The following is a 54,936-nucleotide window of genomic DNA, read 5'->3' as shown; positions in this document are numbered from 1 at the left end:
ACTTCGACCCCCTGGACGACACCAAGACCTGGCCCGAGCAGGAGTTCCCGCCCAAGCCGGTGGGCCGGATGGTGCTCGACCGGATGCCGCGGAACTACTTCGCGGAGAACGAGCAGATCTCCTTCGGCACCGGCGTCCTGGTGGACGGGCTCGACTTCTCCGACGACAAGATGCTCGTCGGCCGCACCTTCTCCTACAGCGACACCCAGCGGTACCGGGTCGGCCCGAACTACCTGCAACTGCCGGTCAACCAGGCCAAGAACGCCGACGTCCGCACCAACCAGCGCGACGGACAGATGACGTACCACGTCGACGGCGCGGGCGAGAACCCGATCGTCAACTACGAGCCCTCGATCACCGGGGGGCTGCGCGAGGCCCAGTACCCGACCCATGACGAACAGGGCCCGGAGATCCACGGCCGCCTCACCCGCAAGCGCATCCCGCGCACCAACGACTACCTCCAGGCGGGGCAGCGCTACCTGCTGATGGAGCAGTGGGAGCGCGACGACCTCGTGCACAACCTGGTCACCCTCCTGGGCCAGTGCGACCGCGCGGTGCAGGAGCGGATGGTGTGGCACTTCCTGCTGGTGGAGAACGAGCTCGGCCTGAAGATCGGCGAGGGCCTCGGCATCGGCCCGCGGGACGTGGCGCACCTCGAACCCCTGGCCGGCCAGGACCTCACCGACGAGGACCGCAAGCGCCTCGCCAACCTGGGCGACAACCCGCCCCGGGACGTCGACGGCCTGACCATGACGCACTGCGTCCCCGACGAACGGCACGTCGTGACGCGCTGACGGACCGCACCGCGCGGCACCGGACGAGCACGCCGGCCCCACGACGCCGGCACGACGGGAGCAAGGAGAAGAGACGACCATGGCAGACATCCCCGCGTCCGAGCTGGACGAGCTGTGGGAGGAGTTCCACGCGGTGGTGAACATGACCTCGCGCGAGCTGGGCGACTGGCTCAAGACCCGCTTCGCGGGCGAGGACACCGAGGAACTGCCCGACCAGTCGGGTACCGAGAACGGGCGGCGGGTCCTGGAGATCCTCGGCAAGCGCCGCGTCGACCTCACCGACGACGACGTCCGCGTCATGCGGAAGGTCGTCGACACGGTCACGGCCGAGCGCGGCGTCGACCTGGAACCCACCGCCGGGCAGCCGCACTGGCGCCACCGCCTGATGACCCTGGGCCACGACCCGCTGAAGCCACCGGCCTCCGACGCGGGAGCCAACCGCGCCCGGCACCGGTGACGGCACACCGCCGGGACCGGAGCCGTACGGCGGCAGCGACGGCGGGAAGGAGGCGCGCATGGCCCGCAGCAAGGCGTACGCCGTAGCGGCTTCCGGGCAGTGGACCGACGAGGAGGAAGGCCGCAGGAGACTGCCCGCCGGTGAGGCGCACGCCTGGGAGCCCGGCCGCAACGAGACCGTCTGCGGCCTGTCCCTCAGCCGGTCCCAGCTCGTGCGCTTCCCGCACGTGCCGTGGACGGACGCCATCCCCGAGTCCGGCGGCGCCGCGGACCGGGTACGGCGCCTGTGCCCCCGCTGCGCGTCCGTCGCCGGGCGCGCGGGGGCCGGGGCCGGGCCCGCCTGGCGCCGCGTCAACCCACGGCCGTGACGGGGCGGTCACCACGAGGCCCCGTCCCCGCCGGTACGCCGACGGGGACGGGGCCTCGTGGTGCGGTTCCGCCGCGGGTGCGCGCGGCTCTAGCGGCGTGACTGGCGCCGGTAGCCGAAGGGGCCGGGCAGGTCCATCGACGTGGTCCGCCGGCCGGTCGAACTGTGCGTGCGGCGCGGGCCGTGCCTGCCGCCGAGCGTGATCGACCAGGAGCGGCGGTTGATGTTCAGCCGGACCCCGGGGAGGATCCGCAGCGACTTGCGGAAGGTGAGCGGCATGGGGCGACTCCTTGCGTCGGGTGCGTCGGGTCCTTGTGCCGGGTGACGTCGCCTCGGGTGACGTCGAGCTCTCCCGGTCACGGGTATCCGCGCGGCGAGGAGTCAGGCATGGCGCGCGCACGGAGGCCGCCCGCCCGCGGCGCCGGGTGGTGCGCCGGTACGAGCCGCCGCGCCCGGGCCCGGCGCGCGGAGGCCCCGGCCCGGACACGACGGGGTGCCGGTACGCGCGTCGTACCGGCACCCCAGGGTCACGTCAGGCCGGTGGTCCCGGCCCGGTGTCGAGCCGTCAGCCGGGCCACGTCCCGGTCAGGCCGCGGGTCGCGGTCGCACCGGCGCGGTCGACCGCGGCCTTCACCGCGGCGAAGATCGCGCCCTGCAGGGTGGCCGCGATCAGCACCTCGCCCCAGCCCCGCTCCTCGTCGGTGGCGTCCGGGGCGTCCTCGTCGTGGCCGAGCGCCTTCCACGCCTGCCGGAACACCATCCCGGCGAGCATCCCGCTGACCGCTCCCAGCGCCAGGCCGACCGGCTTGTAGGCGATCTTCGATGCCTTCATCCGGGGTCACCCCTTCCTGGAGCGGCGCGACAGCCACAGCACGAGGGTGGCCGCGGCGGCCGCGCCGAGCAGCACGCCCCGGTTGTCCCGCGCCATCCGGCCGCCCTGGGCCGCCTTCTGCCGCACCGGCTCCGGCGCCTTCTCCTCCCAGAGCTGGCCGGCCTGCGCGGCCGTGGCCCGGGCCTGCTCGACCGCCTTGGCCGCCGTGTCCTTGACGGGCTCGGGCAGCTTGTCCTGCACCTGGTGCGCGAGGTCGGCGGCCTTCGCCGCCGTCTGCTCCTTCACGGCCTCGGCCTTGGCCGCGGTCTGCTCCTTCACCGCTCCGGCCTTGACCGCCGTCTGCTCCTTCACCTGCGCGGACTTCTCCTTCACGCGGGACTTGACGTCTGCCTTGGCCGCGAGGGCCTCGACCGTCTCGCCGAGTTCGGAGCGGGTCCGGGCGACCTGCTCGCGCAGTTCCTCGGGGCTGTCGGCGGTGGGCTCGTCGTGGGGCGGCTGCGTCATCGGTGTGCACTCTCCTTGATCTCGGCCACGTCAGCCTTGACGCTGTTGATGGCCTGTTCCGGCGCGGGCGGGTTGGCCTCGCTGATCTGCTTCTTCCCGGTCATCGCCATCACACCGGCGATCACGCCGAGAACCGCGGTCACGATCAGCGCCGCGGCCCACACCGGCAGCGGCACCGCCAGCGCGGCGATGGCGGTGGCCACGAGTGCCTGCAGCATCAGGAACCCGACCACTCCGGCTCCGCCGAACAGGCCACCGCCCTTGCCGTAGCGCTTCCCCTTCTCCTTCATCTCCGCCTGCGCCAAGCGGAGCTCGCCGCGCACCAGCTCGGTCAACTGGTGCGAGGCACGCTGCACCAGCTCGCTCACCGGCTCCTGACCGGCACCGCGGTCCCCACCGGTGACGTGCGGCTGAGTGTTCGACACGGCGATCACCTCCCGCCCTTCTCGGTCTCGTACCGACCGGGAGCTTCGTCCCTCCCGGTCCTTCGACGCGCGAGTACCCCGGGTCGGCCGAGGACAGTCAGGTATGTCGTACGCGAGATCCGCGTCTCCAACGTACGACGAAAGCCCGCGTCCCTCTCCTTGAGAGCCCGCGGCTGCGGCCCGCGCGGGCCCCGCCCCTGCCTGCCGCGGGGGAGCCGTTCCTTGGACCTTCGGCCGACGCTTCGGCATCTGCCACGGAGGAACCGATGAAAAGGTTGCAGATACAAGATCAAAGGCCATATCTTTCCGCACATGCAGTCCTACACCATCGGTCAGGCGGCGCGTCTGCTCGGCGTCAGCCCCGACACCGCGCGCCGCTGGGCGGACGCCGGCCGGGTCGCGACCCACCGCGACCAGAGCGGGCGCCGCCTGATCGACGGCCGTGACCTGGCCGCCTTCTCCGTCGAGATCGGCCAGGCCGGCACCGGTGAGGAAGAGGCCGCGTACACCTCGGCCCGCAACGCCTTCCCGGGCATCGTCACCGCCGTCAAGCTCGGCGACGTCGCCGCCCAGGTCGAGATCCAGGCCGGTCCCCACCGCCTGGTCTCCCTGCTCACCCGGGAGGCCGTCGAGGAACTGGGCCTGGAGGTCGGCATGCAGGCCACCGCCCGCGTGAAGTCGACCAGCGTGCACATCGACCGCGCCTGAACCGGGGCGCACGACCGCCCACGGGCCGCGCACCTCGGCCGCGGGCGCGCCGTGCGCGCCGACGGCACCCGCACCGTGCGCGGCGAGCGCGCCCGGCCCCGCGTGCTCCCGCGGTACCGCCCGTCCTCGGTGACCGCGTCCCTCCGCCCCTCCGGCGGCACCCCGCCGCCCGCAGTCCTAGGAGTGCCACCCCGTGCCCACCGTGATCACCGCGCGCCGCACCGCCGCGGCCCTCGCCACCGCCGCCCTGCTCGTCCCCCTGGCCGCCTGCGGCAACGACGACGACGGCAAGGACACGGGCGGGCGGAAGGCCGAACTGACCGTCCTCGCCGCCGCCTCCCTCACCGACGTCTTCAGGACCGCGGGCGCCGCGTACGAGAAGGACCACCCGGGCACCAAGGTGACCTTCTCCTTCGAGGGCTCCCAGGAACTGGCCGCCAAGGTCAGGCAGGGCGCCCCGGCCGACGCCCTGGTCACCGCCGACACCAAGACCATGGACGGCCTGCGGTCCGACACCGGCGACCCCACCGTCATCGCCAGGAACCGCCTGGTCATCGCGGTCGGCAAGGGCAACCCGAAGCACGTACGGACCCTCAAGGACCTCTCCGCGAAGGACCTGAAGGTCGTGCTCGCCGCTCCCGAGGTGCCCGTCGGCCGCTACAGCGAGAAGATCCTCGACGCCCAGCGGGTCTCCGTCGAACCGGTCTCGCAGGAGCCCAACGTCCGCGCCGTGCTGTCCAAGGTGGAACTCGGCGAGGCCGACGCGGGCATCGTCTACAAGACCGACATCACCGCCGCCGACGGCAAGGCCGAGGGCGTCGACATCCCCGACGCCCAGAACGCCGTCGCCGCCTACCCGGCCGCGACCCTCAAGGAGTCCGCGCACCCCGAGGACGCGGCCGCGTTCGTCACCTGGCTCACGTCGCCCGAGGCCCAGAAGATCCTGCGGGACGCGGGCTTCCAGAAGCCGTGACGCGCGGGACCCGGCAGCCATCATGAACCCGGGGCCGTCCGGTACGGGGGCTCCGGGCAGCCCTGCCGGGAGCCCCGGCCCCGCCCGGAGTCCGGCCCCGCCCGGCGCGACGACCGTGCCCGGCCGGCCCTCCCCGGCGCGGACGAGCGCCGGGGCAGCGGGCCCCGCCCCCGTACCGCCGCCGCCCACCCACGGGAACCCCCGATGAGAAGCTTCCGCACCACCGGCGCGCGCGCCCCGCGCGCCGGTCGCGCCCGCACCCCGGTCACCCTCGCCGTGCCCGCCCTGCTCGCGGTCGCCTTCCTCCTGCTGCCGCTCATCGGCATCCTGAGCCGCACCGAGTGGGGCGAGATCGGCTCCCACCTGACCAGCCCGGGCGTCACCGAGGCGCTCAGGCTCTCGCTGTACGTCTCCTTCTGGGCCCTCGGCCTGTCCCTGGTCCTCGGCGTGCCGCTGGCCTGGACGCTCGCCCGGGCCGACTTCCCCGGCAAGGCGCTCGTCCGCTCCCTGGTCCTGCTGCCCATGGTGCTGCCGCCCACCGTCGGCGGCGTCGCGCTGCTGCTCGGCTTCGGGCGGCGCGGACTGCTCGGCCCCTGGCTGGAGGACACCTTCGGCGTCGTCCTGCCCTTCCACACCTCGGGCGCCGTGGTCGCCGCGACCTTCGTCGCGATGCCCTTCCTCGTCATCAGCCTGGAGGGGGCGCTGGCCGGGCTGCGTCCCTCGTACGAGGAGACCGCCGCGTCCCTCGGTGCCTCTCCGGCGCGGGTGTTCTTCACCGTCACCCTGCCGTCGGTCGCCCCCGGGCTCGTCGCCGGGGCGGCGCTGACCTGGGCGCGGGCGCTGGGCGAGTTCGGCGCCACCATCACCTTCGCGGGCAATCTGCCGGGCACCACCCAGACCCTGCCGCTCCAGGTCTACCTGCTGCTCCAGGACCGGCCCGAGGCCGCCACGTCCGTGTCCCTGCTCCTCCTGGTCATCGCCATGGCGGTGCTCATCGCCCTGCGCGGACGCTGGACCGGCGGCTCGGCCGACCGGGCGCCGCGCTCCCGGTCCCTCCGGCCGGAGGCGCCCGCCGAGGACCCCGCCGCCCCGCCCCTGCCCGCGCCCGGGCCGCCCGCCGTGCCGCCGGAGCGCTGGCCCCTGCACGCGGACGTCACCGGCTTCAACCAGCTCACCCTGGACGCCGGGCCCGGCACCACCGTCGCCGTCGTCGGCGAGAACGGCGCGGGCAAGACCACCCTGCTGCGCGCCCTGCTCGGCCTCACCCCCCGCTCCCACGCCGACCTGCGGCTCGGCGACGAGAACGTGACCCGCCTGCCCCCGCACCGCCGGGGCGTGGCCTGGGTGCCCCAGGACGGCGCCCTCTTCCCGCACCTGACCGCCCTCGCCAACACCGCCTACGGCCTGCGCGTCCAGGGCGTCCCGCGCGCCGCGGCCCGCCGCGAGGCCCGGCAGTGGCTCGACCGCCTCGGCGTCGGCCACCTCGCCCACCGCAGGCCCGCCCAGCTCTCCGGCGGCCAGGCCCAGCGCGTCGCGCTCGCCCGGGCGCTCGCGCCGCGCCCCCGGCTGCTGCTCCTGGACGAGCCGCTGGCCGCCCTCGACCAGACCACCCGCGCCCACGTCCGGCACACGCTCCGCGCCCACCTCGCGGGCTTCGGCGGCGTCTGCCTGATCGTCACCCACGACCCCGTCGACGCCGTCTCGCTGGCCGACCGGGTCCTCGTGCTCGCCGACGGCCGCGCCCTGCAGGACGCGCCGCCCGCCGAGGTCACCCGCCACCCGCGCTCCCCGTGGGTGGCCCGCATGCTCGGGCGCAACGCCTGGCCCGCCACCGCCACCGCCGAGGGGGCCCGGCTGGCCACCGGTGCCGGCCTCGTGGCGGCCGAGACGGTGGGGGAGGGCGCCGACACCCTGGTCGTCGTACCGCCCGAGGCCGTCTCCGTGCACCGCGAGAAGCCCACCGGCAGCCCGCGCAACGTCTGGCCCGGGACCCTCCGCGAGATCACCGCCAGCGGCAGCCGGCTGCGCCTGCTCATCACCTCCGACGCCGTGCCCGACACGGTCGCCGAGATCACCCCGCAGGCCGCCGCCGACCTCGGCCTCGCCGACGGCACGGAGGTCTGGTGCAGCGTGAAGGCCACCGAACTCACGCTCGTGCCCCTCTGAGGCAGGCGCCCGGGCCGCCCCGGCGGGCGCTCAGGCGGCGTGGCAGAGCGCGGCGGGCGCGGCCGGAGCAGCGGCGTGGGACACGGTCGCGGGCACGGGGCGGACGGCGGCCGCTGTCCGCGAGCGGTTCCGCGCGAAGACGACCAGGCGCAGCACCGCGAACCTCCCGACCCCGGCGAGCGCGGAGGCGGACAGGTAGACCACCTGCTCCAGCACCGCGCCGGGCGCCGCCACGAGCTGCTGCAGGACGAGCATCGCCAGGCAGGTCACCGCGTACGCGGCCGCCGCGGAGCCGGCCGACTGCGTGTGCTGGCGCCAGGTCGCGCGCCCGCCCGCGCCGAAGGTGAAGCGGGCGTGCAGCTCGGTGGCCAGCAGCGTGGAGACCACGGTGATCAGCGCGTTGGCCACGGCCCAGGGCATCCAGGAGGCGAGGCCCGCCACGGCGAAGCTGGAGGCCAGCCCCACCCCGCCGCCGCAGAGCACGAAGCGGGCGAAGGCGGCGAAGGCGCCGGGCGCCGCCTGCTGCTGGTTCTGCGCTGTCCCCATGGTCCGGCCCCCTCGACGCTCACTCCGTGGCACGCGCTCCGCCGGTGAAACGGAGGAGCGCGTTCTCTGTGATGCCATCATGGCACACCAGTGGTGCCATGCGCGAGCCATTGTTGGCGTCATGTGTGTCACTCGTGGTGTCACGGCAGCGAGGCGCCCCTCTGTGCGGCCATGGGCCGACGGGTGCGCGACTTCCGCGGCGTGACGGCGTAACCGATCCACGCCGAGGGCGGTTCGGCGGGAGGAGGGATTCAGGCTCAGGGCTTCGAAGATCGCGAACTCGCGCGTAAGCGGACTGTCGTTTGCCACGTTCATGACGGGCGGAGTCCACCCGCGCCGCTCCGATAGCATGATCCGACTCGCGAGGTCCGTCCCGAGCGCCCGCGCTTACCGGAAACCACGCTGACCAGCACGAAGCGTTACCTGTTTAATCAAAAACCAACAAATTGGCCAGGCAGTTGAGGCGTATGACATCGCGGGTGTTTTCGCGAATAAATGGGAGAAATGAGTTCGCCACGTGGCGTCGGCCGCGGGTGCTGCTGTGGGGTGCGGCCGGCGTGGTCGCCCTCGGATTCCAGATCGCGCTGGAGATCGCCGCACGGGGCTACGGCCTGCCCGGCCCGCTCACCAACCAGGTGCGCGAGGTGGTCTTCGCACCCGCGTCCGGGCCGCTGCTGTACGCCGGCATGGCGCTGATGATGGTGGTGCTCACCTGGCGGCAGCGCTTCCTCGCGCTCGGCGCCGCCGTCGCCGTCGACATCCCGTTCTTCCTCGTGCGCTGGGCCACCGGTGGCAAGCTGACCTTCGGCAACGGCGCGCTCTGGGTGCTCCTGGGCTGCGCGGTCATCGCCGTCACCCGCCGCGCCGGCGCCGAACGCGTGCTGCTCCTGAAGGGCGTCGGCCTCGGCCTGCTGCTGGTGGCGGGCCGCAAGACCGGCGACGCCTGGCTGCTCATCACGTCCAAGACCCGCCCGACGGTGCTCGACCCGTACGTGGCGACCGCCGACCACGCGCTGGGCAACCCGTCGTGGCTGGTGGGCCGGCTCGTCAGGGCGACCGACCCGATCGGCTCGCACTTCCTCGACTTCGTCTACGTCCAGCTCGCCGTGGCCGCGGTCGTCGTCGCGCTCTACCAACTGCGCAACGTGGCGGCCGAGCGCCGCTTCCCGGGCCACCACCTCGTCCGCACGTTCCTGGTCGTCGGCCTGCTCGGCCCGGCGATATACATGATCTTCCCCGTGGTCGGACCGGTCTTCGCGTACGGCACCGGCGCCTTCGGCACCGGCGGCGAGGAGTGGGCCCTGGCCAACCTGTGGCCGGACACGCCGCCCCCGCTCGGGACGCCGCACGCGATGACGTACGACGAGATCACCCCGCGCAACTGCATGCCCAGCCTGCACACGGCCTGGGCCACCGTGATCTTCATCCACTCCCGCGGAGGGCCGCGCGTGCTCCGGTACGCGGGCACGTTCTGGCTGGTCGCCACGCTCACCGCGACGCTGGGATTCGGCTACCACTACGGCGTGGACCTGGTGGCCGGCGTGGTGTTCGCGGTCACGATCGAGGCCGGTCTGCGCGCCTTCGACCGCGGCTGGGACCGGTCGGGGATACAGCTCGTCGTCCACGGCACCGTCGTCTTCGCCGCGCTGCTGGTCTCGTACCGCTATCTGCCGACGGAGATGGCCGCCCACCCGTGGCTCTTCGGGCCGCTCCTCCTGCTGGCGATGGGCTCGGTCGTCTACGGCTATATGCGCACCACCAGGCTGTGGGAGCCGAAGCCCGTACCGGCGCCGAAGCTGGAGCCGCAGCCCGAACTGGTCTGAGGCGCCCGGCCGCGGCGGCCGGCTTCCCCGTGACATCGGGAAGCCGGCCGCCGCGCCGCGTCACCACCCCGATGCCCGTGCCGGTGGCCGACGGCGCGCACCCCCGGGACACTGGCCACGGAGCGTACGGAGGCCCGCGCTCCGGTTCCGTTCGCCGCCCGTGGCCGCCGCGACCGCTGTGCCCGTCGCGGCGGACGCGCCTTCCCGCGGCGGACGGAGGACGTGGGCAGGGCGACGGGAGTGGACGGCCATGGCACGCGCGATCTGGACCGGAGTGATCACCTTCGGGATGGTCACCGTGCCCGTCGGCCTCTACACCGCCCTGGAGGACCACGCGGTCCACTTCCACCAGGTGCAGCGCGGCAGCGCCGACCGCATCCGCAACAAGCGCGTCAACGAACGCACCGGCGAGGAAGTCGCCGCCAAGGACATCGTCAAGGGCTTCGAGGTGGCCGAGGGCGAGTACGTCGTCGTGGAACCCGACGAGCTGGACGAGATCGCGCCGGGCCGCTCCAAGGCCATCGACATCAGCGACTTCGTCGACCTCGGCGCCATCGAGCCCGTCTACTTCGACCGCACGTACTACGTCGCGCCCCGCGGCGAGGAGTACGCCAAGGTGTACGAGCTGCTGCGGGCGGCCCTCGCGGAGACGGACAAGGCGGGCATCGCCACGTTCGTGATGCGCGGCAAGCAGTACCTGACGGCCCTGCGCGCCGAGGACGAGGTCCTGGTGCTGCAGACCCTGCACTGGGCGGACGAGGTCCGCGACCCGGCCCGGGAGCTGCCCGACCTGCCGTCCGGCCGGGCAGGTCGGGGCAAGGAGCGGGACATGGCGGTCAAGCTGATCGACGCCCTGTCCGCGCCGTGGGAGCCCGGCCGGTACCGCGACATGTACCAGGAGAAGGTGCGGGAGCTGGTCCGGGCGAAGGCCGAGGGCGAGGAGGTCGAGACGGCGGCGGAGGCACCCCGGGCCACCGACGTCGTCGACCTCATGGACCTCCTGGAGGGCAGCATCGAGCGGGCCCGCGGCGGGGACCGGGGCGGGAGCGGGAGCGACACCCGGGAGGGCGGCCGGAGCGGCACCCGGCGCGGGAAGCGGAAGGCCGCCGAGAAGCCCCCGTCGAAGGCGGACGGCGCCTCCGCGTCGTCCCGCGGCACGGGCGCGGGCGAACTGCGCGAGCTGAGCAAGGCCGAGCTGTACCGGCGGGCCACCGAGCTGGACGTCCCCGGCCGCTCGCGGATGAGCCGGGACGAACTCGTGGACGAACTCGCCCGGGCCCGCGGGCGGGACCGCAAGGGGGACCGGGACCGGCGGCGGGGCCGGAAGCGCGCCGCGTGACCCGGCCACCGGCGGGAAGATCTCCAGTCCGGCCGTCCGGGGGCGTCGCCGTTGGCTCCGGCACACGGACCGTGGCACAGTAAGTCGCGGAATCATTACTTTCTGCAAGCTCGCGGGTTGCTGACGTCTTTCCACCGCTCCCCTGGATCGCTCGCCCCGGTCACGGCGGACCCACCGAGCCGACCGTGGCGTACGCGTCGGGGTGCGGAACCGACGGCCGGAAGCACTGACGGAGAGCGCGGCTGCCGGCCTGCCCCGTGAGCGGCCTCGATTTCCAGGACAGGTTGCACATGCACCACGACGAAGAGACGCCGAAGCCGGCACCCGGGGCGGCCCAGGGCGCGGGCGCGCCGGGGCGGCACGTCAGGACCGGCTCGGTGTTGGGCGAGTCGGCCGTCGGAGCCCCCTGCTGGGTCAGCCTCACGGTTCCGGACCTCGCCGCCGCACAGAGGTTCTACGGAGCCGTCATGGACTGGGAGTTCCGCCCGGCCCGGCTCGGCGAGCAGTTCTCCGTCGCCATGGCCCACGGCGACCCCGTCGCGGGGCTCGGCGCGGTGTCCTCGTCGCTCCAGGTCGCGGTGGCCTGGACGCCGTACTTCGCCGTCCTGGACGCGGACGAGACGGTGAGCCGGGTCAGGGAGCGCGGCGGGACGGTGGCGGTGGGGCCGATCCCGTTCCCCAACGGGCGCGCGGCGCTCTCCGCCGACCGCAACGGGGCGGGCTTCGGCATCTGGGAGGGCGAGATCCTCACGAGCTGGCGCAGCGACCTGCACACCGCACCGGCCTCCGTGCGCCTGCACACCGTCGACGCCTTCGACGCCGCCATCTTCTACGGCGAGGTCCTCGACTGGGCCTGCGGGCGCCCGGAGTGCTGCGAGGTGGAGTACCAGCAGGAGGAAGTGGTGCTCCTCAGGGCCGGGCGGCCGGCTGCCCGGCTCGGCTCGGGCGCCGTCGAGGCCGACCCCGACCCGGCGGTCCGGCCGCACTGGCAGGTCCACTTCGCCGTCCGGGACGTCGAGGCCAGCGTCCGCGCGGCGCGGGACCACGGCGGCCGGGTGATCGAGGAGCACCTCGACGCACGGCCCGCCTGGGCCACGCTGCGGGACCCCGACGGCGGCCACTTCCGGGTCGTCGCGCGGGAGCAGGGGCGGTAGTGGCCCCCCTGGGCGGCGGTAGGTGCCGCCGGGCCGGTAGGCGCAGCCCGGGCCGTCGGGGGCAGCAGGGCAGCCGGGGTCGACAGGGCGCGCGGCGGTGGTCGGGGCAGCCGCAGCGCGGGGACAGCGGCGGCGGCCGGGGGTCCGAAGGCGGGAGCGGGCGGCACCCCGGGCCCCGGAAGCGGCGGCACCCCGGGCCCCGGGAGCCGCCCCGTACGGCCCCTTCCGGCATGCCGCCAGGTGTCGGCTGTGGCAGCTTGGGCACGCGGTCCGCACAGCACACGAGCTCTTCCGGAAGGTCATCCACGCCATGGGCAGCGACATTCCCGACGGCGGAGCGGGCGGCGGGGGCACGGCACCGCCGGTCCCGCACCGTTCCGCGACGACGCTCCGCGTCAACGGCGACACCCGCACCCTCGATCTGGACCACCGCCGCGTCCTGCTGGACGTCCTGCGCGAGGACCTGGATCTCACCGGCGCCAAGAAGGGCTGCGACCACGGCCAGTGCGGCGCCTGCACGGTCCTCGTCGACGGGCGCCGCGTCAACAGTTGCCTGCTGCTCGCGGTGGCCCTTGACGGCTGCGAGGTCACGACCGTCGAGGGGCTCACGGGCGAGGGGTCCGTGGGGGAGGGGTCCGCGGGGCTTCCGGGACAAGGCGCCGCAGGCGGGGAGCTGACCGGCCGAGGTCTCACGGACGCGGAGTTCACGGGCCAAGGTCTCGCCGACGAGGCCCCCACCGGCGAGCGGTGCGCGGACCGCGGCGGGGAGTTGCACCCCGTGCAGCGGGCCTTCCTCGACCGGGACGCCTTCCAGTGCGGCTACTGCACCCCCGGGCAGATCTGTTCGGCCGTCGGCGTCCTCGCCGAGGCCGCGGCCGGCCACCCCTCGCACGTCACGCCGCCCGCCGCGCCCCCGGGCCGGCCCGTCCCGCTGACCCCGGAGGAGATCCGCGAGCGGCTCAGCGGCAACCTGTGCCGCTGCGGCGCCTACCCCCGCATCGTCGAAGCCGTGCGGGACGTGGCCCGATGAAGCCCTTCGCCTACGTACGGGCCGCGGACGTCGACGAGGCGACGCGGGCCTTCGCGGCCCACCCCGGAGCCCGCTACCTCGGCGGCGGCACCAACCTCGTCGACCTCATGAAACTGGGGGTGGAGCAGCCCTCCGCCCTGATCGACGTCAGCCGCCTGCCCCTGGACGCGGTCGAGGAACGGGACGACGGCTCCCTGCGCGTGGGCGCCGCGGTGCGCAACAGCGACCTCGCGGCGCACCCCCTCGTCCGCGACCGCTACCCCGTGCTGTCGCAGGCGCTGCTCGCCGGCGCCTCCGGACAACTGCGCAACGCCGCCACCACCGGCGGCAACCTGCTGCAGCGCACCCGGTGCCCGTACTTCCAGGACCTGTCCAAGCCGTGCAACAAGCGCGCCCCGGGCAGCGGCTGCGGGGCCCTGGACGGCGTGCACCGGGACCACGCCGTCCTCGGCCACAGCGAGCACTGCGTGGCCACCCACCCCTCGGACATGGCCGTGGCGCTCGCCGCCCTGGACGCGCGCGTGGAACTCCACGGCGAGCAGGGGCCGCGCGACGTCCCCGTGGGGGCCTTCCACCGGCTGCCCGGGGACCGCCCGGAGCAGGACACCGTCATCCGCCCCGGCGAGCTGATCACGTCCGTGGTGCTGCCCGCCGCGCGCGCCGGTCTGCCCTCGGCCTACCGCAAGGCCCGGGACCGGGCCTCGTACGCGTTCGCCCTCGCCTCCGTGGCGGTGGTGCTGCGCGTCTCCGAGGGCACGGTCGCCGACGTCGGCATCGCCTTCGGTGCCCTCGCCCACCGGCCCTGGCGCGCCGAACGGGCCGAGGAGGCGCTGCGCGGCGGGCCCGCCACCCCGGCCGCCTTCGCCCGCGCCGTCGACCTGGAGCTCGCCGCGGCCCGGCCGCTGCGGGACAACGCCTACAAGGTGCCGCTGGCCCGCAACATCGCCGTCGACGTCCTGACCCGGCTCGCGCCGGGCGCCGCGACCTGACCGAGGGGGCTGGAAACCGCCATGTCGCACGAGGACTCCCCGCTCGGCGCCGGCCGGGCCCTGGGCGCTCCCGCCGAGCGCCGCGAAGGACACCTGAAGGTCACCGGCCGCGCCCGCTACGCCGCCGAACACCCCATGCCGGAGCGGGCGCACGCCTGGCCCGTGCCCGCCACGGTCGCCCGCGGCCGGGTCACCGCCGTCGACGTCGAGGAGGCCCTGCGGCTGCCCGGCGTCCTCACCGTCCTGACCCACGAGAACGCGCCGCGCGTCGCCGAGCCCGACGACCCCACGCTCGCCGTCCTCCAGGACCCGCGGGTGCCGCACCGCGGCTGGTACGTCGCCCTCGTGGTGGCCGAGACCCTGGAGGCCGCGCGCGCCGCCGCGGCGGCCGTACGCGTCGAGTACGCCGTCGAGGACCACGACGTCACCCTGACGGCGGACCACCCCGAGGCGTACGAGCCCGAGAACGTCAACGGCGAGCACCCCACCCGCCGCGAACACGGCCGGCCCGGCGGCGCTGACGCGGCGGCCCGCGTCGACGTCGTCTACGAGGTGCCACCGCTGCACAACCACCCCATGGAGCCGCACGCCAGCACCGCGCACTGGGACCAGGGGCACTTGACCGTGTACTGCTCCAGCCAGGGCGGTACGACCGTGCGCGACACGCTCGCCGCCCTGTTCGAGATGGACGGCGAGCACATCACCGTCATCGCCGAGCACGTCGGGGGCGGCTTCGGTTCGAAGGGCACGCCGCGGCCCGACGTGGTGCTCGCCGCGATGGCGGCACGCGTCTCCGGCCGCCCCGTCACCGTGGCCTTCCCCCGCAGCCACCTGGCCGCCGTCGTCGGTCACCGGGCGCCCACCCTGCACCGGGTCGGCCTCGCCGCGGCGGCCGACGGCCGGCTGACGTCGCTGTCCCACGAGATCACCACGCACACCTCGCGCGTCAAGGAGTTCGTCGAGCAGGCCGCGGTGCCCGCGCGCGTCATGTACGGCGCGCCGCACCACCTCACCGTGCACCGCGTGGTGCGCCTCGACGTGCCCACGCCGTCGTGGATGCGGGCCCCGGGGGAGGCGCCGGGCATGTACGCCCTGGAGTCCGCCGTGGACGAGCTCGCCACCGCCCTCGGCAGGGACCCGGTGGAGCTGCGGATCGTCAACGAGCCGGAGCGCGAACCGGACAGCGGCAAGCCCTTCAGCAGCCGCCACGTCGTGGACTGCCTGCGCGAGGGCGCCCGGCGGTTCGGCTGGGACGCGCGCGACTCCCGGCCCCGCTCCCGCGCGGAGGGGCCCCTCCTCATCGGGACGGGCGTGGCCTCGGCCACGTACCCCGTGCTGGTGTCGCCGTCCACCGCGCAGGCACGGGCGCTGCCCGACGGCGGCTTCGTCGTACGGGTGAACGCCACCGACATCGGCACCGGCGCCCGCACCGTGCTCGCCCAGGTGGCGGCCGACGCCCTCGGCGTGCCCCTGGCGCGGGTGCGTACCGAGGTGGGCAGCAGCGACCTGCCGGCGGCCCCGCTCGCGGGCGGCTCCTCGGGCACCGCCTCCTGGGGCTGGGCCGTGCACCAGGCGTGCACCGCGCTGGCGGCGAAGCTCGCCGACCACCCCGGGTCGCTGCCCGACGAGGGCATCAGTGCCGACGCCGACACCACCGGCACGGCCGACGCGGACAGCCCCTACGCCCGCCACGCCTTCGGCGCGCACTTCGCCGAGGTGGCCGTCGACACCGTCACCGGCGAGGTCCGCGTCCGGCGGCTGCTCGGCGTCTACGCGGCCGGGCGCATCCTCAACGCCCGCACCGCCCGCTCCCAGTTCGTCGGCGGCATGGTCATGGGCCTCGGCATGGCCCTCACCGAGCACAGCACCATGGACGCCGCCTTCGGCGACTTCGCGGAGTCGGACCTGGCCTCGTACCACGTGCCCGCGCACGCCGACGTGAGCGGCGTCGAGGCGCACTGGATCGAGGAGGACGACCCGCACCTCAACCCGATGGGCAGCAAGGGCGTCGGGGAGATCGGGATCGTCGGGAGCGCCGCCGCCATCGGCAACGCGGTGTACCACGCCACCGGAGTCCGCTTCCGGGCGCTGCCGCTGACCCCCGACAAGGTGCTGACCGCTCTGACCGGCTGACGTCCGCCGGGGCCCGGTCGGTGCCGGGTCCTGCGGTGTGATTCCGGTTACGTACGGCGTCCGGTGCGGCGTGCTGAGGGGTGTCCCGGGCGGTGTCCCGATGATGTGCCGCGCAAGGAATGCGAATTGCGCCGTTTGCGGACGGATGTCCCGGCAACTAGATGGCTGAGGTCGTCAACGACCGACGAAGCGAAGGGCAGGAGCGCGGCGGCGCCGCGACACCGGACCACCGGCCGGGGCGCCGCGGTGACGCCCGGGATGCGCACCCCGCACACCGCCCCTAGCGTGACCAACGGCTGTGCATACGCCACCTAAGGAGTAACCGTGGACGAGAACACGAAGAACAAGGCAGCGGGCAAGGCCAAGGAGATGCTCGGCAAGGTCACCGGCAACGACCGGATGAAGACCGAGGGCAAGACGGACCAGGCCAAGGGCAAGGTCGGCGGCGCCGCCGACGACGCGCGCGCCAAGGCCGAGGGCGTCCGCGACTCCCTGCGCGACGACGACCGCTGACCGCGCGACCCCCTGCGCCGTCCCACCCGCGGGTGGGACGGCGCACGCGCGCCCGGGGGCCGATCCCCGGACGCGGACGGCGGAGTGCCGGAGGGAACCAGGTGGCCCACCGGAGCGTGCGGGCCGGATGCGGAATGGGATGTGCATGGTCGACCAGTGGCAGCGACGCGACGAACCCGCGGCCCAGGGCCCGGCGGCCCGGGCCTGGCAGTGGTGGCGGCGGGCCTGGGGAACCGAGGGGCACGAGCGCCACACGCTGCTGTTCCTCCTCAAGAGCACCGTGGCCGCGACGGTCGCCTGGGTGATCGCCCGCGACGTGCTGCACGCGCGGTCACCGGCGTTCGCGCCGTTCTCCGCCGTACTGATCATGCAGGTGACGGTGTACCAGGCGCTCCTCAACGCGCTGCGCTACATCGTCGCCGTCACCGCGGGCGTGGCGGTGCAGGCGGCCCTCGGCTTCCTGGCCGGCCCCGACCTGCTCACGTTCGCCCTCGTGACCGTGCTGGCGCTGGCCATCGGCCTGTGGCCGGGCCTGGGGCCGCAGGGTTCGCAGGTGGCGACGGCCGCGTTCTTCGCCTTCTCCACCTACGTGACGGTCCCCGGCAGCCTCGACAAGGTCACCCACCTCGGGCAGATCATCCTGTTGGTGCTCATCGGCTGCGGCATCGGGGTGGTGGTCAACATGACGGTGGTGCCGCCGCTGCGCTACCGCAGCGCGGAGTACGCGATCCACATCCTGTCCGGGGCGCTGTGCGACCTCGTCAGTGACATGTACCCGGCGATGCGGCACGGCGAGATGGACCAGGAGCGCCGCCGCCACTGGCGCAACCGGGCCGAGCAGACCGGCGACCTGATCCGGCAGGCCCAGGACGGGCTGCGCACCGCGCGGGAGAGCGCCTACTACAACCCCCGCAGCCGCCTGGGGCGCCACCGCGTCCGGCCGAGCTTCGACGGGTACGGCGCCGTCCTCGCGGCACTGGAGCGCACGCTGTACCAGGCCGCCTCGCTGACCCGCAGCCTCGACACCTGGCAGCAGGACGCGAGCGCCGAGGACCGCCGGCTGCTGCACGACTACGCCGACTTCCTGGAGTCCATCTCCCGCATCACCCAGGTGCTCCGGACGCTCGACGAGGACGCGCTGCACCGGCAGAGCCGCGAGCTGTGCGAGCTCGTCCAGGAGGCGCACGAACGCCGTCGGCGGCTGACCGGGCGCGCCGAGGAGGCCGGGCTGCCGCTCGGCGACCCGGGCCTGCCCTACGGGGTGCTCCTGGTGGAGGCCGCGCGCCTGATGGACGAGCTGCAGAACGTCTGCGACGTGCTGGAGCACTACGTCGAGCAGTGACCGGGCCCCGTCCGGCCCGGCGCCCGTCCGGCCCGGCGGGTTTGAGGACGTGCGGGCCGGTCACCTGTAGGCCGATGCGCGGATCACCCCAGTGGCCCGGCCGGCCCCGCCCCAGGGCCACCCGGGGCGGGCACGACAGGGCCCGCGGGCCGCTCTCGTCAGGCGGACAGGCCCCGCGTCGCGCTACCGTCGGAAAGGAGGCCCGGCAGGCCCCCGAAGGCCGCTCCGCACCCCCGCCGCGCGCCCGGCGCCCGCGGAGCCGCCGCCCACGCGAACAGCATCGAGGTGCTCGACCCGCACGGCTCCCCGCCCGTGCCCGGCGGCCGCGCCGCCCCCGGCCCGTGCGCCCACCCCCGGTAATCCTGGGCCGCAACCCCTGGCCTGGGCCCCAACCCCTTACGTCTCAGTCCCTGAGCCTCAACCCCTGAGTCTCAGTCCCTGAGCCTCCGAGTCTCGAAGAGAGGATGCGTCGCCTCATGCACGTGTTGTCCTTGGTCTGCTCCCTCAGCCCCTCGCCGACGCCGTCCAGCAGTCACCTGCTGTCGGACCAGGTCATGGAGGAGTTCAAGAAGCTGGGTGCCACGGGTGAGACGATCCGGGTCGCCGACCACGACGTCCGCCCCGGCGTCGAGATCGACATGGGCGGGCAGGACGCCTGGCCCGCCCTGCGCGAGAAGGTCCTCCGGGCGGACATCCTGCTGCTCGCCACGCCGATCTGGCTCGGCCACCCCTCCAGCATCTGCCAGCGCGTCCTCGAACGGCTGGACGCGGAGCTGTCGGAGACCGACGACCAGGGGCGCCTGCTCACCTACGGGAAGGCGGCGGCGGTGGTCGTCGTCGGCAACGAGGACGGGGCGCACAAGGTCAGCGCCGACCTGTTCCAGGGCCTCAACGACGTCGGCTTCTCCCTGGCGCCCGGCGCCGTGACGTACTGGGTCGGCGAGGCGCAGCACGGCACCGACTACAAGGACCTCGACGCCACGCCCGACGAGGTGGCGGCCACCACCCGCACCCTCGCCGCCAACACCTACCACCTCGCCGAGCTGCTGGCCGAGCGGCCCTACCCGCCCTCGTGACCCGCCGCCCCGGCCCCCGCCCCGGGCATGGTCCCGGCCCGGCGGGAGACCCGGGGCCGTACGACTTCCCGGTACGAGCCACCCACAGGAGGCACTGATGCGAGCACTGACCTGGCACGGCAAGCGGGACGTGCGCGTCGACACCGTTCCCGACCCCGTGATCAAGGAGCCGACCGACATCGTCGTACGGACGACGTCCACCGGTATCTGCGGCTCCGACCTGCATCTGTACGAGGTCCTCGGGCCCTACCTCGATCCGGGCGACATCCTGGGGCACGAGCCGATGGGCATCGTCGAGGAGATCGGTCCGGGCGTCACCGAACTGGCGGTCGGCGACCGCGTCGTGGTGCCCTTCAACGTCAGTTGCGGCACCTGCTACATGTGCGGCCTCGGCCTGCACTCGCAGTGCGAGACCACCCAGGTCAAGGAGCGGGGGACCGGCGCCTCCCTGTTCGGCTACACCAAGCTGTACGGCCAGGTCCCCGGCGGCCAGGCCGAGTACCTGCGCGTCCCGTTCGGCAACACCCTGCCCATCAAGGTGCCGGAGGGCCCGCCGGACGACCGGTACGTCTACCTGTCCGACGTGCTGCCCACCGCCTGGCAGGCCGTCGACTACGCGAACATCCCGCCCGGCGGCACCGTCACCGTCCTCGGGCTCGGCCCCATCGGTGCCATGGCGGCCCGGATCGCGCTGCACCAGGGCGCGAGCCTGGTCGTCGGCGTCGACCTGGTGCCCGACCGGCTGAGCCGGGCGAGCCGGGACGGGGTCAAGGCCCTCGACCTGCGGCGGCACGGCAAGGACATCGGGGACGCGATCCGCGAGCTGACGCAGGGGCGCGGCACGGACGCGGTGATCGACGCGGTGGGCATGGAGGCGCACGGGGCGCCGGTGGCGAAGGCCGCGCAGTGGGGCGTGGGCCTGCTGCCCGACGCCCTGGCGGAGAAGCTCATGGAGCGCGTCGGCGTCGACCGGCTCAACGCGCTCTACGCCGCCATCGACATCGTGCGCCGCGGCGGCACCGTCTCGCTGTCCGGCGTCTACGGCGGGGCCGCCGACCCGATGCCGCTGCTCACGATGTTCGACAAGCAGATCCAGCTCCGCATGGGCCAGGCCAACGTGTGGCGCTGGGTGGACGACATCCTGCCGCTGCTCACGGACGACGACCCGCTCGGCGTGGACGACTTCGCGACGCACCGCCTGCCCCTGGAGGAGGGCCCGGAGGCGTACCGGACGTTCCAGGCCAAGGAGGACGGGATGATCAAGACGCTGCTGCAGCCGTGACACCCGCCGCGACCCCCTCCGTGCCGGTGCCGGTGCCGGTCCTGTACGAACGTGCGGCGGACGCGTACGACCGGCGCGGCGACTGAGGCACCGTGTCGCGCTGCCGTCGGCGGGTACGCGCGTCTCCACGCGGGCCGCGCCCCGCGGGTGGCGCTACGCGGGTCGCCTCACGCAGGTGGCGCCGCGCAGGTCGCGTCACGCCGGGCGTCCCGAGCGGCCCCGGCAGAGCCACGAACCACGAACGGAGACCGAGCGATGGAGAACATCCAGAACCCCCCGTCCCCCGGCAAGGACGGCCCGCCCGTGCCCAGGGACCTGCCCGACCAGCAGGCCTCGGACGAGCCGGACCCCTGGGACCTGGAGGAGGGCGCGGGCGAGCCGGACGCCGAGCGGGAGTCCGAGGGCACCTCGGGCCGGGGCGGCCGGAACGAAGGCGAGGCGGACGGCGAGGACGTGCCCGAGACGGACGAGGCAGGCACCGGCAGGGCCGGTCAGGGCGAGGCCCCGCGGTCCCGGCCGGCGTCGGGCAGCGACGACCCGGAGCCGGAGGAACCCACGGCCTGACGGCGGGAGGAGCCGACGGCCCGGCCCCGGGCGGACGCGTGAGCCAGGATGTGCGGGACGGCCTCGCGCAGGCCGGTGAAGTGCCGGTGCACGCCCTTGACCGCGACCGCGGCGTTCACGCCCCACACCGTCATCCCGGCGCGCAGCCCGGCCTCCACGCCGGACGGCGCGTCCTCGACGACCAGGCAGTCCTCCGGCGCGGCGCCCAGCCGCGCGGCGGCCAGCAGGTAGGGCGCGGGGGACGGCTTGCCCTCCTCGACCGCGGCGGCGTCCACGACGACCTCGGGCACCGGCAGCCCCGTCCGCAGGAAGCGGCCGCGGACCCGGTGCTCGTAGTTCGAGGTCACCAACGCCCAGGCGCCCGCGGGTAGTTCGCGCAGCAGGCGCGCCGCGCCGTCGAAGGCCGCGTAGTGGCCGGACCGGACGTCCTCGTCCTCCAGCGCGTGCAGCAGGGCCAGGCACGCGCGGGGGTCGCGGTCCGCGGCGACCTGCGCGAAGGTCTCCACGGGGCGGGTGCGCAGCGCGACCCGGTGGACCTCATCGACGTCGAGGCCGTACCGCTCCGCCCATGTCGCCCAGACCCGGCGCTGGTTGGCCACCGCGTCGATCAACGTCCCGTCGACGTCGAACAGGACGTACGTGCCGTGCGCGGGGCCGCCCGTGCGTGCGAGTGCGTCAGTCACGCGCTGATCATGCCAGTCGGAGAACAGGGCAGGACAGGTGCGGTCTTGGGCGGAACGTCCCTGGGAGTACCTGGGAGTACGGGGAGCCCGGGGGCGGGCGCGGCCGACGCGATCCGGACACTGCCGCGGGCGCGCGGCGGCGTGTGCTTCCGTGCGCTCCTCCGCCACGTGCCCGTGCAGGGTGGACGATGGAGCGTCAGCGGAGTCCGCCCGAGAGGAACGACAGGCCATGGCCAAGAGCGCCGGGAGCGCCGGGAGCAAGGACAGCCTCGCGAGCGACACCCCGTGGGAGCGGGCCGTCGTGGTCGGGGGAGGGTACGCCGGGCTTGTCACCGCGCGGGTCCTGGCCGACCACTTCGCCGAGGTCCTCGTCCTGGAGCGCGACCCGGTCGGCCCGGACACCGGCGTGCACCCGCACGTCCCGCAGGGCTACCACGCCCACGCGCTGCTCGCCCGGGGCGGCGACGTCCTGGAACGGCTCTTCCCCGGCCTCCGGTCGGAGCTGGAGGAGCTGGGCGCCCCCGTCTTCGACTACGGCGAGCGCATCAGCTTCCTGCTGCCCACCGGCTACGCGCCCCGCGACCCGGTCGGCGTGCCCATCCAGACCTGCACCCGGGACGAGCTCGAACGGCAACTGCGGCAGCGGGTGTCGGCGCTGGCCCGGGTCCGGCTGCTGCCCGGCACCCGCTGCGAGACGGTCACGGGCAGCGGCCCCGGCCGCCTCGACCGCGTCCGCTACCGCGGGCCCGACGCCGACGGGCCGACCGAGGTCACCGCCGACCTGGTGGTCGACGCCTCCGGCCGCTCCACGTCCGTCGACCGCTGGCTCGGCGACGCGGGCCTGCCGGTGTCCGGCAAGGCCGTCGTCAAGGCGAAGATCACCTACACGTCCGCGTCCTACGCCCGCCCGCCGCGGGACAGCCAGGACTTCGACATCGCGTACCAGATGACCTTCGCGCCCGGCGTGCCGCGCGGCGGGGTGGTGCTCGCCGTGGAGCGGCACCGCTGGATGAGCTCGCTGTTCGGCTTCGAGCGGCACGTGCCGCCCGCCGACGACGACGGCTACCTCGACTTCGCCCGCTCCCTGGACAACCCGCGCCTCGCCGAACAGATCAAGAACGGCACCCGGGAAGGGGAGATCCACCGCTACACCAACCCCGGCAACGAGTGGCGGCTGCACCACAAGAACGCCCGCTGGCCCGAGCGGCTGCTCGCGGTCGGCGACGCGGTCTGCCTGTTCAACCCCGTGTACGGCCAGGGGCTCACCGTCGCCGTGCTCGAAGCGGAGCTGCTCGCCCGGCTGCTGCGCGAGCGCCGGGCCGGCACACGGGACCTCGACGGGCTCAGCCGGGCCTACCAGCGCGGCGCCGCCGCGCTCATCAAGGTGCCCTGGACCCTGGCCAGCAGCTCGGACCTCATGTGGGCACCCGGAGACGGCCAACCGCGCTCGGCGCGCTTCGCGCACTGGTACAACCGGCAGGTCCTCGCGGTCGCCGTCCACGACCCGGACGTGTGGGCCCGGTTCGTGCGGGTGCTGAACATGATGGCCCCGCCGTCGCTGCTGCTGCGCCCGTCCGTGATCGCCAAGGTGGCGCGCCGGTCCCTCACCCGCCGGCCGGGGTGAGGGCGCACGGCGGCCGGGCGCGTCAGAGGAGCAGGACGAGCGCGTAGACGAGGAAGAAGGCGGCCACCAGCACCACCATGCCGATGATCAGGGTGAGGGGTCCCTTGGCCCATCCTTTCGGCGGATTGTGCACCTCGCGGGGGCCCGCTCCCGGCATGCTGCTCTCCGCGGGCGGGGTCTCCCCGGGAGGGACGCTCCCACCGGCGTCCAGGCCTGTGGTGCTCTGCGGGTCCGGATCCGGGTTCGGTTCCGGGTTCGGATTCGTCGAAGAGGTCATGGGATATGAATCCCCCTAATCGTCGTATTGCTCACCTTCCGGGCTGAATGGGTGGGTGATCCCGGGCCGTGTGGAGGGGGCACCCGGGGAAACCCGTACGTCGTCCGCAGTCGAAACCCTGGAGGTCCCGTGACCGCGTCCACCCCTTCTTCCCCCCGAGTGGCCCTCATCACGGGCGCCGACTCCGGCATCGGGCGGGCCACCGCCGTCCGCCTCGCCGAGGCCGGGCTCGACATCGGGATCACCTGGCACGGCGACCACGAAGGCGCCGAGGAGACGGCCCGGGAGGTCGGCCGGCACGGCCGGCGCGCGGCCGTCGCCCAGATGGACCTGTCCCGCCCGGCGGAGGCGGCGCAGGTCATCGACGACCTCGCCGAAGAGCTCGGCCGGGTCGACGTCCTGGTCAACAACGCCGGCACCGGCACCGCCACCCCGTACCTCGACCTGACGCACGAGGACGTCCAGCACGTCATCGACGTCGACCTCGTCGGCCCGTTCCTGTGCGGCCAGCGCGCCGCGCGCCGCATGATCCGGCAGGGGAGCGGCGGCCGCATCGTGAACGTGACCTCGGTGCACGAGCACCAGCCCCGCGTGGGCGCGGCCCCCTACTGCGCCGCCAAGGGCGGCCTCGGCCTGCTCACCCAGGTGATGGCGCTCGAACTCGCGGAGCACGGCATCACCGTCAACTCCGTCGCGCCCGGCGAGATCGCCACCCCCATGACCGGGCAGGAGGACACGGACGTGCACAAGGAGCAGCGCCCCGGGATCCCGCTCGGCCGCCCGGGTGACGCCCGTGAGATCGCCGCCGTCATCGCCTTCCTCGCCGGTCCCGACGCGTCGTACGTCACGGGCGCGTCCTGGGTCGCGGACGGCGGCATGCTGCGCATGGGGCCGCAGGCCGGCTCGCACCTCCGGAGCGACGAGTGGCGGCGCCCCTGAGCCCGGCCGCAGGAACGGGGCCGGGGGCGGGCCGGGGGAGCGGGGCGGGAGGTGCGGGGTCGGGGGAGTGCGGCCGGGGGCGCGGGACCAGGGGCGCTGAGCCGGAGGCGGCGGTGGCCGGGGCGGGGTGCCCGTGTCAGATGTCGTGACCCCGGGCCCTGAGCCACCGGTGCACGGCCTCCTTGTCGGCCACGGTCACGCGGGTGTGTCCCTCCCGCACGGGCCCCTCGTCCTCGTTGAAGGCCGTGTCCGTGACGCGGGCCGTGGCCCAGTCGGCCAGCTCTCGCGCCGCGTCGGCGGACAGGCGGCCTTCCCGCCACGCCTGCTCCGCGTGGTCCGCCGCTCGCGGCGCGTGCTCCGCCGCCTCCGCGAGCCACGCCGGGACCAGCCGTTCGACGACCTGCTGGTCCGAGGGGGTGTGCGTCGGTGCCGGGGTGGATTCCGTCATGGCTGTCGAGTCACCACCTTTCCGAAGGTGAAGCCGACGCGCGGAATCAGCCCAGGCCACCGCCGCCGAAGCTGCTGTTCCTGCCTTTCCTGTGGTCGGCCTCGTCCTGGGAGGGGCTGGGGTGCGTGCTCGACGTGCCGTACCCCTCCTTGAGCTCGTGCGGGGTGAGCCAGCCCCCGTCGTGCGGCACTTCGTCCGCGTCGCGGTACTCCCGGATCTCCCTGACGGGGCCGTCGGGCGGCAGCTTCGGCTGCTCCTCCGGGGTGGGCCGCCTGGACTCGCGTGCCTGGACCCGGCGCCCCCAGATGAACGCGCCGATGAGGACCGCGACCACGACCAGTCCGGCGATCCACATGAAGAGGTGGGTCGTGTGGGTGACGGCCAGTTCCCATTCCGTTGCTTCCATAAAAGGGATGTACCCGTCTGTGTCGGAAAAATAGCGAAAAATTAGGTATGGGGATGTGTCGGGCGGGAGAGCAGTGGCGCGAGGTCAGGGGGCTTCTTCATCGGGGTGGGCACGCTTGTCCAGCTTCCAGTACTCACCCGCGCACCCCGACGGCAGCGGCGGGAACCGGTGCCCCTTCACGTCGGTGCTCCAGTGGTGCTCCCCGCCGCAGTCGCACTCGTAGATCCCGCTGGAGGGCACGACCTCGCCGGGATGCCACGTCGTCTTGTCCTCGCTCATGGACCCAGGTCTACGCCGCCGCCCCCGGCCCCGCCACCCGGGCGCGGGTCGGAGGGCTCAGTCCTTCAGGCCGTAGAAGTGGATCGGCGTGTTCGGCTCGAAACCGATGCGGGGGTAGACCGGCGCCCCGGCCGCCGTCGCGTGCAGCGTGGCGCGGGTCAGGCCGGTGGCCCGGCCGCCCTCGTACAGCGCCTTGCGCGTCACCGCCTCACCGTAGCCCCGCCGCTCCCACCGCGGATCCGTGGCGACGAGCACCACGAACAGGCGGCCGTCCGTCTCCACCGTCGCGGCACAGGTCACCGGGACCCCGTCCCGCACCCCGAGGTACGCGTACACCTGGCTCGTCCACAGCGCGGACCCGACGAGCCCGTCGCGGCCGTCCTCCAGCGGGAAGCCGTAGGCGCGCGCGTTGAGGTCCGCGTACGCCCGCACCTGCTCGTCCGTGGTCACGCGGACGAACGTCAGCTCGGGGTGGGACGGCTCGGGCAGGGGCAGGAGGTCCCCGGCCATGCCGGTGCCGGGGAAGGCGTACGTGAAGCCCGCCTTCTCGGCGGCCGACCGGGCGCCCGCGCGCGCCTCGGGATCGAGCAGGTCCTCGAAGAGCCACAGGAAACCGGGGTGCTCCTTGGCGCGCATGATCTCCGCCGCCTCGCCCAGGCGCTGTGCGAGCAGTCCCGCGTCCGCGTCGGCCTCGGTCAGTGTCACGCAGTTCCAGAAGGCGAACCGGCAGTCGGCCCAGCGGACCGCGATGCCCGGCAGGTCCCGCACATCGGCGGCCGCGTCGCGGTCGAGCACCAGGGCCCGCCAGCCGACGGCGAGCTGCTCCATCGATTCGACCGCCTCGGCACGTCCCGCCATCAGAGCCTCCTGTGAGGTGCAGCTCGAAGAATCCCCTTGAGTAAATCCCTCCCTTTGTAAGCCACTTCGCGAACGCGCCGCTCACTTATGGACATGTCGGCCGCGGGGTGGCGGGAGGTGGCTCGTTCCGGTGAAAGCCGGGCGCGGTGCGGCGCTGTGCGTTTCCTTTGCCGTGCCGCGCCGCCACGGTGACCCTCTGCCGACCGTGGGGCCGGGCGCGGCCCCGTGCGGACCTCCGCCGCGGCTGGGCGGCCATGCCGACGTGCTGGAGCGAGGGGAGTCGCAGCGTGCTGAGCCGGATGCCGGGGAGATCGAGGAAGGGCGCCCCGTGGAGGCGTCACCGGACGGCGGCGCGGGCGGACCGGCTCGCGCCACCCTTCGACGGCCTGTCGGACACCCGCGGCGGCGCGTACGGGCCGGCCGAGGGCGGGGAGCCGGCCGCGTGAGGCCCGTGAGCGTGCCCCTCGCGCCGGGCCCCGGCGCGCGCCGGGGCCCGGCGGCGGGCGTCATGTGTCTGGGCCTGTTCATGCTGGGCGTGGACCTCACGGTGCTCAACGTCGCCGTGCCGCAGTTGCGCGACGGCCTCGGCGCCAGCACGGCACAGGTGCAGTGGATCGTCGACGGCTACGCCCTGGTGCTCGGAGGCACGGTGCTGGCCGTCGGCGCGCTCACCGACCGGTGGGGACGCAGGCGCTGCTTCGTCCTCGGCGTCACCGCCTGCGCACTGGCCTCGGTCCACGGGGCCGTGGCCGAGGAGCCCTGGCAGGTGGCGCTGGCCCGCTGCGGAATGGGCGCGGGCGCCGCGCTGCTGATGCCCGCCACGCTCGGGGTGCTGCACGGCCTGTTCCCGGAGCCGGAGCTGCGCCGCCGGGCGATCGCCGCGTGGGCCGCCGTCGGGGGCCTGGGCGGGCTGAGCGGCCCGGTCGTCGGCGGCTGGGTGGTCGAGCACTCCTCGTGGCGGGCCGCCTTCTGGATCAACCTGCCGCTGGCCGTGGTGATCGTCGCGGCCGCGCTGCTGGTCGTACCGGAGTCCCACGGCCGCCGCGACGCGACGTTCGACCTCGTCGGCGCCGCGCTGTCCACGGGCGGGCTGCTCGTCCTCGTGTGGGCCGTCATCCAGGCCCCGCACGCCGGCTGGACGAGCCTCACGGTGGCCGGGGCGCTCGTCCTGGGCGGAGCGCTGCTCGCCGGGTTCGTCGGCTGGGAGAAGCGGACGCCCGCGCCGATACTGCCGCTGGAGCTGCTGGCGCGCCCCGGGGTGGGGTGGGCCGCGACCGCGCTGGCCCTGATGTCGTTCGCCCTGTTCGGCGCGCTGTTCGTGCTGACCCTGTACCTCCAGGGCGTACTGAGGTACAGCCCCTCGGCGGCCGGGGTGCGGACGCTGCCGCTGCCCGGCGGTCTCGCCCTCGGGGCGGCCGCGGCGGTGCTCACCCAGCGCCGGTGGGGCGTCAAGGCGACGGTCGTCACCGGCCTGCTCGTGGTCGCGGCGTCCTTCGTCGTCTGGACGACCACCACGGACACCTCGGGGTACGCGCGGTGCGCCCTGTTCCAGGTGATCGCCGGACTCGGCGCCGGACTGGTCGCCGCCGCCGGTACGGAGTCCGTGATGGACTCCGTACCCACCGAGCGGGCCGGCCTTGGCTCGTCCGTCAACGACGCCACCCGCCAGGTGGGCTCCGCGCTCGGCGTGGCCGTCCAGGGCAGCCTGCTCTCGTCCGTGTTCACGTCGCTGTTCGTCGACGCGCCGGCCGGGCTCCAGGCCCCGCGTGGGGTCACCGAAGCCGCCCGGCACAGCCTGCCGGCCGTCCCGGACGAGGCGGCCGGGCTGCCGCCCGCGCTGCGCCTCGCGGTCCTCGGCGAGGCCCGGCACGCCTTCGTCCAGGCCATGACGGCGACGGCGGCCCTCGCCGGTGCCGTCACCCTGCTGACCGCCGTGGCCGTCGCCCGCTGGCTGCCGTCGGCCGCGGGGCGGGGCACGGGCGGTGCCCCGGTTCAGCCGGTCCGGTCCGAGGCGGGCCAGACGTAGGGCAGGTCGTCGGGGACGCCGGGGAACAGCGCCGCGTAGATCTCGGGGTCCTTGCGCCGCAGGGCCGACTGGTGGCTGCGGTGGAAGGCGGGGTCGCCCAGCCACGGGGGCAGCTCGCCGTCCGCGGCCAGTTCCTCCTGCGTACGGACGCCGCCGTCGGGCCGGTGGGCGGTGAAGTCGGTCAGCAGCGTGGTGGCGCAGGTGTCCGCCCGGCCGGTGGCCGTCCAGACGCCGCAGATGTCCAGGCCGTAGCGGACGAGGGCCTCCTCGTAGCCGGTCCACATGCGGACCGCCGGGTGGTTCCGCCAGCCGTACCCGGGCACCGTGAGACCGCGCAGCACCTGCAGGGCCTCGACCCGCTGCTTGCCCAGGCGCCGCGCGTCGAGCGCGGCGGCGGACGCGGTGAAGTCCGGGAAGGGCAGGAACGTCTGCATGGGCATCCTGGTGTGACGGGGCGCCGCGCCCACTGCGGGCACCCGGCCCGGAGCCGGGCACGACGCGCGGCGGACGGAACGCCCCGGCCGGAACAGTGGTACCGGGGCGGGTGGTGGCCGGGGCCCGGCCGGGGTGGTGGTCGTGCGGCCAAGGGGTGGTGGCCGTGCCCCGGTCCGGACGGTGGTCGTACGGTGACCGACCGGACGGTGGTCGTACGGTGACCGACCGGACGGTGGTCGTACGACCGGGGAGTGGTGCCCGAGCCCCCGCCCGGACGGCCGCCGTACGGCCGGAGGCGACGGCCCGTGCCCCGGCCGGGACGGTGGTCGTACGGCCGGGGCACGGGGTCGGGGACGGGGACAGCGGGCGGGCCGGGGAGGGGCCTGCTCAGGCGGCGGTGAACCGCTCCCAGGCGCGGTGCTTGCCCATCAGGCCGGTGAGCTCGGCCAGCGCGGCCGTGCCGGAGTCGGCGACCACCACGCCCGGCGCGGCGGCGGGCACGCCGGAGGCCTCCAGGAACGCCTCGCCGCCGCTCCACGCGCCGATGGCCTTGCCGTGCCGGTACGCCTCCGACACCAGCAGCGCGACGCGCGGGTCGCCGGCCTCCCGTGTCGGGAGCGTGGGGAGCGCTTTGGCGTCCCGGGCGCCGTGCGCGTCGGCGCCCGCGCTCGGGACCCCGGCGAGCAGGATCGCGTCGAACTCGACGGACCGCGCGGTGGCGAAGGTGCGCTGCACGGTCACCGTGCCGCCGCCCGAGCCCAGGACGCCGCCGGTCGGGGCGACGACCAGCGGGACCATGCCCGCGGTGAGGACCGCCTCGCGGACCGCGTCCACGCCCTCCAGGTCGCCGTCGGGGCCGGTGACGATGCCGATGATCCGGCCCTCCGTGGGCCAGGTGCGGCCCACCTGCGACAGGGCCGGGCTGGGCTCGACGTCGGCCAGGGGCACGGTCGGCTCGGGCGCGGGCAGGCCGAGGCCGGTGGCCACCTCGGCGCACAGGACCGGGTCGATGTTCGCCAGGACCTGCAGCGCCCGCTCCTTGACGGCCTGCTCGTAGCACTTGCCGAGTTCGAAGGTGTAGGCGGCGATGATGTGCTCCCGCTCGATCGGCGTCATGCTCAGCCAGAACCGCCGCGGCTGGCTGAAGTGGTCCGCGAACGACTCCGGCGCCTGCCGGACCTTCGTGGCCTCCGGCACGCGCACGGGCGCCTCGACGAACGCCCCGGTCTCGGCACCCGCGTGGAAGGGGCAGCCGCCGTCGAGCGAGTTGGGGCGGTAGGGCGCCACGCCCCGGTGCACGGCCGTCTGGTGCATGCCGTCGCGCTGCATGTCGTTGACGGGGGCGTGCGGGCGGTTGATCGGCAACTGCGGGAAGTTGGGCCCGCCGAGCCGGGTGATCTGGGTGTCCAGGTAGGAGAACAGGCGCCCGGCCAGCAGGGGGTCGTCGGTGACGTCGATGCCCGGGACCAGGTGGCCGACGTGGAAGGCGACCTGCTCGGTCTCGGCGAAGTAGTTCGACGGGTTGCGGTTCAGCGTCAGCAGGCCGACCGGCTGCACGGGGGCCAGCTCCTCGGGCACGAGGTTGGTCGGGTCCAGCAGGTCGATGCCCTCGAAGGTCTGGTCGGGGGTGTCGGGGAAGACCTGGATGCCCAGCTCCCACTGCGGGTACGCGCCGGCCTCGATGGCGTCGGCGAGGTCCCGGCGGTGGAAGTCCGGGTCGACGCCGTTGATGATCTGCGCCTCCTCCCACACCAGGGAGTGCACGCCCAGCTTGGGCTTCCAGTGGAACTTCACCAGCGTCGTCTCACCCGCGGCGTTGACCAGCCGGAACGTGTGGACGCCGAAGCCCTCCATCATCCGGTACGAGCGCGGGATGCCGCGGTCGGACATGTTCCACAGCGTGTGGTGCGCCGCCTCGGAGTGCAGGGTGACGAAGTCCCAGAACGTGTCGTGCGCGCTCTGCGCCTGCGGGATCTCCCGGTCCGGGTGCGGCTTGCCCGCGTGGATGACGTCCGGGAACTTGATGGCGTCCTGGATGAAGAAGACCGGGATGTTGTTGCCCACCAGGTCGAAGACGCCCTCGCTGGTGTAGAACTTGGTCGCGAAGCCCCGGGTGTCGCGCACCGTGTCGGACGAGCCGCGCGAGCCGAGGACCGTGGAGAACCGCACGAACACCGGCGTCTCCTCGTCCTCGGCGAGGAAGGCGGCCTTGGTGACCTCGGCGGCCGTGCCGTAGCTCTGGAACACGCCGTGCGCGGCCGCGCCCCGGGCGTGGACCACGCGCTCCGGGATGCGCTCGTGGTCGAAGTGCATGACCTTCTCGCGCAGATGGTGGTCCTGCAGCAGGACCGGCCCCCGCGGCCCCGCCTTGAGCGAGTGGTCGGTGTCGTACAGGCGGGTGCCCTGAGCGGTCGTCAGGTAGGCGCCCGACTGGGCCATCCGGGCCTGCTCGACGCCGGTCGGCTGGCCGGTGGGCGACACGGTGTCCGGGCCGCTCTGGTCCGGCTTCGGCGGCAGCGGCTCGCGCGGCTCCGTCGGCTCCGCCACCGTGGGGGACTCCGGCCCGGGCTTGCCCGGAATCCTGTCCTGCGTGCCGCCGTCGCCCTGCAGGCCGTCGGCGATCTTCTGGGCTGCCCGCTTGAGGGGGTTGGCCTCACTCATCGAGGACGCTTCCTTCGTCTCTGGCCGGCCGCCGTCGTGGTGGCCGGGCGTAGGGATGCCGCTGCACGGGGAGGAGTGGAGCGCCATACCTGCATGTGTCTGTGTGTGTTCGTATGTGTCGTTGTACGTCTTCGTATGCCTGGGTATGGGTTTCCGTCGCTGTCAACGTCTCACGGGGTGGTGGGCCCCGCACCGCTCGCGCGTCGACGGAGTGACCCGGTGCGCCGCCCGGGTGCGGGTCGGCTGCCCGCTCCATGTACCCCGTCAACGGGGAACATTCGCGCGCGGCTCGAACGGCGTCCCGGGGGTCGGCGCGCGGTGGCCCGCGGAACCCTCGGTGCTGCCCTGAAAGCGCAGTATGCGGCTTTTCGCGCTAGAAAGGAGGCTGCTGCGTGTCCTTGTGTGTGCCCGTAGGGCGCCAGCCTGAGAACGGGATGAGTGAGGAGAGAGCATGCGGCTGTCTTTTCTGGGACCGCTTTTCGAGCGCCCCGGCCCGTGGGCCACCGTCTACTTCGACGTCGCCCAGAACGACGAGGCCGGCGCGAAGCGGCGGGAGCTGTCGGTGCAGGACGCGTGCCGGACGCTGGAGGGGCAGGGCGCGGACGCGCCGACCACGCGAGCGGTGCGCGAGGCCCTGGCGGCCGTCGGCCCCGCCGAGGACCCGGCCGGCCGCGTGGTCTTCGCCGCCGGCGGGGAAGTGGTGCTCAGCCACCGTCTCTCCCGGCCGCCGCAGCGGCAGATCGCCTGCTGGGCGCCGCTGCCCCGGCTGACGCCGCTGGTGGAGCTGGCGGGCCAGGACCCGGTGTGCCTGGTGGCGTACATCGACCGGACCGGCGCGGACTTCGAGTTGCGCGGGGCGGCGGGGCCGCGGGACGCCGGGCAGGTGGAGGGGCGGCAGTGGCCGGTCCACCGGGCGGCCACCTCCGACTGGTCCGAGCGGCACTTCCAGCTCAAGGTCGAGAACACCTGGGACCACAACGCCGGTGAGATCGCCGAGGCGCTGGCCTCGGCGTACGAGGAGTCGGGCGCCGACATGATCGTGCTCGTCGGCGACCCCCGGGAGCGGCCCGCCGTACGGGAGCGACTGCCGGAGGACCTGCGGGACGTGACGGCGGAGACGGAGCACGGCGGGCGCGCCGCGGGCTCCTCCTCCGCCGCGCTGGAGGAGGCCGTCGAGCGGGCCAGGGAGCAGCACACCCGGCGGCGCCTCGACGAGGCGCTCGACCGGTTCCGCGCCGGGCGCGCGGACAACGGCCCCGGGGACGCGGTGGAGGGCGTGCCCGCGCTGGTGGAGGCGGCCCAGGGGCACCGCATCGACACGCTGCTCATCCGGCCCGACGGCGCGGACCTGGCCAAGGAGACGTGGGTCGGCGGCGAGCCCGACCAGGTGGCCGTGCGCCGCACCGACGCGCAGACCCTGAGCGAGGGCGGCGAGGCGACACCGGTGCGCGCCGACGACGCGCTGCTGCGGGCGGCCGCCGCGACCGCCGCCGACGTCCTGCTCGTTCCCGCCGCGGACGGGGACGGCACGGACGTCCCGTCCGGCGGTCTCGGCGCCCTGCTGCGCTGGACGTACGAACAGGCACCCGTCTAGCGGCGTCGGCCGCCCGGGGCGCGGAGGGGCGGGACCGCGCCTGGCGGTCCCGCCCTCGGGCGGCGGAGGGACGGCGTCTCAGCCGGTGTTCCCGGGGCGTTCGCCCTTCGGGCCCCGGCCGCGCTCGGTGCGCGGCCCGTCGCTCTGCCAGTGGGGGTCCCGCTGCAAGGACGTGTTCGCGGCGTCGTTGGCGTCCTGGTCGGAGATCCCCGACCGCTCCGCCTCCTTGCGGAGCCTGGCCCGCTTGGTGTCGTACTTCTTGCTGCCGGGCTGGGGCACGACAATCACCTCCTCCAGCGGGGTTCCCCCGCCCTCCAGCGCCACAAACGAACAAAACATATAAATTCGGGCACGCTGCCTCGATGGCGGCGCGGGTGTCCGCCCGGTCCGGTGGCGACGGGGGTGGGGAGCGCGGACGATGGTGGGGCGGGCGGGGACCACGACCGCGACACGGAAGGGCCGAGTGCCATGGCGAACCCCCAGCAGCCGGAGATGCGGCGCAGCGACAAGGGAGCGAGCACTCCCCAGGACAGCCGGGAGCTCAAGGCGTCACAGGAGAGCAGGCGCGGCTCCCGGGCCCACGGCACGGACCGCGGTGGCAAGGGCGGCGGCGAAGGGGGCGGCACGCCGCCCGCGCAGCGCCCCGACCACCCGAGCTGACCACCTGGGCCGAGCCGACCACCTGGGCCTAGTGATCAGGGCTGAGGTGATCTCCCGAACCGAGGCGGTACGCGTACGCGCTACGAGCCCGGCGCGTCGGACCTTCCGGCGAACCGGGCGAGGTAGGCCTCGGCCCCGGCGGGGTCCAGCAGCCACGGGCCGTAGGACGGCGGATCGGCGTAGCCGTTGGCGAAGCGGTGGGCGACCTCCGGCTCGTCGAAGGCGGTTTCCAGGACCCGGCGCGCGTGGTCGGGCTGCGGCTCGCGCAGCATGAACTCGGTGAAGGCGTGCGTGTGCCGGGCGCCGTCCCAGTACGCGGCGAAGGTCCGCCGCATCCACGCCTCGTCGAAGGGCAGTTCGCCGCGCTCCCGGATGGCGGCGAGGTAACTGCTCGCCGCGCGGGCGGCGTTGTTGGCGCCTTGGCCGGTGATCGGGTCGTGGACGGCGACGGCGTCCGCGAGGCCGAGCACGGCCCGGTCGCCCACGCGCGCCACCGGGCGGCGGACCGCCGGGGTGATGCCGCCGTACAGGGCGGCCCCCGCGTCGGTGGGCACGGCGTCGCGGAACCGCTCGTACTCCCACGGCGCGTACGTCCGCAGCAGCCCGAGGGCGCGCCGCAGGCCGTCAGCGGCGGAGGGCCGGTCGGCCCAGCAGTCGTACGCACCGCCCCACTTGCCCTCGAACAGCAGGATGTCGCACGGGCCGCCCACCGTCAGGGCGCGCAGGATGATGACGTCACCGGTCGTGGGCACCCCGGTGTTGCGGACGTACGCGGCGGCGGGGTCGGAGCCGTCGTGCGCGCCCCCGCGCACGTAGAAGCAGGCGAGTGTCCGCGCGGGCCGGTCGTGGCGGGGCCAGGAGGGGTCGGGGGCGAAGAGCGCGGACAGCTCGCCGCGCCCGGTCGCGAGCACGGTGAGCTCGTGGGCGGCGGCGAGGGCCCCCACGTCGGCGGGGCCGGCGGACCGGTACTCCGGGCGGCCGCCGCGCTCCTCGAACAGCTCCAGCCACGCCGCCAGCTTCACCCGCTGGTCCACGGAGCGCACCTCGTCGTCGAACCGTGCGGCGAACCGGCGCACCGGTGCCCGGGGTTCGGCCTCCGGCTCCCAGGTGCTGAGCTCGAACCCCGGCATCACGGGCGCCGTGTCGTCCCACAGCGCGAGCCCGGCCGCCCGTTCGAGGCGCAGGGCCGGGCCGAACATGAGCTGGGTCGAGGTGACCCGCCCGCCCCGGACCTCCTCGGGCCGCCGGTCGGCGACCAGCGTGACGTCGTACCCGGCGTCGAGCAGCCCGAGCGCCAATTGCAGCCCCGCCTGTCCGGCCCCCACGATCGCGATCCTGCGCACCTCGTCCTCCTTCCGCCTCCGGCCGCACCGGCCGGGCACGGTGCAGTCCTACCCGTGCGGGGCGTCGGGTCCCCGCGCCCGGACGGGCCCGCGCCCGGACGGGGCGCAGGGCGCGGCAGCGGCGGGGGACCGGGGCGAGCGGTCCGGCGGGGCGACCCGAGCGGGGCACGCCCCTCACTCCGGCTTGGCGCGGCTGCCCCGGGCGCTCAGGGAGCGGATCGGCCTGATCAGCCCCCGGTAGACGGGGCGTACCAGGCGCCCGGGAAGGTGCCGGTGCCGTTCCTCCAGCCAGACCCGCGCCCGGGGGTGTCCCGCGATGGGCGACCAGCGGTCGAAGTCCGGGGGCTTGGACGCGTGGAACGAGATGCCGCACAGGTGCTTCGTACTGACGAAGCCGTACTGGCCGGGGCTGACCAGCCGCACCGGAGCGCCGTGGCCGCCGTCCAGCGGCTGCCCGTCGAGCCGGTCGGCGAGGAGCACGTCCTCGGCCAGCGCGTCCTCCAGCCACGCGGTCGACCGGTAGCCGTCGAGCCCCTCGAACACGACATGGCTGATCCGCGCGCCCGGCCTGAGCAGCGGTTCGATCCGGGTGCGGTAGAAGGGCCCGAACGCGACCCCCTCCCACAGCAGGTTGGTGGCCGACCACCCGGCGACGCAGTGGAAGTCGGCCCGCAGCTCCCTGCGCGGCAGGTGGGCGAGGTCCGCCACGGACAGCGTGAGGGTCTCGGTCAGGGCCCCGCCGATCACGATCACCGGGTCGGCGGGGACCGGCGGGGGCGGGCGGTGGAGATGGGTGCCGAAGCGCGGGAACCCGTCGGCGGCACGTTGGCCCGGGGGAAGCGTCATGTCGGTCCTCCACGGGGCGGGTGTCGCACGGCGTCACCTCGGCGCGCCCCGGGCGCGGTGCCGGAGCCCGGTGTCCGGGCCGGGGCCCGGGGGCCGGGCGGCGGTGCGGCAGCGCACCCCTGATCCGTACAGTGCTGTATGGACAACGACAGTAGGCTGATCCATACAGTGCTGTACAGAAGGCGGAGAGGTGACCTGCGTCATGGCCACGGTGCGTACGCCGCGCGGCAGTTGGATCGCCGAGGGCCTGCGGGCGCTGCGCGACGGCGGGGTGGAAGCGGTACGGATCGAGCTGCTCGCCCAGGCGCTCGGCGTCACCCGAGGGGGCTTCTACTGGCACTTCTCCGGCCGTCAGGCCCTGTTGGAGGACATGCTCGACGCCTGGGAGCGGGACGTGACCACGGCGGTGATCGAGAAGGTCGAGGCGGGCGGCGGCGACGCGCGGACCAGGCTGCGGCGGCTGTTCTCCCTCGCCGCGTCCGGCGACGGCCTGCTCACGGACCTCCACACCGACTCCGCGGTACGCGACTGGGCGCGGCGCGACCCGGCGGTGGCGGAGCGGCTGCGGCGGGTCGACAACCGGCGGATGGACTATCTGCGCCGCCTGTTCGGCGGCTTCTGCGCCGACCCCGAGGAGGTCGAGGTCCGCTGCACGCTCTGCTTCACGGTGTGGATCGGCAACCGGCTGCTGACCGTCGACCACGGCGGCCGCAGCGCGGCCGAGGTCATGGAACTCATCCAGCAACGCCTGTTGCGCTGACGTCACGTGATGCGGCACGCGTCCCTGACCCCGGCCGTTCGCGCCCACGGGCTACGACAAGTCGGTTGCGGGAGGCCGGTGAGAACAGGCCGGGGAGAACAGGTTGGTTACGACAGGTCGGTCACGACAGGTCGGTGAGGAGGCCGTCGAGGGCCTTCTTGAGCGCCTCGGAGGTGGCGGTGTCGAACCACGTGGTGCGGATGCGTTCGTTGCTCCCGTTCGGGGTCTCGTGGTCGGCCGCGAGCTGGTGCAGGGAGCGGGACTCGTCCCCGAGGGAGCGGCCGACGCCCTGGAAGAGACCGCGGACGTAGCGTTCGGCCTCGCCGGGGTCGACGCCGTGCCCGGCGGCCCACGTCGTGAGCGTGGCGAGGTACGCGTAGTGGGCGGTCAGTGTCCCCGTCAGCGCCGAGAACACGTTGTACGCCGCCTCGTCCGCGACCGGGAGCACACCGCCCAACCGCGTGAAGAGGGCGTCCACTTCGGGGTGCGAGGGGTACACCACCGTGACGGAGCGGCGCTCGCGGACGGCCGGCAGGGGAATGGCCCGCACCAGCGGGGCCGCGGTGTCCAGGGTCCGGCGCAGCTCGTCGTTGCCGACCCCGGCCATGACGTTGACCACCGTCTTGTCGCCGCCCACCCGCAGACCGGACAGGGCCGCGTGCCGGTCCTGGCGGCGTACGGCGATGACGACCAGTTCGGAGCGGTCCACGACCTCTTGGTTGTCGGCGCACACCCGCACGTTCTTGTGGCGCCCGGCCAGTTCGGCGGCGGTGCGGGCGCCCCGGGGGGACAGGAACACCTCCGGCGACGGGCCGCTCCCGTCGCACAGGCCCGCCACCAGGGCCCGGCCGATCTCGCCCACTCCTATGATGCCGATGCGTTCCACTGCGTGTGCCTCCATGAGGTGGGGGGCCCGGGGGCGGGCCTCGGTGAGAGGTGAAGTCCCTTGGTGTGCCTCCATGATGACGTTGGTGGTGTGCGGACGGTGGCCCGCCCCCGGCGCGGAAATTGCGTCGACATCCGGCCCTTCGACGCGCTGTGATGATCCCGACCGCCCGCCGACCGCGGTGGGCCGATCCCGGGAGCGGTTTCTGTGACGACCCGAGCAACGGATGCGGCCGGGCCCGCGGAGGGCACGCGCACCGATCCCGCGGAGGGCACGCGCACCGACCCCGCGGAGGGAGTGCGACCCGAGCCCGCGGAGGACGTGCGCCCCGCCATCGACACCGCGCTGGTCAGGCGTCTGGTCGACACGCAGTTCCCGCAGTGGGCCGGTCTGCCTCTCGAACGGGTCGAGCCGGGCGGATCCGACCATGTGATCCACCGGCTCGGCACGGAGCTGTCCGTACGGCTGCCCCGCCACGCCGGGGCCAGGGCACAGGCGGAGAAGGAGGCCGTGTGGCTGCCGAGGCTCGCCCCGCGGCTGCCCCTGGCGGTGCCGGTCCCGATGGGCGTGGGGCAGCCCGACTTCGGCTACCCCTGGCCCTGGGCGGTGTCGCGCTGGCTGGACGGACAGGTCGCGACCGTCGAGGCGCTGGCCGACTCGCGTGCGGCCGCCGTCGCGCTGGCCGGGTTCCTGACCGCCCTGCGGCGGTGCACGCCCGAGGACGTGCCGGAGCGCCCCACGACCGGCGACCTGGCCATGCGACCGCTGGCCGACCGGGACCGGGCCACGCGGGCCGCCATCGCCGACGTCGACGGCGTGTTCGACGCCGTGGCGCTGACCGGCCTGTGGGACGCCGCGCTCGCCGCGCGGGAGGAGGACCGCGGGCCGGTGTGGGTCCACGGCGACTTCCACACCGGCAACCTCCTGACGGCCGACGGCCGCCTCAGCGCGGTCATCGACTTCGGCGAACTGGGCATCGGCGACCCGGCCCGCGACCTGATCATCGCCTACACCCTCCTGTCGGCCACCGGCCGTGCCGTCTTCCGCGAGGCCCTCGACGTGGACGACGCGACGTGGCTGCGGGGCCGCGGCTGGGCCCTGGCCACCGGGCTGAACGCCTACACCACGTACGCCGCCGCCAGCCCCCGCGTCGCCGCCCAGACGACCCGGCAGATCAACCAGGCCCTCATCGGCTAGGGCGCGGCGTCCTACGGCCGTCGGCGCGGGCGGAACGGCACGCGCCGCGGCCGATGAGTTCCCGCGTGAGCGGCAGTCGTAAGGGATGGTGGGGGCGCCGCGGCCGCGTGTACGGTCGGCGGCACCCGCCCAGGCCACCCATACGTCACCACACAGAGGAACCAGAATGCGCACCCTCATCAGCACCGCCTTCATCTCGCTCGACGGCGTCATGGAGGCCCCGGGCGGCGAACCCGGTTACCGCAACTCCGGGTGGACGTTCAAGGACGTCGAGTTCCTCCCCGAGGCGTACGAGATCAAGGGCCGCGAGCAGGAGGAGGCCACCGCCATGCTGCTTGGACGGGCCAGCTACGAGGCGTTCAGTGCCGTGTGGCCCGGCATGGAGGACTTCGCCCGCTACCGGACGATGCCGAAGTACGTCGTCTCCACCACCCTCGCGGAGGGCGACCTGGTGGACAACTGGGGCGAGACGACGATCCTGCGCTCGCTCGACGAGGTGGCCGCGCTGAAGGAGACCGAGGGCGGTCCGATCATCGTCCACGGCAGCGCGTCGCTGAACCGGTCCCTCTCCGACGCGGGCCTCATCGACCGCTACCACCTGCTCGTCTTCCCGCTCCTGCTCGGCGCGGGCAAGCGGCTCTTCAGCGCCACGGACAAGGACACGCAGAAGCTGCGGCTGGTCGAGCACGAGGCCTACGCCAACGGCCTGCAGAAGAACGTCTTCGACGTCGTCCGCTGAGGCTGCTGGGTCCGCTGAGTCCGCTGAGGCCGCTCAGTGCGCTGGGTCCGCTGAGTCCGCTCAGTGCGCTGAGTTCGCTGAGTGTGCTGACGAGAACCTCGTCCTCGGCCGGCCGGCCGACCGGCCGCGTCCCGCCCGTACGCGGTGCGCGGCCGGCCCGCCGGTCAGGCAGTGGTTCAGCCCTTGCCGCAGAACTCCGCCTCGAAGACGTCCTCGTACGGCTTGCCGTCCTCCAGCCAGTCGCCGTTGATGTGGAAGGTCAGCGTGTGCTTGCCGTCGGCGGTGGTCGCCGAGCTGGTCAGGGAGCCCCAGACGATGCCGTCGTGCCCGTAGACCTTCACCCCGCACGACAGGGTGCGGACGATCAGCCCGGCCCCGTACTCGAAGAACGTGCCGGTCTCCACCGTGTCCAGCAACTTCCGCTGCTGGGCGGGCGGCAGCAGCTCCCCCTTGATCAGGGCGCTGTAGTAGCGGTTGAGGTCGCCCGTGGTGCTGATGACCTCGCCGGTCGCGCCCGACCACGCCGGGTTGTACTCCGTGGCGTCGTGGACCTCGGGGCCGGGGTTCGCCGCGTACAGCTTGGAGTAGCCGACCGGGTGGGGCGCGGGCATCGTCGGGTCGGTGCCGGGGAACGTGGTCTCGCGCAGCTTCAGGCGCTTGATGATGCGCTGTCCGGCCTCGTGCGCGTAGGTGTTGCCCGTGACCTTCTCGATGATCATGCCTGCGAGCACGTAGTTGGTGTTGGAGTAGTTCCAGCCGGTGCCGGGCTCGAAGTCGGGCGCGTACTTCAGTGCCATGTCGACGATCTGCCGCGGGGTGCGGGTTTCGTAGCGGTGTGCCAGGAAGCCCGGGCCGTTCATGTACTCCCGCCACTCCGGCGTGGACACCATGTCGTGCACGCCGCTGGTGTGGTTGAGGAGTTGACGTACCGTCACCTTGGTGCCGTCGTAGCCGTTGCCGCGCAGGACGCCGGGCAGCCAGCGCTCCACGGAGTCGTCCAGGCGGAGCCTGCCCTCGGCCTCCAACTGCAGCAGGACCACGGCGACGAAGGACTTGGTGTTGCTGCCCGCGCGCAGGTGGTCCGCCGGGGTGCGCTTGCGCTTGGTCGCGGTGTCGGCGTAGCCCGTCGAGCCGAACCACTTGCCCCGTGCGTCCTTCACCTCGGCGGCCACCCCCGGCATCCCGGCCCGCTCCAGGGCGTCGAGGGCGCGCTGGGTGGCGCCGTGCCCGCCGGACGCCTCGGCCGCGGTGCCGGTACCGGCGGCACAGGTCAGTGCCACGGCCGCGCTGAGCGCGACGGCGGCGCCCTTCAGGACGTTCCGTCTCCGGTGCGGTGCGCGTATGGACATGCGTATCCCCCAAGCGGTCAACAATGATCATGTATCGGGGGCAGTGTAGGCACAGGAGCCGTCGACGGGGCGACCTGTCGGCGTCGTGAAAGGCCCTGCCGCCGTGGGGGCTTCAGTTCCGGTACGCGGCCGCCGCGAGCCGGACGAAGGAGCGGACCAAGGGACGCGTGTCGCCCGTGTTCCACGCCACCACCGCGCGGCTCGGCGGCATGTCGGTCAGCGGCACCACGGTCAGGCCCGCGGGAGGTTCGTGCCCCAGGAGCGTCATGCCGACCGTGCCGTTCCAGAGGACGGCCTGGCGGCACTCCTGCACGGACCGCACCACCGGGCCCTCGCGCGGCTCCCCGCCGTTCCAGTACGCCTGCCAGAGCCGGTCGGTGCCCTCCGGGAAGACGAACCAGGGGCGGCCGGCCAGGTCGGCCAGGGCCAGGGCACCGTGGCGGGCCGGCGGGTCGTCGGCCCGCAGCAGCGCGCCCACCGGGTCGGCCCGCAGCTCGTGGACGGTCAGCCCGGTCTCGTCGAACGGCCCGCGGGTCAGGGCGACATCGACACGTCCCGCGTGCAGCCCGCAGGTGGGGTCGGCCAGGTCGGTCTCGCGGACGCGGACCTCGACGCCCGGGTGCTGCCGCCGGTAGGCACCGGCCAGCCTGGTGACGACCGGGTCGGCGCTGTCGCCCAGCACGCCGACGGTCAGGAGCCGGGCGCCGCCCGCCGCGGCCACCCGGGCGCGCACGCGGTCGGCCCGGCCGAGCAGGGCCCGCGCCTCGGTGAGCAGCACCGCCCCGGCCGGGGTCAGCGCCACACCGGCGGACGACCGGACGAACAGCCCGGTGCCGAGGTCGGCCTCCAGCCGTCTGACGGCCCGGCTCAGCGGCGGCTGGCTCATGTGCAGCCGGGCCGCGGCCCGGCCGAAGTGGAGTTCCTCGGCGACCGCCACGAAGTAGCGCAGCGTGCGTAGCTCCATGGCGCGACGATACCCGTACGGTATCGGCGTGCCGGAACGGGTCTTGGACGGCCGCGGCACCAGGGCCGTGCAATGGGGGCATGACTGACACACCGCAGACGAGCGAGCCGCGGCCCGAGGGGCCCGGGACCGAGATGTCGCGTGCCGATCTACCGTGTGCCGATGGGCCGTCTGCCAATGGCCCGCGTGGCGATGGACCGTGTGCCGATGGGTCGGGTGTCGACGGGCAGCGTGTCGATGGACCGTGTGCCAATGGGCCGCGTGGCGATGGACCGTTTGTTAATGGGCCGCGTGGCGACGGGCCGCGTGCCGATGGACAGCCTGCCGACGGGCCGCAGGCCGGTGCGCCGGGGGCGTGCCCCGCCGTGTCGGTGGTCCGCCCGAGGGAGGGCGAGCGCATCGTCCTGGGCACCACGCGCATGCGCGTCCTGGAGGACGGCACCCGCACCGAACACCGCCTGGCCGTCACCGAGTCGGTCCTCGCCCCGCACACGCCGGGACCCCCGCAGCACCGCCACGCCCGGCACGACGAGGGCTTCTACGTCCTCTCCGGCACGGTGCGGTTCACGGTCGGCGAGGACGTCTGCGACGCGACGGCGGGCACGTTCGTGCTCGTCCCGCCGGGAGCTCCGCACACCTTCGCCAACACGACCGGCCAACCGGCCGTCCTGCTCAGCCTGTTCACCCCGGACCTGTACGTGCAGTACTTCCGCGACCTGCGCGACACGATCGCCGAGCGCCGCACCCCGTCCCCGCAGGGGCACCTGCGGACGATGAGCCGCTACGCCACCGAACCCGCCACCGGCTTGGCCGAGGGGGCGGGGCGCTGACGCCTCCGCCCGCGGTTCAGGACCGGGCGGGGCCGATGCCCGCGCAGCCCGGGTCGACGCTGATCAGGTGCTCCATCCAGCAGTCGGTCTGCTCGGTCGCCACCTCGGCTCCGCAGCCGCGGCACAGGAGGTTGGGCCCGCCGAGCCCGTCGGGCCCGCAACAGCCGCCGCGCCGTCCGAGCGCGGCGTGCGGGACCGTGCCCGGGGCGTCGTCGGGGTGGAGGATGAGGGCCAGTGTCACGGGGCTGACCGCGTAGGTGCCCTGCCGCAGCAGGGGCGTCCCCATGCGTTCGCCGGTGAACTCCGCGGAGGCCGGAGGCAGCGGAACCTCCCGGAGGTCACCGGTCAGCGACTCGCCGCAGTACACGCAGGTGATGACGGACACGGGGCCATTGTCACCCCGCACCCCGGGCGAACTCCACCCGCCCCGCCCACGCGCGACGCACGAAATCCCATACCCCTGCGCCCACTTGGCGGCAACGCGCTCCCGGCCACGCCACCCGCGCGGCTAACCTCGGCCTGTGGACTGGCACCAGGTACTCGCCTTCACCGCCGCGATCGTCCCCCTCGCGCTGATCCCCGGCACCAGCCTCACCCTGGTCACCCAGCGGGTCCTCGCCGGTTCCCGCGCGGACGGCGTGCGGGTCACCCTCGGGTCGGCGTGCGGGCTCCTGGTGCACGCGGCACTGGCCGCGGCGGGCCTGTCCGCCCTCGTCATGACGTCGGCCCGGGCGCTGACCGTGGTCAGGCTCCTCGGCGGCCTCTACCTCGTCTGGCTCGGCGTGACCACGTGGCGCGCGGCCGGGCGCGGCGCGGGCGCCGGCGTGGACACCACGGGCCGGGGACGATGGAGCCCGCCGTGGGCCCGGGCGGGCGGCTTCGGGCAGGGCCTCTGGTCCAACGTCCTCAACCCGAAGGCCGCGTCGGTCCACCTCACCCTCGTGCCGCAGTTCCTCACCGCGGGCCGCCCCCTCGCGCCGCAGATCGCGGTGCTTGCCTTCGTACAGGTGAGTGTCGTCCTCGCCTGGCTGCTGAGCTGGACGGTTGTGGTCGCCGCCGCGCGGGCGGTGTGCGACACGCCCCACTTCCGGTGCGGCGTGAGCAGGCTCGCGGGGGCGGTGCTGGTCGGCTTCGGGGTGCGTACGGTCGCGGCCAAGTGAGCCGTACGCGGGTTCCGTGAAAAGTTCCGCGGCGATGTCGAGAACCGCTGAGCTGCTCCGTCCCCGGGGTGAACGTGACCACAATGGGTCACCGGCACCGAGGAGAACACGATGAAGTACCTGCTGCTCAAGCACTACCGCGGCGCTCCGGCGGCGGTCAATGACGTGCCCATGGAACGGTGGACGCCCGAGGAGATCTCGGCCCACATGCGGTACATGCACGAGTTCGCCGCCCGGCTGGAGAAGACCGGCGAGTTCGTCGACGGCCAGGCGCTCGCTCCCGAGGGCACCTGGGTGCGGTACGACGGCGAGGGGCGGCCGCCGGTCACCGACGGCCCGTTCGCCGAGACCAAGGACCTCATCGCCGGGTGGAGACGGTTGCGCTTGGCGCCGCCCCAGGCGATGTTGGCGACCGTCTCCGGGATGACGAGCCGTCCGATGAGCGTGCCGTCGGGGTCGTAGCAGTGCACCCCGTCGTCCATCGCGGCCGCCCAGAGCCGCCCGCCGTCGTCGAAGCGGATGTTGTCGAAGCGGGCGTTCCCGCGGTCCCCGGCGTCGGCGAAGACCTCGCCGTCGTGAGCGTGCCGTCGTCCCGCACGCCGAACACGCGGATGTGGTTCGCGCCGGTGTCGGAGACGAAGAGCCGCCGCTCGTCGGCCGAGAACATGAGGCCGTTCGGCGCGGTCAGGCCGTCGGCGACCAGGCGTACCTCACCGGTGTCGGGGTCGACCCGGTAGACGTTGTTGGCGCCGATCTCGCTCTCCGCGCGGTGGCCCTCGTAGTCGCTGGTGATGCCGAAGTCGGGGTCGGAGAACCAGAGGGAACCGTCGGACTTCACCGCCGCGTCGTTCGGGCTGTTCAGCCGCTTGCCCTGCCAGCGGTCGGCCAGCACCGTGACCGTGCCGTCGTGCTCGGTGCGCGTCACCCGGCGGTTGCCCTGCTCGCAGGTGATCAACCGGCCCTGGCCGTCGAGGGTGTTGCCGTTGGTGTACCCGGCGGAGCGGCGGAAGACGCCGACGGCACCGGTCTCCTCGTCCCAGCGCAGCATGCGGTCGTTCGGGATGTCGCTCCAGATCACCTGCCGGAAGGCGGGAACGTAGACCGGCCCCTCGGCCCAGCGGCACCCGGTGTACAGCACCTCCACACCGGCGTCGCCGTTCATGCACCGCCCGGTACGGAACCGGTCGTCGAACATCTCGTAGAGCGCGGGGCGGTCACTGGTCATGGACTTCCTCCCACCGAGGTGCCGAATGCTCTTCGGCCAGAAGGGAAGAGTGCAGGATGAGCTATGGTCGACACAAGGACATTCCGAATGGAGAGCTGTGGATCACATAGACCGCTCCCTGCTGGCCCGACTGCAGCAGGACGCCACCCAGTCGTACGCCGCACTGGGGCAGGCCGTGGGCCTGTCCGCGGGGGCGGCCCACGAGCGGGTGCGCAAGCTGAGGGAGCGCGGCGTCATCCGGCGCACCACGGCCGAGGTGGACCCGGCGGCGCTGGGCAGCGGTGTCCTCGCCTACGTGATGGTCGAGTCGAGCGCCTGGATGGGGGAGTCCGCGGACGCCTTCGCCGCGCTCCCCGAGGTCCTGGAGGCGCACGTCATCGCCGGCAGCGCCTCGGTCCTGGTCAAGGTCAGGACCGCGACCACGGAGCAGCTCCAGGACGTGCTGCGCCGCCTCTACGCCATCGACGGCGTCAGCGGGACGCAGGCGACGGTCGTCCTGGAGACCTTCTTCGAGCGGCCGGTCGACCCGACGGCCGTGTGACCGTTCCCTAGTCCAGGGTGCGCGCCCGGGCCACCACCTCGGCCGGGGCCTTGGCCACCGACCCTGTGTCGAAGGGCGGCTGCGGGTCGTACTCGGTGTAGAGCTGGATCGCCTGGGCGGTCACCTCGTCGGTGAGCAGGGCGGCCAGTTGGATCGCCATGTCGATGCCGGAGGAGACCCCGGCCGAGGTGATCACCCGGCCCTGCCGGACCACCCGCTCGGCGGTGTAGACGGCACCGTACGACTCCAGGGAAGCCGCCGCGTTCCAGTGCGTCGTGGCCGTCAGGCCCTCCAGCAGGCCCGCCGCGCCGAGCACCAGGGAACCGGTGCAGACCGACGTGGTGAAGCGGGTCCCGGCGTGGATCCGGCGCACCCAGTCGAGGAAGCCGGGGTCGGCCGACATGGTCTTGAAGCTGCCGCCGCCGGGGATCAGCAGGACGTCGCAGCGCTCCACCTCGGAGTACCTGGTCGGCACGTGCACCGGCATCGACCCCAACACGTCCTCGATCAGACCGGGTTCGGCCGTGACGAACCGTACGGAGGCCCCGGGCACGTACGCGAGGATCTCGTACGGCCCGATCGCGTCGAGCGGCTCGAAGCGGTCGAAGAGCGGGATCACTATGTCCATGCGCCGCAGCATAGCCAGCACCCTCCCGGTGCCCGCCGGGTGGCCAGGTCCCGCTTGCTGCCATCCGGACGGTAAGTCCCGGTCGGTGCCCTCCGGATGGCCGAGTCCCGGACGGTCCTTCGCGGGTGGTCGCGTACGGGCGGCCCCTCTCCACGGAGCCCCCGCCGGCCCGCCCCGGCGTAAGCGGAGCGAAGCGGCGGCATTCCGGTGACGCAAAGGCGACGCGAAAGGGGGCCGACATTCCGCCCCCCCACGCCGGTGGGAATCAGCCATCATCGCGGCCGTGGGAACCGATCAATGGGCAAGCGGCGTACAGCAGTTGACGGTGTTGCTCTGACGCGGGGCGGTGTGCTGCTCACCGGCCGCGTCCTCCTCCGCTGCGGCCCAGGTGTCACATGTGCCCCTCCCGTCACACCAGGCTCAGAGGGTCAGCCGGAACTCATTCTTCCCCTTGTCGTGGTGTCCGGTGGGCGCTCCCTCCCCTCCTGCACCACGCTTTTCGGCCAGTGGCCCGTGCACCTTGTAGCACGCTCGGCGGCCTGGCTACGATCCCGCTCTCGTTTCGCTTTCTGCACATCTCTGCACAGGTCATTCACAGTTGTGAGGGGGGTTGCGTGGAGCCGTACGCGCAGGCGGACACACCGGACCGCCGCGGCGACTTACCGCCATCCCACCCGTCCCAGGACCGCTCCGCCGCACGCCTGGACCCCACGTCGCGGGATGCCGCGACCTCCCAGGACAGCGCCACCCCGCAGGACCGCACGACTTCCCAGGACCACGCCCGCGACCTCCAGGACCGCGCCCCCCAGGGTCATGCCCGCGACCTCCAGGACCGCGCCCCCCAGGGCCACGCCCTCCGGCAGGACCGCACGACCCAGCAGGCCCACGCCCCTCAGCAGGACCGCGACCACCAGAACCGCGCCCCCGAGGACCACGCCACCCCGCACCACCGCACCACCTCCGCCCGCGACTTCCGCCTCTTCTGGTGGGCCAACGCCGCCGACGCGCTCGGCACTCAGGCCTCCGGCGTCGTCCTGCCGCTGCTGCTGCTCTCGCTCGGCCACTCCGCCCAGACCGCCGGGCTCGTGGCCGGCCTGTCCCTGGGCGCCGGGATCCTGTTCGGCCCGCTCGCCGCGGTCCCCGCCGACCGCGGCGCGCGCAAGGCGATCATGTTCTGGTCCGCCGTGGTCTCCGCCCTCGCCCTGGGCTCCGTCGCCCTGGCCCTCGCCCTCGGGCACCTCACGCTCGCGCACCTCCTCGGGGCCGTCCTGGTCGAACGGTTCGCCACCGCCTGCCACGAGGCGGCCTCGCGCGGCACCGTCGCGCTGGTCTGCCCGCCCGACGAGCAGCCCCGCGCCGTCGCCCGGCTCGGCGCGGCCGACCAGGGCGCGCTGATCCTCGGCCCGGCCCTCGGCGGCGCCGCCTACCAGGTCTCCCGCGCGCTGCCCTTCCTCGCCGACGCCGTCTCGTACGCCGTCGCCGCCTGCTGCGTCCGCGCGATGCGCACGGACCTGAAGGCCCCGGACGCCGTGCCCCCCGGCGGCGGCCTGCTGCGCGAGGCCGCGGCCGGGCTGCGCCTGGTGCGGCGGCAGCCGCTGCTCCGCCTCGTCCTGGTGTGGATCACCCTCGTCAACGGCGCCGCCGTCGCGCTGTACTACGCCGCCGTGTTCGCGCTGGAGCGCTCCGGCGCGGGCGCCCTGCCGCTGGGCGCCGTCCTCGCGGTCTCCGGCGCCGCGGGACTCGCCGGTTCGCTGGCCGCGCCCCGCGCCGCCGAGCGCGTCGGCGCCGCCCGGCTCCTCACCGCCGTCACCTGGCTCCTCGTCCCGCTCACCGCGGCCCTCGCCACCGCCGCCGGGCCGTGGGCGTACGGGGCGCTGCTCGGCGCCGTGTGCCTCCTCGTCCCGCTGCCCGCGGTGGTCCTGCAGGCCCGCGTCCTGCTGGTCACCGAACCCGCCCTGCAGGCCCGGGTGGGCGCGGTGCTCGCCACGGCCTCCGGCGGGGCCGCCGCCCTCGCCCCGGTGTTCGCCGGGCTGCTCGCGGACCAGGTGGGCACCGCCGCGCCCGCCGTCGGCTGCGCCGCCCTGCTCGCCCTGCTCGCCGCGCACACCACCCGGCGCGCCCACCTCGCGGAGGCCGCCGCGTGAGCCGCTTCCAGGTCTACCGGGCCGCGCTGCCCGAGGTGTGCGCCGCCGACCCGCGCCGGATGGTCTTCACCGCCGACGCCGACGGCCGCTGCGAGGTCTTCACCTGGGACGCCGCCGCCCGCCGCGCCCGCCAGGTCACCGACCGCCCCGGCGGCACCCTGCACGGCGCCATCGACCGCGACGCCCAGGTGTGGTGGTTCGCCGAGGACGCCCGCGGCGTGGGCCACTGGCGGTTCCAGCCCTTCGACGGCGGGCCCGACCGGCCCGGGCTCACCGGCGTCCCGGACGGCACCGCCCGCGGCCTCGCCGTCACCGGCCCGGCCGCCACCGGGACGACCGTCACCGGGACGACCGCCACCGGCCCGGCCCCCACCGGTGCCGCCGTCACCGGCCCGGCCGCCACCGGGACGACCGTCACCGCGGGAGCCCTCACCGCGGGAGCCCTCACCGCGCGAGCCGCCACCGCGCGAGCCGCCACCGCGGGCGCCGACACCGGCACGGCCGCGCTCACGCTCGGCATCGGCCTCGACGACAGCACCACGGTCCGCCTCGGGCCCCGCGGCGGCCCCGGCCGCGAGGTGACGCGCGTCGACGGCCCCGCCGCCCTCGCCGGACTCGCCCCCGGCGGCGACCTGCTCGCCCTCACCCGCGCCGCCGACTCGCCCCGCGCCGTCACGGTCCTCACCCCCGACGGCACCGAGGCCGCCGTGCTGCCCGGCGACGGCCCGCACGGCAGGCTCTGGGCACTCGGCTTCGCCCCCGCGCCCGGGCGCGCCACCGCCACGCTGCTCCTCGTCCGCGAGCGCGACGACCACTACTCCCTCGCCACCTGGACACCCGAGACCGGCACCCGCGCCCACGACTGGTGCGCCTTCGACACCCAGATCACCGCCCGCTGGTACCCCGACGGCCGCTCCGTCCTCGTCCGCCAGGACCGCCACGGCCGCTCCCTGCTGCACCGCGCCCACCTGGACAGCCGGACCCGCACCCCCGTCCCCGCCCCGCCCGGCACGCTCCTCGACGCCGCCCCGCACCCCGGCGGCGACCTGCACACCCTCTGGACCGACAGCACGCACCCGCCCCGCATGGCCTCCACCGCCGGTACGCCGCTGCCCCCGCTCGGCACCGTCGCGGGCCGCGTCCCCGGCACCCTGCGCGACATCCGCACCCCCGGCCCCGACGGCCCGGTGCACACCCTGCTCAGCCTCCCCGAGGGCGGCCCCGGACCGCACCCCGCCGTCTTCCTCGTGCACGGCGGCCCCGCCGACCACGACCGCGACGCCTACGACGGCACCGTGCACTCCCTGGTCGCCTCCGGCTTCGCCGTCGCCCGGGTCAACTACCGCGGCTCCACCGGCTACGGCCCCCGCTGGCAGCGCGCCTTCCGCGCCGGCGTCGGCCACACCCAGGTCGCCGACCTCGCCGCCGTACGCGCCGACCTCGCCGCCCGCGGCCTGATCCGCCCCGAAGCGACCGGCCTGTGGGGCACCTCCTGGGGCGGCTACCTCGTCCTGCTCGCCCTGGGCACCCGCCCCGGCCTGTGGCGCGCGGGCGTCGCCGTGAAACCGGTCGCCGACTACGCCGCGGCCCACGCCGCCGCCACCCCGGCCCTGCGCGCCCTCGACGAGCGGCTGTTCGGCGGCACCCCCGACCAGGTCCCCGCCCGCTACGCGCACAGCTCCCCGATCCACTACGCCGACCGCGTACGCGACCCGCTCCTCGTCGTCGCCGCCACCCACGACACCAAGTGCCCGGCCGCACAGGTCCGTTCCTACCTCGCCGCCCTCGCCGCCACCGGCGCCCGCCACGAGTCCCTGTGGCTCGACTCCGGGCACGACGGCTACGACGGCGGCGACCACGTGGCCGTGCTGCGCCGCGCCGTGCTCTTCCTCGACCGGGAGCTGCGCGCCACCGACCGTACCGACCGCACCACCGGCACCGCCCCACCCAGACGCCCCCGTCCGCCCGGAGGGGGGTCAGCGCACCGCACCGTTCACCACTGAGGAAGGAGAGAGCCATGCAGAAGGACGTCATCCACAACGACCCGCTCGCGGAGGACGAGACGAACCGGAAGCCGAGCGTCGGCATCACGGTCACCGTCCCGTTCCGCAACGCCGAGGACGGCGACGAGAGCGCCGAGGACTGATCCCGAACCGGCCGGTCCCCGGGCACGCCCCGGGGGCCGGCCGGCCCCACCCCGGCCCCATCACCGGAGGAGCGCCATGCGCGTACTGCTGGTCAACATGCCCTGGTCGCCCATCGACCTGCCGTCCCTGGCCCTCGGCATCCTCAAACGGAGCGTGGACGAGCGCGTCCCCGGCGCGAGCGCCGAGGTGCTGCACGCCAACCTCGCCTTCACCGACTGGATCACCGAGCGCACCGAGTTCACCGCCGACGACTACGAGTACTACGCGCTCTCCTCGTACTTCATGGGCTGCGGCGACTGGGTCTTCTCCTCCGCCCTCTACCGCGACCCGAACTGGCGGGACGAGGAGTTCACCACCACGATGACGGGCAAGCTCAAGCCCGCCCGGATGGAGATGACCCGCGCACTCCACCGGATCGTGCCCGAGTTCGTCGAGACGATCGCCCGGCAGATCGTGGCGAAGGAGCCCGACGTCGTCGGCTTCACCTCCACCTTCCAGCAGAACACCGCCGCCCTCGCCGCCGCCCGCCGGGTCAAGGACATCGCCCCGCACGTGGTCACCGTCCTGGGCGGCGCCAACTGCGACGGCGAACAGGGCGCGGCCGTGCACCGCAACTTCTCCTTCGTCGACTATGTCGTCCGCGGCGAGGGCGAGGGCGCCTTCCCCCAGCTCCTCACCGCGCTCGCCGAGAAGGCCCCGGTCGACGCCGTGCCCGGCCTGTGCCACCGCGACCCGGCCAGGAACAGCGTCGCCAACCCCATGGCCACCCGGCCGCTGCCGCCCGCCGCGATCCTGGCCCCCGACTACAGCGGCTACTTCGAGCGCCTGGCCGCCTCCGTGGCCCGCAACTGGGTGGAGCCCAAACTCGTGGTCGAGGGCGCCCGCGGCTGCTGGTGGGGCGAGAAGCACCACTGCACCTTCTGCGGACTCAACGGCTCGTTCATGGAGTTCCGCTCCAAGAGCCCGGACACCTTCTACGACGAGATCATGGAGCTGGCCCGCCGCCACCGGGTGCTCGACATGTACGTCGTCGACAACATCCTCGACATGCGCTACCTGTCGACCGTCCTGCCCCGCATCATCGACAGCGGCTACGACCTGCGCCTGCACATCGAGATCAAGGCCAACATGAAGCGCGGCCAGCTCCGCACCCTCGCCGACGCCGGCCTCATCTACGTCCAGCCGGGCATCGAGAGCCTCAACAGCCGCGTCCTCGACCTGATGGACAAGGGCGTCAGCGGCTGCCAGAACGTCCGCATGCTCCGCGACGGCGCCGAGACCGGCCTCTCCGTCGCCTGGAACTACCTGCACGGCTTCCCCGGCGAGAGCGCCGAGGACTACGACCCGGTCATCGCGCAGATCCCCGCGCTTGAACACCTCGACCCACCGGTCGACCTCTCCGCCCGCATCGCCATCGAGCGCTTCAGCCCCTACTTCGAACGCCCCGAGCTCGGCTTCACCAAGCTGCGCCCCGAGGCCCACTACCGCTTCACCTACGACCTGCCCGAGAAAGAGCTGTACGACATGGCGTACGTCTTCGAGGCCCCGGCCCGCGGCATCGGCGAGCCCACCGTCGGCGCCCTCAACGCCGCCCTCGCCGACTGGAAGAAGCACCACACCGACGCCCGCCTCACCCACGACGACCACGGCGACCGCATCGTCCTGGTCAGCCGCCGGCGCGCCTTCGGCTGGCGCGCCATGGAGCTGACCGACCCCGTCGAACTGGCCCTGTTCCGCCTCCTCGACCAGCCGCACACCGCCCAGGCCCTCACCCGCAAGGCCGCATCGCGCCTCCCCGGTGCCGCCCCCGACGAGACCCGCGTACGGCGCCTCCTCGACGACTGGCTCGCCCTCGGCATCGTGTTCACCGACGCCGGACAGTACGTCCACATCGCCCCGGCCGCGGTCAACGAGGACCTCCTCCGCCTGGACTTCATGCGCCACGTCCACGCCGAGGACGGCACCGCCCCCGCCCGGGCCGTCCCCGCGCCCGACGACGGCGCCGCCGTACCCGAACCGGCCTGACCCCCGACCCCGCCCGCCCCGCCGGACGCGCCCGACCAGAGGAGCCCGATGCCCGCCACCCTCACCTCGCCCACGGTCCTGGCCTGGCGCGACTACGACCCCGCCGCGTGCGCGCTGCCCGGCATGTTCCTGGGCGAACTGCCGCTGCCCGGGCCCGCCCGCGGCGAGGCCGCGCGCCTGTGGGAGCTCGGCGCCCGCCGCGTGCGCCTGCCCGAGCCCGTGGACCTGACCGCCACCGCCGACCCGGTGCCCGCCCTGCGCGCCCTCGGCCTCGTCCGCGACCTGACCGCGCGCGCCGTCATGGTGGAGTGGACCCTCAGGCTCGCCCCGGACGCGGGGGAGACCTGGCGGGTGCTCAGCCACCTCCAGCCGCCCACCGCCCTGGAGGGCCCCGAGGACGCCGCGGAGTCGCTGCGCGCCTGGCGCCACGGCCACTACCTCTGCAAGTGCCTGTGGCGCAAAGGGCCCGGCTTCCTCCAGATCCGCGACCGCCGCTGGGGGGAACTGCGCCGCTTCACCGCTGACGAACCCGAGTACGCCACCGCCATCGACCGCCTGGACCACGGCGCCGCCGCCGACTCCGTCCCCGCGGCCGCCCTCGACGACTTCCGTACCGAGCAACTCGTCCTGGACGTCGGGGAGTACGCCTGGTGGGTGCCGTACCGCGTCAGCCGCTGGCTCCAGCAGTCGATCGCGATCTGAAACGCGTCCCGGCCGGGCCGCCGCGCCCGGCCGCCGCCGGGCGGCCGTCAACCGCGGTACGGCCGACGGGGCCGTCGACGGGACGCCGCTTTCCACGACGGGTCCGCGGCATCCATACTGGTCGGGCCCCTGACCACTCACAGAACGACTCCATGACCAAGAACAGCACCTCCTCGGCCACCGTCCCCGACACCGTGTGGCTGGGGCGCGGGCGCCACCTCGGGCCCGAGCCCGAGCAGGACGTCCGGCGCAACCTGATCGCCCTCAAGGCGGCCGGGGTGCTCGACGACTTCCTGGAACTCGAACCCGCCGAGGCGGCCCGCTCCACCGTCCTGCACCCGCGGGACGAGGCCGCCGACCCCGGCCCCGCGGCCCGCAGGCTCTTCGAGGCCCGCTGGCGCGTGGCCGACGACGTCACGGTGCGCGCCCAGCTCACCACGTACGACCCCGAGTCGCGCCGCAAGGACGGCGACGGCGTCACCTGGGTCCTCGCCGCCGAGGCGGCGCTGCCGTGGGACGTCGAGTGGCCCTCGCCCGCCACCATGTTCTGGCCCGACAGCGACCGGGTCCCCTGGGACCACGACACGGTGCCGGACCTGCGGCTGCGGGCGACGAACCACCTGCCCAAGGACGACGACGAGCTGCGCCACCGGCTGCGGGACTGCACCCGGCAGAGCTGGTTCGTCCACGTCGTGGTGCACGAGGCCATGACGCCCGACGCCAAGGGCGAACAGCCGGTCCTGACCGCCCTGCCGCCGAGCCTGCGCCACCAGGTGGTCGAGCACCGAGCCACGCCCGAGCAGGCGCAGATCGCCGACTTCGCGATGAAGCGGGAGCTGGACGTGCGGATGCCGCGCGGCGGCGCCGTCATCCTGCCCCCGGCGCCGCAGGGACCGGACTACGACGCCGAGCGCTTCACCGTGCGCAGCGTCTTCCTCGACGGCTCCGAGCAGACCGAACTCCTCGACCGCGTCAGGGAGTTCGCCACGCTGCCGCGCCCGCTGCCGGCCGACGCCGAGCAGGCCCTGACCCGGCTGCGCCAGGGCTGGCACCTGCTCACCCCGGACGAGGAGCTGGACCACGCCCAGCGGATGGTCACCAAGTACGCCGAGGCACTGGAGGCCATGACGACCTCCCGCGACCTGTACCGGGAGGCCGCCGAGGCCGCGCAGGCCGCGCTGGCCGAGGCGACCGGCGGCGACGGCGTGCTCCGGCCGCCCGCGGCCGGCAAGGCCGACGGCTCGCTGCGGACCGCCTTCACCAAGGCGTTCAGCCGCTTCCGCGACCCGAAGTAGGGCGCGCCGCGCGGCTCTCGCACGGCCGCACGGGAAGGCGCCCACCGGCGCGGGGAGACGCGGGAGGCCCGCCCCGACGGAGTGTCGGGGCGGGCCTCTGGCACATCATGTCCGCTGCCGGGACGCGGCGGCTCAGGCGGCGGCGGAGCCACCGCGGCGCCGGCGCTTGGGCCCGCCCGCGGCATCCGCAAGGCCACGCACGCCCACGGGGCGGGCGAATCCGGCCTCGGCAAGCTGATCGAGCTGCAC

At 74.3% G+C, this 54,936-nt stretch carries 56 protein-coding genes and 2 pseudogenes (1 of these 58 only partly in view); 36 read left to right on the top strand and 22 right to left on the bottom strand.

Annotation, left to right across the window (positions count from 1 at the left end):
- From IE330_RS00935 to IE330_RS00925, 3 genes are all read left to right on the top strand, one after another.
- A protein-coding gene (locus tag IE330_RS00935; RefSeq protein WP_190133848.1) for a catalase crosses the window boundary here: on the top strand, positions 1-794 show its 3' portion. It extends 865 nt beyond the left edge of the window; the window shows 794 of its 1,659 coding nt (coding positions 866-1,659); its start codon lies beyond the left edge, outside the window; its stop codon occupies positions 792-794.
- A 79-nt stretch (positions 795-873) separates the two neighbouring features.
- Entirely contained in the window at positions 874-1,251 is a 378-nt protein-coding gene (locus IE330_RS00930) for a DUF3140 domain-containing protein (RefSeq protein WP_190133847.1), read from the top strand.
- A gap of 58 nt (positions 1,252-1,309) precedes the next feature.
- Entirely contained in the window at positions 1,310-1,618 is a 309-nt protein-coding gene (locus IE330_RS00925) for a hypothetical protein (RefSeq protein ID WP_190133846.1), read from the top strand.
- 89 nt (positions 1,619-1,707) lie between these two features.
- On the opposite strand, the gene IE330_RS00920 is transcribed toward IE330_RS00925, so the two are convergent.
- From IE330_RS00920 to IE330_RS00905, 4 genes are all read right to left on the bottom strand, one after another.
- Entirely contained in the window at positions 1,708-1,896 is a 189-nt protein-coding gene (locus tag IE330_RS00920; RefSeq protein WP_190133845.1) for a DUF4236 domain-containing protein, read from the bottom strand.
- A gap of 286 nt (positions 1,897-2,182) precedes the next feature.
- Positions 2,183-2,449, bottom strand: coding sequence for a DUF4235 domain-containing protein (locus IE330_RS00915; protein ID WP_190133844.1), 267 nt, complete (start codon positions 2,447-2,449; stop codon positions 2,183-2,185).
- Positions 2,450-2,455: 6 nt separating this feature from the next.
- Positions 2,456-2,953, bottom strand: a complete 498-nt coding sequence (locus IE330_RS00910; protein WP_190133843.1) for a DUF3618 domain-containing protein — start codon at positions 2,951-2,953, stop codon at positions 2,456-2,458.
- On the bottom strand, positions 2,950-3,387 hold the full coding sequence (locus IE330_RS00905; RefSeq protein WP_190133842.1) for a phage holin family protein: 438 nt from the start codon (positions 3,385-3,387) through the stop codon (positions 2,950-2,952). The genes IE330_RS00910 and IE330_RS00905 overlap by 4 nt, the downstream gene beginning before the upstream one ends.
- A 303-nt stretch (positions 3,388-3,690) precedes the next feature.
- Between IE330_RS00905 and IE330_RS00900 the strand changes: the two genes are divergently transcribed.
- The 3 genes from IE330_RS00900 (at position 3,691) to IE330_RS00890 (ending at position 7,225) form a co-directional block, all read left to right on the top strand.
- Positions 3,691-4,086, top strand: a complete 396-nt coding sequence (locus IE330_RS00900; RefSeq protein ID WP_190133841.1) for a TOBE domain-containing protein — start codon at positions 3,691-3,693, stop codon at positions 4,084-4,086.
- Between the two features lie 193 nt (positions 4,087-4,279).
- The gene (modA, locus tag IE330_RS00895) at positions 4,280-5,059 is read left to right on the top strand and encodes a molybdate ABC transporter substrate-binding protein (RefSeq protein ID WP_190133840.1); all 780 of its coding nucleotides are present in this window, start codon (positions 4,280-4,282) and stop codon (positions 5,057-5,059) included.
- Between the two features lie 204 nt (positions 5,060-5,263).
- Positions 5,264-7,225 carry an ABC transporter permease gene (locus tag IE330_RS00890; protein ID WP_190133839.1) on the top strand — a complete coding sequence of 654 codons (1,962 nt, stop codon included), beginning with the start codon at positions 5,264-5,266 and terminating at the stop codon, positions 7,223-7,225.
- Between the two features lie 30 nt (positions 7,226-7,255).
- Here the strand turns inward: IE330_RS00890 and IE330_RS00885 are convergent, their stop codons facing one another.
- Positions 7,256-7,771, bottom strand: coding sequence for a hypothetical protein (locus IE330_RS00885; protein ID WP_190133838.1), 516 nt, complete (start codon positions 7,769-7,771; stop codon positions 7,256-7,258).
- A 467-nt stretch (positions 7,772-8,238) separates the two neighbouring features.
- Here IE330_RS00885 and IE330_RS00880 point away from each other — a divergent pair, with 467 nt between their 5' ends.
- The 11 genes from IE330_RS00880 (at position 8,239) to IE330_RS00830 (ending at position 21,016) form a co-directional block, all read left to right on the top strand.
- Positions 8,239-9,594, top strand: a complete 1,356-nt coding sequence (locus IE330_RS00880) for a phosphatase PAP2 family protein (RefSeq protein WP_190133837.1) — start codon at positions 8,239-8,241, stop codon at positions 9,592-9,594.
- A gap of 250 nt (positions 9,595-9,844) precedes the next feature.
- Positions 9,845-10,933 (top strand): non-homologous end joining protein Ku, encoded by a 1,089-nt coding sequence (gene ku, locus IE330_RS00875; RefSeq protein WP_190133836.1) that lies wholly within the window; start codon positions 9,845-9,847, stop codon positions 10,931-10,933.
- Between the two features lie 290 nt (positions 10,934-11,223).
- On the top strand, positions 11,224-12,087 hold the full coding sequence (locus IE330_RS00870) for a VOC family protein (RefSeq protein ID WP_190133835.1): 864 nt from the start codon (positions 11,224-11,226) through the stop codon (positions 12,085-12,087).
- Between the two features lie 310 nt (positions 12,088-12,397).
- The gene (locus IE330_RS00865) at positions 12,398-13,117 is read left to right on the top strand and encodes a (2Fe-2S)-binding protein (protein ID WP_190133834.1); all 720 of its coding nucleotides are present in this window, start codon (positions 12,398-12,400) and stop codon (positions 13,115-13,117) included.
- Positions 13,114-14,106 carry an FAD binding domain-containing protein gene (locus tag IE330_RS00860; RefSeq protein WP_190133833.1) on the top strand — a complete coding sequence of 331 codons (993 nt, stop codon included), beginning with the start codon at positions 13,114-13,116 and terminating at the stop codon, positions 14,104-14,106. The genes IE330_RS00865 and IE330_RS00860 overlap by 4 nt, the downstream gene beginning before the upstream one ends.
- A gap of 21 nt (positions 14,107-14,127) precedes the next feature.
- A complete protein-coding gene (locus tag IE330_RS00855) occupies positions 14,128-16,239 on the top strand; it encodes a xanthine dehydrogenase family protein molybdopterin-binding subunit (RefSeq protein ID WP_190133832.1) in 2,112 nt (703 codons plus the stop codon).
- 324 nt (positions 16,240-16,563) lie between these two features.
- Positions 16,564-16,752: a CsbD family protein gene (locus IE330_RS00850; RefSeq protein ID WP_190133831.1), complete on the top strand. Its 189-nt coding sequence runs from the start codon at positions 16,564-16,566 to the stop codon at positions 16,750-16,752.
- 145 nt (positions 16,753-16,897) lie between these two features.
- A complete protein-coding gene (locus tag IE330_RS00845; RefSeq protein ID WP_190133830.1) occupies positions 16,898-18,094 on the top strand; it encodes an FUSC family protein in 1,197 nt (398 codons plus the stop codon).
- Positions 18,095-18,570: 476 nt separating this feature from the next.
- Positions 18,571-19,170: a flavodoxin family protein gene (locus IE330_RS00840; RefSeq protein ID WP_190133829.1), complete on the top strand. Its 600-nt coding sequence runs from the start codon at positions 18,571-18,573 to the stop codon at positions 19,168-19,170.
- Between the two features lie 97 nt (positions 19,171-19,267).
- Positions 19,268-20,452 (top strand): zinc-dependent alcohol dehydrogenase, encoded by a 1,185-nt coding sequence (locus tag IE330_RS00835; RefSeq protein ID WP_190133828.1) that lies wholly within the window; start codon positions 19,268-19,270, stop codon positions 20,450-20,452.
- Between the two features lie 255 nt (positions 20,453-20,707).
- On the top strand, positions 20,708-21,016 hold the full coding sequence (locus IE330_RS00830; protein WP_190133827.1) for a hypothetical protein: 309 nt from the start codon (positions 20,708-20,710) through the stop codon (positions 21,014-21,016).
- On the opposite strand, the gene IE330_RS00825 is transcribed toward IE330_RS00830, so the two are convergent.
- Positions 20,944-21,699: an HAD family hydrolase gene (locus tag IE330_RS00825; protein ID WP_190133826.1), complete on the bottom strand. Its 756-nt coding sequence runs from the start codon at positions 21,697-21,699 to the stop codon at positions 20,944-20,946. The two genes, IE330_RS00830 and IE330_RS00825, sit on opposite strands and share 73 nt — an antisense overlap.
- 229 nt (positions 21,700-21,928) lie before the next feature.
- Between IE330_RS00825 and IE330_RS00820 the strand changes: the two genes are divergently transcribed.
- Positions 21,929-23,323, top strand: coding sequence for an FAD-dependent oxidoreductase (locus IE330_RS00820; protein ID WP_190133825.1), 1,395 nt, complete (start codon positions 21,929-21,931; stop codon positions 23,321-23,323).
- A gap of 22 nt (positions 23,324-23,345) precedes the next feature.
- Here the strand turns inward: IE330_RS00820 and IE330_RS00815 are convergent, their stop codons facing one another.
- On the bottom strand, positions 23,346-23,600 hold the full coding sequence (locus IE330_RS00815; RefSeq protein WP_190133824.1) for a DUF6480 family protein: 255 nt from the start codon (positions 23,598-23,600) through the stop codon (positions 23,346-23,348).
- A 129-nt stretch (positions 23,601-23,729) separates the two neighbouring features.
- Here IE330_RS00815 and IE330_RS00810 point away from each other — a divergent pair, with 129 nt between their 5' ends.
- Positions 23,730-24,539, top strand: a complete 810-nt coding sequence (locus IE330_RS00810; RefSeq protein WP_190133823.1) for an SDR family oxidoreductase — start codon at positions 23,730-23,732, stop codon at positions 24,537-24,539.
- A 136-nt stretch (positions 24,540-24,675) separates the two neighbouring features.
- Here the strand turns inward: IE330_RS00810 and IE330_RS00805 are convergent, their stop codons facing one another.
- The 4 genes from IE330_RS00805 to IE330_RS00790 all read right to left on the bottom strand — a co-directional run bounded on the left by IE330_RS00805 (position 24,676) and on the right by IE330_RS00790 (position 26,530).
- Positions 24,676-24,987, bottom strand: a complete 312-nt coding sequence (locus IE330_RS00805; protein WP_190133822.1) for a hypothetical protein — start codon at positions 24,985-24,987, stop codon at positions 24,676-24,678.
- A 46-nt stretch (positions 24,988-25,033) separates the two neighbouring features.
- Positions 25,034-25,393: a DUF6479 family protein gene (locus IE330_RS00800; RefSeq protein WP_190133821.1), complete on the bottom strand. Its 360-nt coding sequence runs from the start codon at positions 25,391-25,393 to the stop codon at positions 25,034-25,036.
- Positions 25,394-25,477: 84 nt separating this feature from the next.
- Positions 25,478-25,672 (bottom strand): hypothetical protein, encoded by a 195-nt coding sequence (locus tag IE330_RS00795; RefSeq protein ID WP_190133820.1) that lies wholly within the window; start codon positions 25,670-25,672, stop codon positions 25,478-25,480.
- Between the two features lie 57 nt (positions 25,673-25,729).
- A complete protein-coding gene (locus IE330_RS00790; RefSeq protein WP_190133819.1) occupies positions 25,730-26,530 on the bottom strand; it encodes a GNAT family N-acetyltransferase in 801 nt (266 codons plus the stop codon).
- 442 nt (positions 26,531-26,972) lie between these two features.
- Here IE330_RS00790 and IE330_RS00785 point away from each other — a divergent pair, with 442 nt between their 5' ends.
- On the top strand, positions 26,973-28,556 hold the full coding sequence (locus tag IE330_RS00785) for an MFS transporter (protein ID WP_229925243.1): 1,584 nt from the start codon (positions 26,973-26,975) through the stop codon (positions 28,554-28,556).
- Here the strand turns inward: IE330_RS00785 and IE330_RS00780 are convergent.
- Together IE330_RS00780 and IE330_RS00775 are read right to left on the bottom strand one after the other, a co-directional pair.
- Positions 28,523-28,990, bottom strand: coding sequence for an MSMEG_6728 family protein (locus tag IE330_RS00780; RefSeq protein ID WP_190133818.1), 468 nt, complete (start codon positions 28,988-28,990; stop codon positions 28,523-28,525). The genes IE330_RS00785 and IE330_RS00780 overlap by 34 nt on opposite strands.
- A gap of 388 nt (positions 28,991-29,378) precedes the next feature.
- Complete coding sequence (locus tag IE330_RS00775) at positions 29,379-31,652, bottom strand: catalase (RefSeq protein ID WP_190133817.1); 2,274 nt, start codon at positions 31,650-31,652, stop codon at positions 29,379-29,381.
- Positions 31,653-32,103: 451 nt separating this feature from the next.
- Between IE330_RS00775 and IE330_RS00770 the strand changes: the two genes are divergently transcribed.
- Positions 32,104-33,246, top strand: coding sequence for a baeRF2 domain-containing protein (locus IE330_RS00770; RefSeq protein WP_190133816.1), 1,143 nt, complete (start codon positions 32,104-32,106; stop codon positions 33,244-33,246).
- A 78-nt stretch (positions 33,247-33,324) separates the two neighbouring features.
- Here IE330_RS00770 and IE330_RS00765 read toward each other — a convergent pair whose 3' ends face one another.
- Entirely contained in the window at positions 33,325-33,525 is a 201-nt protein-coding gene (locus IE330_RS00765) for a hypothetical protein (RefSeq protein ID WP_190133815.1), read from the bottom strand.
- A gap of 189 nt (positions 33,526-33,714) precedes the next feature.
- On the opposite strand from IE330_RS00765, the gene IE330_RS00760 reads away from it, so the two are divergent.
- Positions 33,715-33,906, top strand: a complete 192-nt coding sequence (locus IE330_RS00760) for a hypothetical protein (RefSeq protein WP_190133814.1) — start codon at positions 33,715-33,717, stop codon at positions 33,904-33,906.
- A gap of 80 nt (positions 33,907-33,986) precedes the next feature.
- Here the strand turns inward: IE330_RS00760 and IE330_RS00755 are convergent, their stop codons facing one another.
- A complete protein-coding gene (locus IE330_RS00755; RefSeq protein ID WP_190133813.1) occupies positions 33,987-35,249 on the bottom strand; it encodes a styrene monooxygenase/indole monooxygenase family protein in 1,263 nt (420 codons plus the stop codon).
- 174 nt (positions 35,250-35,423) lie between these two features.
- The gene (locus IE330_RS00750) at positions 35,424-36,095 is read right to left on the bottom strand and encodes a molybdopterin-dependent oxidoreductase (protein WP_190133812.1); all 672 of its coding nucleotides are present in this window, start codon (positions 36,093-36,095) and stop codon (positions 35,424-35,426) included.
- 202 nt (positions 36,096-36,297) lie between these two features.
- Between IE330_RS00750 and IE330_RS00745 the strand changes: the two genes are divergently transcribed.
- On the top strand, positions 36,298-36,855 hold the full coding sequence (locus IE330_RS00745; protein WP_190133811.1) for a TetR/AcrR family transcriptional regulator: 558 nt from the start codon (positions 36,298-36,300) through the stop codon (positions 36,853-36,855).
- A gap of 121 nt (positions 36,856-36,976) precedes the next feature.
- Here the strand turns inward: IE330_RS00745 and IE330_RS00740 are convergent, their stop codons facing one another.
- Complete coding sequence (locus IE330_RS00740; protein WP_229925242.1) at positions 36,977-37,741, bottom strand: NAD(P)-binding domain-containing protein; 765 nt, start codon at positions 37,739-37,741, stop codon at positions 36,977-36,979.
- A gap of 297 nt (positions 37,742-38,038) precedes the next feature.
- On the opposite strand from IE330_RS00740, the gene IE330_RS00735 reads away from it, so the two are divergent.
- Both IE330_RS00735 and IE330_RS00730 read left to right on the top strand, forming a co-directional pair.
- The gene (locus tag IE330_RS00735; RefSeq protein WP_190133914.1) at positions 38,039-38,938 is read left to right on the top strand and encodes an aminoglycoside phosphotransferase family protein; all 900 of its coding nucleotides are present in this window, start codon (positions 38,039-38,041) and stop codon (positions 38,936-38,938) included.
- A gap of 166 nt (positions 38,939-39,104) precedes the next feature.
- Entirely contained in the window at positions 39,105-39,677 is a 573-nt protein-coding gene (locus IE330_RS00730) for a dihydrofolate reductase family protein (RefSeq protein ID WP_190133809.1), read from the top strand.
- 176 nt (positions 39,678-39,853) lie between these two features.
- On the opposite strand, the gene IE330_RS00725 is transcribed toward IE330_RS00730, so the two are convergent.
- Complete coding sequence (locus IE330_RS00725) at positions 39,854-41,026, bottom strand: serine hydrolase domain-containing protein (protein ID WP_190133808.1); 1,173 nt, start codon at positions 41,024-41,026, stop codon at positions 39,854-39,856.
- A 112-nt stretch (positions 41,027-41,138) separates the two neighbouring features.
- The gene (locus IE330_RS00720; protein WP_190133807.1) at positions 41,139-41,990 is read right to left on the bottom strand and encodes a LysR family transcriptional regulator; all 852 of its coding nucleotides are present in this window, start codon (positions 41,988-41,990) and stop codon (positions 41,139-41,141) included.
- Positions 41,991-42,355: 365 nt separating this feature from the next.
- On the opposite strand from IE330_RS00720, the gene IE330_RS00715 reads away from it, so the two are divergent.
- The gene (locus IE330_RS00715) at positions 42,356-42,820 is read left to right on the top strand and encodes a cupin domain-containing protein (protein WP_229925241.1); all 465 of its coding nucleotides are present in this window, start codon (positions 42,356-42,358) and stop codon (positions 42,818-42,820) included.
- A 16-nt stretch (positions 42,821-42,836) separates the two neighbouring features.
- Here IE330_RS00715 and IE330_RS00710 read toward each other — a convergent pair whose 3' ends face one another.
- The gene (locus tag IE330_RS00710; RefSeq protein WP_190133806.1) at positions 42,837-43,205 is read right to left on the bottom strand and encodes a hypothetical protein; all 369 of its coding nucleotides are present in this window, start codon (positions 43,203-43,205) and stop codon (positions 42,837-42,839) included.
- A gap of 136 nt (positions 43,206-43,341) precedes the next feature.
- Between IE330_RS00710 and IE330_RS00705 the strand changes: the two genes are divergently transcribed.
- A complete protein-coding gene (locus IE330_RS00705; RefSeq protein WP_190133805.1) occupies positions 43,342-43,980 on the top strand; it encodes a LysE family translocator in 639 nt (212 codons plus the stop codon).
- A gap of 111 nt (positions 43,981-44,091) precedes the next feature.
- Positions 44,092-44,442 carry a YciI family protein gene (locus tag IE330_RS00700; protein WP_229925256.1) on the top strand — a complete coding sequence of 117 codons (351 nt, stop codon included), beginning with the start codon at positions 44,092-44,094 and terminating at the stop codon, positions 44,440-44,442.
- Here the strand turns inward: IE330_RS00700 and IE330_RS00695 are convergent.
- A pseudogene (locus IE330_RS00695) lies at positions 44,412-45,142 on the bottom strand (SMP-30/gluconolactonase/LRE family protein); the annotation flags it as partial. The gene IE330_RS00700 and the pseudogene IE330_RS00695 sit on opposite strands and share 31 nt — an antisense overlap.
- A 160-nt stretch (positions 45,143-45,302) precedes the next feature.
- Between IE330_RS00695 and IE330_RS00690 the strand changes: the two are divergent.
- Entirely contained in the window at positions 45,303-45,746 is a 444-nt protein-coding gene (locus IE330_RS00690; protein WP_190133804.1) for an Lrp/AsnC family transcriptional regulator, read from the top strand.
- Positions 45,747-45,753: 7 nt separating this feature from the next.
- Here the strand turns inward: IE330_RS00690 and IE330_RS00685 are convergent, their stop codons facing one another.
- Complete coding sequence (locus tag IE330_RS00685) at positions 45,754-46,374, bottom strand: DJ-1/PfpI family protein (RefSeq protein ID WP_190133803.1); 621 nt, start codon at positions 46,372-46,374, stop codon at positions 45,754-45,756.
- A gap of 614 nt (positions 46,375-46,988) precedes the next feature.
- Between IE330_RS00685 and IE330_RS00680 the strand changes: the two genes are divergently transcribed.
- The 7 genes and pseudogenes from IE330_RS00680 to IE330_RS00655 all read left to right on the top strand — a co-directional run.
- Positions 46,989-48,518, top strand: a complete 1,530-nt coding sequence (locus IE330_RS00680) for an MFS transporter (protein ID WP_229925240.1) — start codon at positions 46,989-46,991, stop codon at positions 48,516-48,518.
- A 59-nt stretch (positions 48,519-48,577) separates the two neighbouring features.
- Positions 48,578-50,521 (top strand): S9 family peptidase, encoded by a 1,944-nt coding sequence (locus IE330_RS00675; RefSeq protein WP_190133912.1) that lies wholly within the window; start codon positions 48,578-48,580, stop codon positions 50,519-50,521.
- A gap of 14 nt (positions 50,522-50,535) precedes the next feature.
- The gene (locus IE330_RS39585) at positions 50,536-50,664 is read left to right on the top strand and encodes a hypothetical protein (RefSeq protein ID WP_268257251.1); all 129 of its coding nucleotides are present in this window, start codon (positions 50,536-50,538) and stop codon (positions 50,662-50,664) included.
- 76 nt (positions 50,665-50,740) lie between these two features.
- Positions 50,741-52,690 (top strand): RiPP maturation radical SAM C-methyltransferase, encoded by a 1,950-nt coding sequence (locus tag IE330_RS00670; protein WP_190133802.1) that lies wholly within the window; start codon positions 50,741-50,743, stop codon positions 52,688-52,690.
- A 48-nt stretch (positions 52,691-52,738) separates the two neighbouring features.
- Positions 52,739-53,392, top strand: a complete 654-nt coding sequence (locus IE330_RS00665) for a DUF5825 family protein (RefSeq protein ID WP_190133801.1) — start codon at positions 52,739-52,741, stop codon at positions 53,390-53,392.
- 152 nt (positions 53,393-53,544) lie between these two features.
- Entirely contained in the window at positions 53,545-54,687 is a 1,143-nt protein-coding gene (locus IE330_RS00660) for a hypothetical protein (RefSeq protein ID WP_190133800.1), read from the top strand.
- 114 nt (positions 54,688-54,801) lie between these two features.
- Positions 54,802-54,936: pseudogene (locus IE330_RS00655) on the top strand (MFS transporter); the annotation flags it as partial.

It is taken from the genome of Streptomyces longispororuber, from assembly GCF_014656095.1.
In the GTDB taxonomy this organism is placed as follows: domain Bacteria; phylum Actinomycetota; class Actinomycetes; order Streptomycetales; family Streptomycetaceae; genus Streptomyces; species Streptomyces longispororuber.
The sequence above is the reverse complement of the archived record's forward strand: the minus strand, read 5'-3'. Positions and strand labels throughout refer to the sequence as shown.

Bases quoted from the DNA above. Each gene is read 5' to 3' on its own strand.
- IE330_RS00835 (WP_190133828.1), top strand. From the start codon at position 19,268: ATGCGAGCACTGACCTGGCACGGCAAGCGGGACGTGCGCGTCGACACC.
- IE330_RS00760 (WP_190133814.1), top strand. From the start codon at position 33,715: ATGGCGAACCCCCAGCAGCCGGAGATGCGGCGCAGCGACAAGGGAGCG.
- IE330_RS00730 (WP_190133809.1), top strand. From the start codon at position 39,105: ATGCGCACCCTCATCAGCACCGCCTTCATCTCGCTCGACGGCGTCATG.
- IE330_RS00885 (WP_190133838.1), bottom strand. From the start codon at position 7,771: ATGGGGACAGCGCAGAACCAGCAGCAGGCGGCGCCCGGCGCCTTCGCC.
- IE330_RS00805 (WP_190133822.1), bottom strand. From the start codon at position 24,987: ATGACGGAATCCACCCCGGCACCGACGCACACCCCCTCGGACCAGCAG.
- IE330_RS00795 (WP_190133820.1), bottom strand. From the start codon at position 25,672: ATGAGCGAGGACAAGACGACGTGGCATCCCGGCGAGGTCGTGCCCTCC.
- IE330_RS00720 (WP_190133807.1), bottom strand. From the start codon at position 41,990: ATGGAGCTACGCACGCTGCGCTACTTCGTGGCGGTCGCCGAGGAACTC.
- IE330_RS00920 (WP_190133845.1), bottom strand. From the start codon at position 1,896: ATGCCGCTCACCTTCCGCAAGTCGCTGCGGATCCTCCCCGGGGTCCGG.
- IE330_RS00750 (WP_190133812.1), bottom strand. From the start codon at position 36,095: ATGACGCTTCCCCCGGGCCAACGTGCCGCCGACGGGTTCCCGCGCTTC.
- IE330_RS00790 (WP_190133819.1), bottom strand. From the start codon at position 26,530: ATGGCGGGACGTGCCGAGGCGGTCGAATCGATGGAGCAGCTCGCCGTC.
- IE330_RS00915 (WP_190133844.1), bottom strand. From the start codon at position 2,449: ATGAAGGCATCGAAGATCGCCTACAAGCCGGTCGGCCTGGCGCTGGGA.
- IE330_RS00845 (WP_190133830.1), top strand. From the start codon at position 16,898: ATGGTCGACCAGTGGCAGCGACGCGACGAACCCGCGGCCCAGGGCCCG.
- ku (WP_190133836.1), top strand. From the start codon at position 9,845: ATGGCACGCGCGATCTGGACCGGAGTGATCACCTTCGGGATGGTCACC.
- IE330_RS00770 (WP_190133816.1), top strand. From the start codon at position 32,104: ATGCGGCTGTCTTTTCTGGGACCGCTTTTCGAGCGCCCCGGCCCGTGG.
- IE330_RS00870 (WP_190133835.1), top strand. From the start codon at position 11,224: ATGCACCACGACGAAGAGACGCCGAAGCCGGCACCCGGGGCGGCCCAG.
- IE330_RS00670 (WP_190133802.1), top strand. From the start codon at position 50,741: ATGCGCGTACTGCTGGTCAACATGCCCTGGTCGCCCATCGACCTGCCG.
- IE330_RS00815 (WP_190133824.1), bottom strand. From the start codon at position 23,600: ATGACCTCTTCGACGAATCCGAACCCGGAACCGAACCCGGATCCGGAC.
- IE330_RS00675 (WP_190133912.1), top strand. From the start codon at position 48,578: ATGGTCTTCACCGCCGACGCCGACGGCCGCTGCGAGGTCTTCACCTGG.
- IE330_RS00890 (WP_190133839.1), top strand. From the start codon at position 5,264: ATGAGAAGCTTCCGCACCACCGGCGCGCGCGCCCCGCGCGCCGGTCGC.
- IE330_RS00880 (WP_190133837.1), top strand. From the start codon at position 8,239: ATGACATCGCGGGTGTTTTCGCGAATAAATGGGAGAAATGAGTTCGCC.
- IE330_RS00800 (WP_190133821.1), bottom strand. From the start codon at position 25,393: ATGGAAGCAACGGAATGGGAACTGGCCGTCACCCACACGACCCACCTC.
- IE330_RS00725 (WP_190133808.1), bottom strand. From the start codon at position 41,026: ATGTCCATACGCGCACCGCACCGGAGACGGAACGTCCTGAAGGGCGCC.
- IE330_RS00775 (WP_190133817.1), bottom strand. From the start codon at position 31,652: ATGAGTGAGGCCAACCCCCTCAAGCGGGCAGCCCAGAAGATCGCCGAC.
- IE330_RS00860 (WP_190133833.1), top strand. From the start codon at position 13,114: ATGAAGCCCTTCGCCTACGTACGGGCCGCGGACGTCGACGAGGCGACG.
- IE330_RS00685 (WP_190133803.1), bottom strand. From the start codon at position 46,374: ATGGACATAGTGATCCCGCTCTTCGACCGCTTCGAGCCGCTCGACGCG.
- IE330_RS00930 (WP_190133847.1), top strand. From the start codon at position 874: ATGGCAGACATCCCCGCGTCCGAGCTGGACGAGCTGTGGGAGGAGTTC.
- IE330_RS00665 (WP_190133801.1), top strand. From the start codon at position 52,739: ATGCCCGCCACCCTCACCTCGCCCACGGTCCTGGCCTGGCGCGACTAC.
- IE330_RS00910 (WP_190133843.1), bottom strand. From the start codon at position 2,953: ATGACGCAGCCGCCCCACGACGAGCCCACCGCCGACAGCCCCGAGGAA.
- IE330_RS00865 (WP_190133834.1), top strand. From the start codon at position 12,398: ATGGGCAGCGACATTCCCGACGGCGGAGCGGGCGGCGGGGGCACGGCA.
- IE330_RS00700 (WP_229925256.1), top strand. From the start codon at position 44,092: ATGAAGTACCTGCTGCTCAAGCACTACCGCGGCGCTCCGGCGGCGGTC.
- IE330_RS00745 (WP_190133811.1), top strand. From the start codon at position 36,298: ATGGCCACGGTGCGTACGCCGCGCGGCAGTTGGATCGCCGAGGGCCTG.
- IE330_RS00660 (WP_190133800.1), top strand. From the start codon at position 53,545: ATGACCAAGAACAGCACCTCCTCGGCCACCGTCCCCGACACCGTGTGG.
- IE330_RS00900 (WP_190133841.1), top strand. From the start codon at position 3,691: ATGCAGTCCTACACCATCGGTCAGGCGGCGCGTCTGCTCGGCGTCAGC.
- IE330_RS39585 (WP_268257251.1), top strand. From the start codon at position 50,536: ATGCAGAAGGACGTCATCCACAACGACCCGCTCGCGGAGGACGAGACG.
- IE330_RS00830 (WP_190133827.1), top strand. From the start codon at position 20,708: ATGGAGAACATCCAGAACCCCCCGTCCCCCGGCAAGGACGGCCCGCCC.
- IE330_RS00780 (WP_190133818.1), bottom strand. From the start codon at position 28,990: ATGCAGACGTTCCTGCCCTTCCCGGACTTCACCGCGTCCGCCGCCGCG.
- IE330_RS00840 (WP_190133829.1), top strand. From the start codon at position 18,571: ATGCACGTGTTGTCCTTGGTCTGCTCCCTCAGCCCCTCGCCGACGCCG.
- IE330_RS00925 (WP_190133846.1), top strand. From the start codon at position 1,310: ATGGCCCGCAGCAAGGCGTACGCCGTAGCGGCTTCCGGGCAGTGGACC.
- IE330_RS00855 (WP_190133832.1), top strand. From the start codon at position 14,128: ATGTCGCACGAGGACTCCCCGCTCGGCGCCGGCCGGGCCCTGGGCGCT.
- IE330_RS00820 (WP_190133825.1), top strand. From the start codon at position 21,929: ATGGCCAAGAGCGCCGGGAGCGCCGGGAGCAAGGACAGCCTCGCGAGC.